General features: G+C 65.4%; 54 protein-coding genes, 1 tRNA gene and 1 pseudogene (2 of these 56 running past the window's edge). 33 read left to right on the top strand and 23 right to left on the bottom strand.

Going from position 1 to position 55806, the window contains the following annotated elements; all coding sequences use genetic code 11:
• From ADBZ9O_RS07970 to ADBZ9O_RS07985, 4 genes are all read left to right on the top strand, one after another.
• A protein-coding gene (locus tag ADBZ9O_RS07970; protein WP_526530026.1) for an ABC transporter ATP-binding protein crosses the window boundary here: on the top strand, positions 1-416 show its 3' end. The gene continues 1408 nt to the left of window position 1, outside the view; only the last 416 of its 1824 coding nucleotides appear in the window; its start codon lies off the left edge, out of view; the stop codon is at positions 414-416.
• Complete coding sequence (locus ADBZ9O_RS07975; protein ID WP_526530028.1) at positions 413-1372, top strand: LysR family transcriptional regulator; 960 nt, start codon at positions 413-415, stop codon at positions 1370-1372. Before ADBZ9O_RS07970 ends, ADBZ9O_RS07975 begins: the two co-directional genes overlap by 4 nt.
• Positions 1373-1442: 70 nt before the next feature.
• Positions 1443-2768: a histidinol dehydrogenase gene (hisD, locus tag ADBZ9O_RS07980; protein ID WP_526530030.1), complete on the top strand. Its 1326-nt coding sequence runs from the start codon at positions 1443-1445 to the stop codon at positions 2766-2768.
• Positions 2761-4215 (top strand): purine-cytosine permease family protein, encoded by a 1455-nt coding sequence (locus tag ADBZ9O_RS07985; RefSeq protein WP_526530032.1) that lies wholly within the window; start codon positions 2761-2763, stop codon positions 4213-4215. Before hisD ends, ADBZ9O_RS07985 begins: the two co-directional genes overlap by 8 nt.
• On the opposite strand, the gene ADBZ9O_RS07990 is transcribed toward ADBZ9O_RS07985, so the two are convergent.
• Positions 4212-5072 carry a helix-turn-helix transcriptional regulator gene (locus ADBZ9O_RS07990; protein ID WP_526530034.1) on the bottom strand — a complete coding sequence of 287 codons (861 nt, stop codon included), beginning with the start codon at positions 5070-5072 and terminating at the stop codon, positions 4212-4214. The genes ADBZ9O_RS07985 and ADBZ9O_RS07990 overlap by 4 nt on opposite strands.
• A 57-nt stretch (positions 5073-5129) precedes the next feature.
• Between ADBZ9O_RS07990 and ADBZ9O_RS07995 the strand changes: the two genes are divergently transcribed.
• Both ADBZ9O_RS07995 and ADBZ9O_RS08000 read left to right on the top strand, forming a co-directional pair.
• Positions 5130-6818, top strand: a complete 1689-nt coding sequence (locus ADBZ9O_RS07995) for an AMP-binding protein (protein WP_526530036.1) — start codon at positions 5130-5132, stop codon at positions 6816-6818.
• A 2-nt stretch (positions 6819-6820) separates the two neighbouring features.
• On the top strand, positions 6821-8449 hold the full coding sequence (locus ADBZ9O_RS08000) for an AMP-binding protein (RefSeq protein WP_526530038.1): 1629 nt from the start codon (positions 6821-6823) through the stop codon (positions 8447-8449).
• Here ADBZ9O_RS08000 and ADBZ9O_RS08005 read toward each other — a convergent pair.
• Positions 8438-9190, bottom strand: coding sequence for an IclR family transcriptional regulator (locus ADBZ9O_RS08005; RefSeq protein WP_526530040.1), 753 nt, complete (start codon positions 9188-9190; stop codon positions 8438-8440). The two genes, ADBZ9O_RS08000 and ADBZ9O_RS08005, sit on opposite strands and share 12 nt — an antisense overlap.
• Entirely contained in the window at positions 9187-10644 is a 1458-nt protein-coding gene (locus tag ADBZ9O_RS08010; protein ID WP_526530042.1) for an amino acid permease, read from the bottom strand. The genes ADBZ9O_RS08005 and ADBZ9O_RS08010 overlap by 4 nt, the downstream gene beginning before the upstream one ends.
• A 224-nt stretch (positions 10645-10868) precedes the next feature.
• On the opposite strand from ADBZ9O_RS08010, the gene ADBZ9O_RS08015 reads away from it, so the two are divergent.
• The 5 genes from ADBZ9O_RS08015 (at position 10869) to ADBZ9O_RS08035 (ending at position 17170) form a co-directional block, all read left to right on the top strand.
• The gene (locus ADBZ9O_RS08015; RefSeq protein ID WP_526530044.1) at positions 10869-12386 is read left to right on the top strand and encodes an aldehyde dehydrogenase family protein; all 1518 of its coding nucleotides are present in this window, start codon (positions 10869-10871) and stop codon (positions 12384-12386) included.
• Between the two features lie 77 nt (positions 12387-12463).
• The gene (locus ADBZ9O_RS08020) at positions 12464-13924 is read left to right on the top strand and encodes an amino acid permease (protein WP_526530046.1); all 1461 of its coding nucleotides are present in this window, start codon (positions 12464-12466) and stop codon (positions 13922-13924) included.
• Positions 13921-15855 carry a primary-amine oxidase gene (locus tag ADBZ9O_RS08025; RefSeq protein ID WP_526530048.1) on the top strand — a complete coding sequence of 645 codons (1935 nt, stop codon included), beginning with the start codon at positions 13921-13923 and terminating at the stop codon, positions 15853-15855. Before ADBZ9O_RS08020 ends, ADBZ9O_RS08025 begins: the two co-directional genes overlap by 4 nt.
• 3 nt (positions 15856-15858) lie before the next feature.
• The gene (locus ADBZ9O_RS08030) at positions 15859-16269 is read left to right on the top strand and encodes a hypothetical protein (protein ID WP_526530050.1); all 411 of its coding nucleotides are present in this window, start codon (positions 15859-15861) and stop codon (positions 16267-16269) included.
• Complete coding sequence (locus ADBZ9O_RS08035; RefSeq protein WP_526530052.1) at positions 16235-17170, top strand: DUF4344 domain-containing metallopeptidase; 936 nt, start codon at positions 16235-16237, stop codon at positions 17168-17170. Before ADBZ9O_RS08030 ends, ADBZ9O_RS08035 begins: the two co-directional genes overlap by 35 nt.
• 16 nt (positions 17171-17186) lie before the next feature.
• Here the strand turns inward: ADBZ9O_RS08035 and ADBZ9O_RS08040 are convergent, their stop codons facing one another.
• Positions 17187-18620: an HNH endonuclease signature motif containing protein gene (locus ADBZ9O_RS08040; RefSeq protein ID WP_526530054.1), complete on the bottom strand. Its 1434-nt coding sequence runs from the start codon at positions 18618-18620 to the stop codon at positions 17187-17189.
• A 171-nt stretch (positions 18621-18791) separates the two neighbouring features.
• Here ADBZ9O_RS08040 and ADBZ9O_RS08045 point away from each other — a divergent pair, with 171 nt between their 5' ends.
• Positions 18792-19163 (top strand): nitroreductase family deazaflavin-dependent oxidoreductase, encoded by a 372-nt coding sequence (locus ADBZ9O_RS08045; RefSeq protein ID WP_526530056.1) that lies wholly within the window; start codon positions 18792-18794, stop codon positions 19161-19163.
• Here the strand turns inward: ADBZ9O_RS08045 and ADBZ9O_RS08050 are convergent.
• Positions 19154-20290 carry an FAD-dependent oxidoreductase gene (locus ADBZ9O_RS08050; RefSeq protein ID WP_526530058.1) on the bottom strand — a complete coding sequence of 379 codons (1137 nt, stop codon included), beginning with the start codon at positions 20288-20290 and terminating at the stop codon, positions 19154-19156. The two genes, ADBZ9O_RS08045 and ADBZ9O_RS08050, sit on opposite strands and share 10 nt — an antisense overlap.
• Positions 20291-20403: 113 nt before the next feature.
• On the opposite strand from ADBZ9O_RS08050, the gene ADBZ9O_RS08055 reads away from it, so the two are divergent.
• The gene (locus ADBZ9O_RS08055; protein WP_526530060.1) at positions 20404-20958 is read left to right on the top strand and encodes a TetR/AcrR family transcriptional regulator; all 555 of its coding nucleotides are present in this window, start codon (positions 20404-20406) and stop codon (positions 20956-20958) included.
• On the opposite strand, the gene ADBZ9O_RS08060 is transcribed toward ADBZ9O_RS08055, so the two are convergent.
• The gene (locus ADBZ9O_RS08060; protein WP_526530062.1) at positions 20928-22415 is read right to left on the bottom strand and encodes a carboxyl transferase domain-containing protein; all 1488 of its coding nucleotides are present in this window, start codon (positions 22413-22415) and stop codon (positions 20928-20930) included. The two genes, ADBZ9O_RS08055 and ADBZ9O_RS08060, sit on opposite strands and share 31 nt — an antisense overlap.
• A 37-nt stretch (positions 22416-22452) precedes the next feature.
• Here ADBZ9O_RS08060 and ADBZ9O_RS08065 point away from each other — a divergent pair, with 37 nt between their 5' ends.
• The 7 genes from ADBZ9O_RS08065 to ADBZ9O_RS08095 are packed head-to-tail and all read left to right on the top strand — an operon-like array spanning position 22453 to position 30206.
• Positions 22453-23187: an enoyl-CoA hydratase gene (locus ADBZ9O_RS08065; RefSeq protein ID WP_526530064.1), complete on the top strand. Its 735-nt coding sequence runs from the start codon at positions 22453-22455 to the stop codon at positions 23185-23187.
• Positions 23187-24302 (top strand): MBL fold metallo-hydrolase, encoded by a 1116-nt coding sequence (locus ADBZ9O_RS08070; RefSeq protein ID WP_526530066.1) that lies wholly within the window; start codon positions 23187-23189, stop codon positions 24300-24302. The genes ADBZ9O_RS08065 and ADBZ9O_RS08070 overlap by 1 nt, the downstream gene beginning before the upstream one ends.
• Positions 24303-24324: 22 nt before the next feature.
• Positions 24325-25920 (top strand): serine hydrolase domain-containing protein, encoded by a 1596-nt coding sequence (locus tag ADBZ9O_RS08075; protein ID WP_526530068.1) that lies wholly within the window; start codon positions 24325-24327, stop codon positions 25918-25920.
• Positions 25917-28301 carry a cation-translocating P-type ATPase gene (locus tag ADBZ9O_RS08080; RefSeq protein WP_526530070.1) on the top strand — a complete coding sequence of 795 codons (2385 nt, stop codon included), beginning with the start codon at positions 25917-25919 and terminating at the stop codon, positions 28299-28301. Before ADBZ9O_RS08075 ends, ADBZ9O_RS08080 begins: the two co-directional genes overlap by 4 nt.
• A gap of 21 nt (positions 28302-28322) precedes the next feature.
• Positions 28323-28535, top strand: a complete 213-nt coding sequence (locus tag ADBZ9O_RS08085; protein ID WP_526530072.1) for an Rv0909 family putative TA system antitoxin — start codon at positions 28323-28325, stop codon at positions 28533-28535.
• Positions 28536-28538: 3 nt separating this feature from the next.
• Positions 28539-28988 (top strand): type II toxin-antitoxin system Rv0910 family toxin, encoded by a 450-nt coding sequence (locus ADBZ9O_RS08090; RefSeq protein WP_526530074.1) that lies wholly within the window; start codon positions 28539-28541, stop codon positions 28986-28988.
• A gap of 3 nt (positions 28989-28991) precedes the next feature.
• Positions 28992-30206, top strand: a complete 1215-nt coding sequence (locus ADBZ9O_RS08095) for an SAM-dependent methyltransferase (protein WP_526530076.1) — start codon at positions 28992-28994, stop codon at positions 30204-30206.
• A 6-nt stretch (positions 30207-30212) separates the two neighbouring features.
• On the opposite strand, the gene ADBZ9O_RS08100 is transcribed toward ADBZ9O_RS08095, so the two are convergent.
• Both ADBZ9O_RS08100 and ADBZ9O_RS08105 read right to left on the bottom strand, forming a co-directional pair.
• Positions 30213-31715: a GAF domain-containing sensor histidine kinase gene (locus ADBZ9O_RS08100; RefSeq protein ID WP_526530078.1), complete on the bottom strand. Its 1503-nt coding sequence runs from the start codon at positions 31713-31715 to the stop codon at positions 30213-30215.
• Positions 31708-32361 carry a response regulator transcription factor gene (locus tag ADBZ9O_RS08105; RefSeq protein WP_526530080.1) on the bottom strand — a complete coding sequence of 218 codons (654 nt, stop codon included), beginning with the start codon at positions 32359-32361 and terminating at the stop codon, positions 31708-31710. Before ADBZ9O_RS08105 ends, ADBZ9O_RS08100 begins: the two co-directional genes overlap by 8 nt.
• A gap of 121 nt (positions 32362-32482) precedes the next feature.
• On the opposite strand from ADBZ9O_RS08105, the gene ADBZ9O_RS08110 reads away from it, so the two are divergent.
• A complete protein-coding gene (locus ADBZ9O_RS08110; protein WP_526530082.1) occupies positions 32483-32866 on the top strand; it encodes a phage holin family protein in 384 nt (127 codons plus the stop codon).
• Here the strand turns inward: ADBZ9O_RS08110 and ADBZ9O_RS08115 are convergent.
• A complete protein-coding gene (locus ADBZ9O_RS08115; RefSeq protein ID WP_526530084.1) occupies positions 32855-33106 on the bottom strand; it encodes an SHOCT domain-containing protein in 252 nt (83 codons plus the stop codon). The genes ADBZ9O_RS08110 and ADBZ9O_RS08115 overlap by 12 nt on opposite strands.
• Before the next feature lie 4 nt (positions 33107-33110).
• Complete coding sequence (locus ADBZ9O_RS08120; protein WP_526530086.1) at positions 33111-33521, bottom strand: DUF6325 family protein; 411 nt, start codon at positions 33519-33521, stop codon at positions 33111-33113.
• Between the two features lie 16 nt (positions 33522-33537).
• Here ADBZ9O_RS08120 and ADBZ9O_RS08125 point away from each other — a divergent pair, with 16 nt between their 5' ends.
• On the top strand, positions 33538-34431 hold the full coding sequence (locus ADBZ9O_RS08125) for an amidohydrolase family protein (protein WP_526530088.1): 894 nt from the start codon (positions 33538-33540) through the stop codon (positions 34429-34431).
• Here ADBZ9O_RS08125 and ADBZ9O_RS08130 read toward each other — a convergent pair.
• Positions 34412-36133, bottom strand: coding sequence for an NAD-binding protein (locus tag ADBZ9O_RS08130; protein ID WP_526530090.1), 1722 nt, complete (start codon positions 36131-36133; stop codon positions 34412-34414). The two genes, ADBZ9O_RS08125 and ADBZ9O_RS08130, sit on opposite strands and share 20 nt — an antisense overlap.
• A 27-nt stretch (positions 36134-36160) precedes the next feature.
• Here ADBZ9O_RS08130 and ADBZ9O_RS08135 point away from each other — a divergent pair, with 27 nt between their 5' ends.
• Positions 36161-36889 carry a 3-keto-5-aminohexanoate cleavage protein gene (locus ADBZ9O_RS08135; RefSeq protein WP_526530092.1) on the top strand — a complete coding sequence of 243 codons (729 nt, stop codon included), beginning with the start codon at positions 36161-36163 and terminating at the stop codon, positions 36887-36889.
• Here the strand turns inward: ADBZ9O_RS08135 and ADBZ9O_RS08140 are convergent.
• Entirely contained in the window at positions 36875-37315 is a 441-nt protein-coding gene (locus tag ADBZ9O_RS08140) for a cupin domain-containing protein (protein ID WP_526530094.1), read from the bottom strand. The two genes, ADBZ9O_RS08135 and ADBZ9O_RS08140, sit on opposite strands and share 15 nt — an antisense overlap.
• 166 nt (positions 37316-37481) lie before the next feature.
• Between ADBZ9O_RS08140 and ADBZ9O_RS08145 the strand changes: the two genes are divergently transcribed.
• Genes ADBZ9O_RS08145 through ADBZ9O_RS08160 form a run of 4 tightly spaced genes read left to right on the top strand, consistent with a single transcriptional unit; the run spans position 37482 to position 40746 of the window.
• Positions 37482-39062 carry an ABC-F family ATP-binding cassette domain-containing protein gene (locus ADBZ9O_RS08145; RefSeq protein ID WP_526532949.1) on the top strand — a complete coding sequence of 527 codons (1581 nt, stop codon included), beginning with the start codon at positions 37482-37484 and terminating at the stop codon, positions 39060-39062.
• A 21-nt stretch (positions 39063-39083) separates the two neighbouring features.
• A complete protein-coding gene (locus ADBZ9O_RS08150) occupies positions 39084-39512 on the top strand; it encodes a hypothetical protein (RefSeq protein WP_526530096.1) in 429 nt (142 codons plus the stop codon).
• Positions 39509-40111 carry a GNAT family N-acetyltransferase gene (locus ADBZ9O_RS08155; RefSeq protein WP_526530098.1) on the top strand — a complete coding sequence of 201 codons (603 nt, stop codon included), beginning with the start codon at positions 39509-39511 and terminating at the stop codon, positions 40109-40111. The genes ADBZ9O_RS08150 and ADBZ9O_RS08155 overlap by 4 nt, the downstream gene beginning before the upstream one ends.
• 59 nt (positions 40112-40170) lie before the next feature.
• Complete coding sequence (locus ADBZ9O_RS08160) at positions 40171-40746, top strand: LpqN/LpqT family lipoprotein (RefSeq protein ID WP_526530100.1); 576 nt, start codon at positions 40171-40173, stop codon at positions 40744-40746.
• Here the strand turns inward: ADBZ9O_RS08160 and ADBZ9O_RS08165 are convergent.
• A pseudogene (locus ADBZ9O_RS08165) lies at positions 40743-42223 on the bottom strand (carotenoid oxygenase family protein). The gene ADBZ9O_RS08160 and the pseudogene ADBZ9O_RS08165 sit on opposite strands and share 4 nt — an antisense overlap.
• 13 nt (positions 42224-42236) lie before the next feature.
• Positions 42237-43439 (bottom strand): acetyl-CoA acetyltransferase, encoded by a 1203-nt coding sequence (locus tag ADBZ9O_RS08170; RefSeq protein WP_526530102.1) that lies wholly within the window; start codon positions 43437-43439, stop codon positions 42237-42239.
• 166 nt (positions 43440-43605) lie between these two features.
• On the opposite strand from ADBZ9O_RS08170, the gene ADBZ9O_RS08175 reads away from it, so the two are divergent.
• Positions 43606-44256 carry a GAF and ANTAR domain-containing protein gene (locus ADBZ9O_RS08175; protein WP_526532951.1) on the top strand — a complete coding sequence of 217 codons (651 nt, stop codon included), beginning with the start codon at positions 43606-43608 and terminating at the stop codon, positions 44254-44256.
• On the opposite strand, the gene ADBZ9O_RS08180 is transcribed toward ADBZ9O_RS08175, so the two are convergent.
• Positions 44243-45241 (bottom strand): DUF8686 domain-containing protein, encoded by a 999-nt coding sequence (locus ADBZ9O_RS08180; protein ID WP_526530104.1) that lies wholly within the window; start codon positions 45239-45241, stop codon positions 44243-44245. The two genes, ADBZ9O_RS08175 and ADBZ9O_RS08180, sit on opposite strands and share 14 nt — an antisense overlap.
• 43 nt (positions 45242-45284) lie before the next feature.
• Positions 45285-45360 (bottom strand) — tRNA-Arg (locus tag ADBZ9O_RS08185).
• Positions 45361-45446: 86 nt separating this feature from the next.
• Here ADBZ9O_RS08185 and ADBZ9O_RS08190 point away from each other — a divergent pair.
• Positions 45447-45635: a CsbD family protein gene (locus tag ADBZ9O_RS08190; protein ID WP_526530106.1), complete on the top strand. Its 189-nt coding sequence runs from the start codon at positions 45447-45449 to the stop codon at positions 45633-45635.
• On the opposite strand, the gene ADBZ9O_RS08195 is transcribed toward ADBZ9O_RS08190, so the two are convergent.
• The gene (locus tag ADBZ9O_RS08195) at positions 45632-46447 is read right to left on the bottom strand and encodes a TIGR03621 family F420-dependent LLM class oxidoreductase (RefSeq protein ID WP_526530108.1); all 816 of its coding nucleotides are present in this window, start codon (positions 46445-46447) and stop codon (positions 45632-45634) included. The two genes, ADBZ9O_RS08190 and ADBZ9O_RS08195, sit on opposite strands and share 4 nt — an antisense overlap.
• Before the next feature lie 60 nt (positions 46448-46507).
• Between ADBZ9O_RS08195 and ADBZ9O_RS08200 the strand changes: the two genes are divergently transcribed.
• Both ADBZ9O_RS08200 and ADBZ9O_RS08205 read left to right on the top strand, forming a co-directional pair.
• A complete protein-coding gene (locus tag ADBZ9O_RS08200) occupies positions 46508-46681 on the top strand; it encodes a CsbD family protein (RefSeq protein ID WP_526530110.1) in 174 nt (57 codons plus the stop codon).
• A 19-nt stretch (positions 46682-46700) separates the two neighbouring features.
• Positions 46701-47747 (top strand): carboxylate-amine ligase, encoded by a 1047-nt coding sequence (locus ADBZ9O_RS08205; protein ID WP_526532953.1) that lies wholly within the window; start codon positions 46701-46703, stop codon positions 47745-47747.
• On the opposite strand, the gene ADBZ9O_RS08210 is transcribed toward ADBZ9O_RS08205, so the two are convergent.
• From ADBZ9O_RS08210 to ADBZ9O_RS08235, 6 genes are read right to left on the bottom strand one after another with little or no spacing between them, the layout of a single operon-like run.
• Entirely contained in the window at positions 47740-48483 is a 744-nt protein-coding gene (locus ADBZ9O_RS08210; RefSeq protein ID WP_526530112.1) for an anti-sigma factor, read from the bottom strand. The genes ADBZ9O_RS08205 and ADBZ9O_RS08210 overlap by 8 nt on opposite strands.
• Positions 48480-49094, bottom strand: a complete 615-nt coding sequence (locus ADBZ9O_RS08215) for an RNA polymerase sigma factor (protein WP_526532955.1) — start codon at positions 49092-49094, stop codon at positions 48480-48482. Before ADBZ9O_RS08215 ends, ADBZ9O_RS08210 begins: the two co-directional genes overlap by 4 nt.
• 1 nt (position 49095) lies before the next feature.
• A complete protein-coding gene (locus ADBZ9O_RS08220) occupies positions 49096-49899 on the bottom strand; it encodes a DUF1295 domain-containing protein (protein WP_526530114.1) in 804 nt (267 codons plus the stop codon).
• Positions 49896-51170 (bottom strand): SAM-dependent methyltransferase, encoded by a 1275-nt coding sequence (locus ADBZ9O_RS08225; protein WP_526530116.1) that lies wholly within the window; start codon positions 51168-51170, stop codon positions 49896-49898. The genes ADBZ9O_RS08220 and ADBZ9O_RS08225 overlap by 4 nt, the downstream gene beginning before the upstream one ends.
• Entirely contained in the window at positions 51167-51928 is a 762-nt protein-coding gene (locus ADBZ9O_RS08230) for a DUF1365 domain-containing protein (protein ID WP_526530118.1), read from the bottom strand. The genes ADBZ9O_RS08225 and ADBZ9O_RS08230 overlap by 4 nt, the downstream gene beginning before the upstream one ends.
• Positions 51925-53250 (bottom strand): NAD(P)/FAD-dependent oxidoreductase, encoded by a 1326-nt coding sequence (locus ADBZ9O_RS08235; RefSeq protein ID WP_526530120.1) that lies wholly within the window; start codon positions 53248-53250, stop codon positions 51925-51927. Before ADBZ9O_RS08235 ends, ADBZ9O_RS08230 begins: the two co-directional genes overlap by 4 nt.
• Positions 53251-53346: 96 nt before the next feature.
• On the opposite strand from ADBZ9O_RS08235, the gene ADBZ9O_RS08240 reads away from it, so the two are divergent.
• Positions 53347-54960: an amidohydrolase gene (locus tag ADBZ9O_RS08240; protein ID WP_526530122.1), complete on the top strand. Its 1614-nt coding sequence runs from the start codon at positions 53347-53349 to the stop codon at positions 54958-54960.
• A gap of 11 nt (positions 54961-54971) precedes the next feature.
• Positions 54972-55806, top strand: the 5' portion of a protein-coding gene (locus tag ADBZ9O_RS08245; protein WP_526530124.1) for an amino acid permease. Its footprint extends 545 nt past the window's final position; the window shows 835 of its 1380 coding nt (coding positions 1-835); it begins with the start codon at positions 54972-54974; its stop codon lies beyond the right edge, outside the window.

Raw genomic sequence — 55806 nt, forward strand, 5'->3', positions numbered from 1 at the left:
CTGAGGTTCGCGCCGCGGCCGAAGCGGTCGGCGCGGACCGCTTCATCGAGCTGCTGCCCGACGGGTACAGCACCGATATCGCCAAACGGGGTGGCCGGCTCTCGGCAGGGCAGCGCCAGCTCATCGCGTTCGCGCGCGCTTTCCTGGCCGATCCTGCCGTGCTGATCCTCGACGAGGCCACCTCGTCGCTGGACATTCCGAGCGAACGTATGGTGCAGCGCGCCCTGGCCCGGGTGCTGGCCGACCGGACCGCCCTGGTGATCGCGCACCGGTTGTCCACCGTCGAGGTGGCTGATCGGGTGCTGGTGCTTGAGCACGGCCGCATCATCGAGGACGGGCCGCCGGCCGAGCTGATTGCGCGAACCGACGGTCGGTATGCGGCGTTGCACAGCGCTTGGGTTCAATCTCTGGCATGACGCTGAACCAACTCCGCGCCTTCATCGAGGCGCACCGGCTCGGGTCGTTCACCGCCGCCGCGGACGTGCTCGGCGTTGCGCAGGCATCAATCTCGGAGTTGATCCGCCGTCTCGAGGACGAATTGGATACGCAGCTATTCGTCAGGGGCAGTCGTCGACTGGCACTGACCTCGGCCGGTCAAGAACTGTTGCCCTATGCCGAGCAGGTCATCCACGCCACCGATAGCGGTACGCACGCGGTGCGCTCGCTCGGATCCCTCGGCGGCGGCACCGCCACCTTCGGCATGCCCCGCAATGCCGATTACTACCTGCTGTCGAGTCTGGTTCAGACCTTCCACCTGAGATATCCCGCCGTGCGGTTGCGCCTGGTGGGCCAGAACTCCGCCGAAACTGCCGCGGCGATCCAGGCAGGCGAGATCGAGGCGGGCATTCTGATCCTGCCCATCGACGACGAGGACCTCAGCGTCCGGCCGCTGCTGCGAGACGAGGTCTTCTACGTCAGCGCCGACCCGGCCCGAACCGCCAAGCCGGTCACCATCGCGCAGTTCGCCAAGGCCGATCTGGTGCTGTACGACGCGCATTACGGCTGGAAGGACCCGACCCGTCGCCAGCTGGCAGAACGGGCCCAGCTCGAGGGCGTGCGGCTGGAGCCGATGATCGAAATCGAGCATGTCGAATCGGCACTCAAACTTGTCGCAGGCAATATCGGTGACACCATCGCCAGCGGCGCGGTGATCGACAGTGAAGCCTTTCCGCCTGGTCTGCACACTGTGCCGTTCAGTGAGCCGTTGTTCGACGTGATCGCGCTGGCACAACACCGGACGCGACCGCTGTCGAATGCCACTCGCGAGTTCGCCCGGCTCGCCGAAGACACCATCCGGGAGCTCGGGGTGGTCGAACCTGGCCCGCCGGGTGAGCCTGCGCCGCTGCCGCGGGTCGCCCGCCAGCAGGTATAAGTTTGTCCTGTGGTTGTTTGAGGATTCGCCCCTCTAGTCCTGTGGCCAAAATCCGCCTAGCGTCGCGCTCATGCAGATCACCGCACAAGAAGCCCGCGCCCTCGGCGCCTTCACCTGGTTGAAGCGTCCCGCCGTTGATGGCCCACCCGCACAACGCGACCCCAAGGTCGTCGAACGCGTCTCTGAGATGCTGCAGACCATCGAGCGCGACGGCCTCGACGCGGTCCGCGCCTACGCGCGTGAGCTCGACGGGTGGGACGGCGAGTTGGAAGTGTCCGCCGCCGAGTTGCGCCGCAGCGGCGACGCATTGCCTGCAGACGTACGTGTCGCCCTTGAGCTCGGCTACGAGCGGACCAACCGATTCGCCGTCGCCCAGCGTGAGCGACTGACCGACTTCGAGATCGAACTCGCCCCAGGAGTGGCAGGCGGTGTGCAGTACATCCCGGTGTCCCGCGTCGGTGCGTACCTGCCCGCGGGTCGGTTCCCACTTTTGGCCAGCGCATTCATGACCGTCGGGGTGGCCAAGGCGGCCGGGGTGCCAACGGTCATCGCGTGCACGCCGCCGTCGGGTGAACACGGTGCGCACGCGGCCGTGCTCTACGGTGCGTACCTGTCTGGTGCCGACCGGGTATTCGCGATCGGTGGCGTACAGGCCTTGGGCGCCATGGCATTCGGGCTGCTCGACGAGGCGCCCGTCGATATGATCGTCGGCGCGGGCAACGCTTTCGTCACCGAAGCCAAGCGTCAACTGTTCGGCCGGGTCGGTATCGACCTGCTCGCCGGACCGTCCGAGGTGGCCGTGCTGGCCGATGAGACCGCCGACCCGGAGTGGGTCGCCGCCGACCTGCTCGGCCAGGCCGAGCATGGACCGAACTCACCTGCTGCCCTGATCACCACATCGGGAACCCTGGGACGCAACGTCATCGAGGCCATCGATCGCCAACTGCAGACGTTGGCCACGCGAGAGATCGCCGGCCCGGCATGGCGTGATTTCGGTTCCGTCATCGTCGCCACCGACGCCGCCCAGGCCGCCGCGATCGCCGACGTGCTCGGCCCGGAGCACCTCGAGGTGCAGACGGCCGACGACGATTACTTCCGCAAGGAACTGCGCAATTACGGTTCACTGTTTCTGGGCAGGTGGAGCACCGTCGCCTACTCCGACAAAGGTATCGCCGGCCCCAATCACGTTCTGCCGACTGGTAAGACGGCTCGCTACAATTCCGGACTGTCGGTGGGGCGGTTCCTCAAACCGTTGACCTATCAGCGCGCCGAACGCGAGGGGACTGACGCCCTGGCGCCCGCGGTGGAGCGGATTTCCGAGTTCGAAGGGTTGGCCGCGCATGGGGCCACCGCCACCATCCGCATCGAGGCAGCCAAGCGAGGAATTGATGTCTGATACGCCCGCGATCGAGTCGAAGTCCATCGACTGGATCCCGCTTGACGAACGTCGAGGAAAACCGTCGACCCTGTTCCCGCTGTGGTTCATGTCGAACGCAAATCTGACCACCCTGGCCACCGGCATGGTCGGCGCGGCGCTGGGCGCATCGCTGTTGACCTCGCTGCTCGCGATCGTCACAGGCGTCGCTGTCGGCACGGTCTTCACCGCATTCCACTCCGCGCAGGGCCCCCAACTCGGCCTGCCACAGATGATCCAGTCGCGCGCCCAGTTCGGCTACCGCGGCGTGGTGGTGATCTGCGCGGTGGTCGTGTTCAGCATCGTCGGCTTCAACGTCTTCAACCAGATCCTGGCCGCGGACGTGATGACCTTGACCACTGGCGCTGACTATCGCGACCTCTGGTTCGTGGTGATCACCGCACTTGCCTTGGCACTGGCCATCTTCGGCTATCACTGGATCCACCGGTTCCAGACCTGGCTGACGTGGGTCTTCCTGGCGACGTTCGGCGTGTTCACTGTCGCCGCCCTGATCTGGTCGGAGATCCCCGATGGCCAGCTGGGATTCGGTGGGTTCACCTGGTCGGCGTTCCTGGTGCAATTCGGTGCTGCGGCAGCCTATGCACTGGGCTGGGCGCCATACGTATCGGACTACTCCCGTTACCTGCCCCCGCAGACCAGTCCGCGAAAGGCGTTGTGGTTCACCTACGCCGGCGTTTTCGTCGGTGCAGCGTGGCTGATGGCGCTGGGTGCCCTGGTCGCCGCGCTGTTCGCGGACACGTCACCGCTCGACGCCGTCAATCAGGCCGCGAACGGGTTCCTACCCGGTTCGGGCAAGTGGCTGCTGGTGGCCGCATTACCGGGTCTGATCACGGTGATCACCGTCAACATCTACGCCGCATCGCTTGAGTTGATCACCATGCTCGATTCGTTCCGGGCTGTGCGCCCCACGCGCCGGTTGCGGGTGATCGCCTGCAGCGTGATCGCCGCGTCCGGTCTGCTCGGCGCGATCCTGTCGAGCGGTGAGTTCCTCACCAACTTCGGCAGTTTCCTGGTGGTGCTGCTCTACCTGCTGGTGCCGTGGACTTCGGTCAACCTCGTCGACTACTACTTTGTCCGGCGTGGGCACTATGCGGTCAGGGAGATCTTCGTGCCCAAGGGTGGCGTCTACGGCACCTGGGGTTGGCGGGGACTGGCCGCCTACCTCATCGGCATCGTCGCGATGATCCCGTTCGTCGTGACGGTCTGGTTCACCGGTCCGATCGCAGCGGCGATGGGCGGTGTGGACATCGCGTTGTTCATCGGACTGCTCGCCTCGGCGCTGGCGTACGTCGTGATGGCGCGTTCTCTCGACCTCGATGCCGAAATCGCCAGGGCCGAGGCAGATTCGCGCGATCACGGGATCGAAGCTGTCAGCTTTGCGGGCCGGGTCGCGCCGGTCGAAACCTAGGGAATCAACCCGGACCGACGGGCCCGCGAGACCGATTCGTATCGGGTGCTGGTGCCCAGTTTGGCCGCGGCGCTGCGCAGATAGCTCTTCACCGTCTCCGATTTGAGGGAAAGGCGTTGAGCAGCTTCACTATTCGTGCAGCCCATGGCCACCTGGGTCAGCACGTCGAGTTCGCGCGAGGTCAACGGTGCGTTCTCGGCGGGACCGGTGTCGAGCGCACCGATCAGCCGATCGGCCAGGCGTCGCAGCTGGGCGCCGGTACCGGACGCGACCGAACTGTCGGCGGCCAGTCTGCGCAGTTCGGCATGGACCGCCCGGATATCCTCCGGCGCCGCCACCGTGTTTGTTGAAGCGGCATCGCCGGAACCGGCGAGCTGCGACTCGCGCAGCCGAAGTCGGCGGTCGACCTCGTCGCGCACGGTGAATTCCATGCTCAACCGGCGCGCGGAGGCCACCATCAGGTTGGCGGTCCGGTCGCCGATCGGGGCGCCCACCCGGTAGGCGCCGTAGAGCATTGCCCTGGCGGCGCCGTCCACCACGACAGGGACCGCGAGGATCGACCGGATGCCCTCCGACAGCACTGGGGCGTCGTAATCGTGGGTGATGCTCGACGCGCTGCGGTAGTCCGTCACCGACATCGGCCGGCCAGCGACCATGCTGGCGCCACCAAGACCTGAGCTGGACCGGACCGCCAGACCGCGCAGCGTGGACGTCCGGGTGCCAAGGAATTCGCTGAGCAGCAAGGTGTCGCCGTGCACTTCGCCGCCGAACAGCACCGGAACCCCGGCCTCGGCGGCCACCCGGCGCAGCTCGGCGCGGACTGCGTCGGAGTCGCGGGGTCTTAACAGCGATTGCACAGGTTCCCCTCTTTCGGGGGTAGCGGACAGGCGAGTGTGACGTAGATCCTATCTGTCATGGGTACCAACACCGATCTGTACCGCAGCGCCCGTGATCAGCTGGTCGCCCTGATCAGCGATTATGACAAGGCGATCGAGGAGTTCTCCTGGCCGCAGCTGACCGGCGCGTTCAACTGGGCGACCGACTGGTTCGACGTCATCGCCCTAGATAACGACCGCACCGCGTTGTGGATCGTCGAGCAGGACGGTTCCGAGCAGAAGGTGTCATTCGCCGAGATGGCGGAGCGCTCCGACCGGGTGGCGACCTGGCTCGACCAGCTCGGTGTCACCAAGGGCGACCGGGTCATCTTGATGCTGGGCAATCAGGTCGAGCTGTGGGAGGCGATGCTGGGCATCGCCAAGCTCGGGGCGGTCATCATGCCGACCACCAGCGCACTTGGCCCCGCCGACCTCGCCGACCGCATTGGCAGAGGTGGGGCCCGGTTCGTGATCGCCAACACCGCCGACACCGCCAAGTTCGACGACGTTGCCGGTGACTACGGCCGCATCGTGGTCGGTCAACCGGTGGCCGGTTGGCACAGCTATTCCGACGTCTATGCGGTGACCCCCAGCGTCCCGGCGGCGACCACGACCGTGGACGATCCGCTGCTGGTCTACTTCACCTCGGGCACCACCAGCAAGCCCAAGCTTGTCGAACACACCCAGATCAGCTATCCCGTCGGGCATATGACGACGATGGCGTGGATCGGGGTGCGCCCGGGCGATATCCACCTCGCGATCAGCTCGCCCGGGTGGGCCAAACACGCCTGGAGTTGCTTTTTTGCGCCGTGGATCGCCGAGGCGACGATCTTCGTCTACAACTACGCACGCTTTGACGCATCCGCGCTGCTGCACCAGATCCGCCGGGCCGGGGTGGCCACGTTCTGTGCGCCGCCGACGGTGTGGCGGATGCTGATCCAGTCAGATCTCGGTTCGCGGCCTGAGGCGCTGCGCGAAATTCTGGGTGCCGGGGAACCACTGAACCCCGATGTCATCGCCCAGGTCGAGCGGGCCTGGGGTCTGACCATCCGCGACGGTTTCGGGCAGACCGAGACCACCCTGTCGGTCGGCAATACGCCGGGCCAACCCGTGAAGGCCGGGTCGATGGGCCGACCGATGCCCGGGGTGCCCGTGGTGCTGGTCGACCCGTTGTCCGGTGCGTTGGCCGACGAGGGTGAGATCTGTCTGGATCTGAGCGCGCACCCCCTGAATTTGATGACCGGCTATCTCGGCGACCCGCAGCGCAATGAGGCTGTGATGGCCGGCGGTTACTACCACACCGGCGACGTCGCCAGCCGTGACAGCGACGGCTACATCACCTTCATCGGCCGCACCGACGACGTGTTCAAATCGTCGGATTACAAAGTGTCGCCGTTCGAGCTGGAGAGCGTCCTGATCGAGCATCCGGCTGTCGTCGAGGCCGCGGTGGTACCGCAACCCCATCACACCAAACTCGCTGTGCCCAAGGCCTATATCGCCCTGGCCGAGGGCTGGGAGGCCGGTGCCGAGACGGCGAAGTCGATCCTCGAACACGCCAGGGATCATCTGGCGCCGTATCTGAAGGTGCGTCGCATCGAGTTCTTCGAACTGCCCAAGACCATCTCGGGCAAGATCCGCCGCGTCGAGTTGCGCAGGCGCGAAGAGGACGCGCACCGCGACGGCACCCCGATCGACACCGAACACCGCTACGAAGATCTGGTGGATTGATCATGGAGTCTTACGACGCAGGCCCGACCGATATCCCGATCCTCGAGGAGACCATCGGCGCGAACTTCGAGGCGACCGCGGCGCGGCACCCCGATGTCGAGGCACTGGTCGATGTGGCCTCCGCTCGGCGCTGGACCTATGCCGAGTTGAACGGCGAAATCGACCTGATCGCAAGGGGTTTGATGGCCCTTGGGATCCAGCGGGGTGACCGGGTCGGCATCTGGGCGCCGAACTGCCCGGAGTGGACCATCGTCCAGTACGCGACGGCCAAGGTCGGCGCCATCCTGGTCACGATCAATCCCGCCTACCGGACCCATGAATTGGCCTACGTACTGGAGCAGTCCGGGGTGCGCACCCTGCTCGCGGCGACCGCATTCAAGACCTCCGACTACCGCAGCATGGTGGCGGAAGTGCAGCCCGACGCGCTGGAGTTGTCGGAGGTGGTGTTCTTCGGTACCGACGACTGGGAGCGACTGCGCGCAGGTGCCGACGCGGTCAGTGTTGCGCAGCTGCGGGACCGGATGTCCGCGTTGACCAACAGTGACCCGATCAACATCCAATACACCTCGGGGACAACCGGATTCCCTAAAGGTGCGACGCTGTCGCATCGCAATATCCTCAACAACGGCTATTTCGTCACCGGTCTGATCAACCTGGGTCCGACCGACCGGTTGTGCATTCCGGTGCCGTTCTATCACTGCTTCGGCATGGTGATGGGCAACCTCGGCTGCACCACACATGGTGCGACCATGGTGATCCCGGCACCCGGGTTCGATCCCGGGGCGACGCTGGCGGCCATCGAAGCCGAACGGTGCACCGGGGTCTACGGCGTGCCGACGATGTTCATCGCCATGCTGGGCCATCCCGGGTTCGCCGAGCGGGACCTGTCGTCGTTGCGCACCGGGATCATGGCGGGTGCGGTCTGCCCGGTCGAGGTGATGAAGCGCTGCGTCAACGATATGCACATGACCGAGGTCGCGATCGCCTACGGCATGACGGAGACGTCACCTGTGTCGTGCCAGACCCTCATCGACGATGACGAGGAGCGGCGCACCTCGTCGATCGGCCGCGCCCATCCGCACGTGGAGGTCAAGATCATCGACCCCGCCACCGGTGAGATGGTGCAACGCGGCCAGCCGGGGGAGTTCTGCACGCGCGGCTACTCGGTGATGCTCGGCTACTGGAACGATCATGAAAGAACTTCAGAGGCAATCGATTCCGAGGGCTGGATGCATACCGGCGACCTGGCCGTGATGCGCGAGGACGGCTACTGCAATATCGTCGGCCGGATCAAGGATATGGTGATCCGCGGTGGTGAGAACGTCTACCCGCGGGAGATCGAAGAGTTCCTCTACACCCATCCCGATGTCGACGACGCCCAGGTGATCGGGGTTCCCGATTCCAAATACGGCGAGGAGATCTGCGCCTGGATCCGGCTGCGCGCGGGTGCGGCGGCGCTGGACGCCGCGGCGGTGCGCGCCTTCGCCGGCGGGAAGCTGGCGCACTACAAGATCCCCCGCTACGTGCTCATCGTCGAGGAGTTCCCGATGACGGTGACGGGCAAGATCCGCAAGGTTGAGATGCGCGCGGAGACGGTCCGCATTCTCGAGCTGGACAGCTCAGGCCAGTAGCGGACTGAGCCTGGCCGCACACTCGACCAGGGTGTGTACCTGCCGCTGCAGCAGCTCGTGCTGATCGGCCCGGCCCGACATCGCCAGCGCGGCGACCAACGCGCCGGCGGGGGCCCGGACCGGTACCGCCACACACGCTGTGCCGTCGCGTAATTCACCGGTCTGGGCGGCGACGCCCTGATCCCGGATCGCGTCGAGGTGATCGGCCAGGGTGGCTTTCGAGGTGACCGTCTGGTCGGTGAGCGCTGCGAGTGGCGCTGTCAGTAACGCGTCGATATCTCTTTTCTCGGCCAGCAGCAGCTTTCCTACCGCGCATGCGTGCAGGTTGCGGTTCAGGACGGCGTCGTCGGCGGGCGGCGGGAACTCGGCATCGGCATCGGCGGTCCGGATCGCGGTGTTGGTGAAGTAGAACAGGTGCACCCCGAACCTGACCGAGAGTCGCAGTTCCGCGAGCACGTCGCGGGCGGCGGTGCACACCGTCGGCGTCACCGCGGCGTCGATCAACAATCCCATCCGTCGGCCGAGGGAAAAGCCCGAAAGGTCAGGCAGCCGGACGATATAGCCGTCCGCCACCAGCAGATTGAGCAGGCGATAGGTGGTCGCCGACGGCATGTTGAGGTGATCCGCGATTTCTTTGGCGGTCACCCCGACGCCCGCGCGGGCCACTTCCTCCAGCACCCGCAGCGCGCTCTGGACGGCCTTGGGCTGACGCCCCGACAGGGAGCCGTCGGCGGGGCTCATCGCCGCACCTCCCATGGGTTGTAGTCGGCGAAGACATCCGAGGCGACGGTCTCGTCGAAAACGCCCACCCGCTCGGACAGGCCGGGCACCACCCGCTTGCGCACGGCGAACAGCACAAAGCCCGCAGCCAGGAGCCCGCCGTAGCAGGCCGTCGCGATCCACACCGGGGAGTCCACTGTCAACGCCGCCCACACGATGACGGTGATCATCAGTACGGCGGTGATCACACCGACACACAGTGGGGTGCGGGTCAATTCGCCGATCCGGTGCAGGAACGCCGGTGTGGCGAGGCAGACCAACAGGTAGGCGCCGATATAGCCGTGCGCGGATATTGCGAGCAGGCCCACCAGTACGTCGCGGCTGGAGCCTGCGATGAACAGGTAGGCCACCGGTACGCCCACGATCACCGGCATGGCCACACAGAGCGCGATATGTGGGGTGCGGTAGGACGGGTGGGCCAGGCCCATCCGCCGCGAGACCACACCTTCGCGGCCCATCGCGAACAACGTCCGCGATAGCGCGGTGGTCGATCCGATCACACAGGCGAACCACGACGCGGTGATACCGAGTTCCATCACGATCGACAACGCGGTCGACCCGGCGCCCGCCGAGGCGGGTAGCGCCAACACGATGGGCACGGAACCGAGTCCGGCACGGACGGTTCCGCCCAACTGCATTGCGGCGGCGAAGGTGTACAGCACGCCGAGTGCGACGGGGGTCCACCTGATCGCCCTGGGCACGGTGACGAACGGGTTGCGGGCCTCGCGTGCCACCGTTCCGGCGCTCTCGAACCCGACGTAGGACACGATGGCCAGTAGCAGGGCGAAACCGAAAGCCGAATGTGTCTCGGCAACTGCCGGTTTCGGTGGATCGTGGCCGCCGGTGACCGACGAGGTGAACGCGATCACCAACACCACCGCGGCGACGACGATGGCGAACACCTCGACCGTCAGCGAGATTTTGGCCGAGAGCCGGATGCCGCGAACCATCAGCGCCCACGCGACCGCTCCGACGGCGACGGCCAGGACCGCGATCGTCACCGGCCCGTCCGGCACGCCGACCCGGCCCAGTAGGGCGGTGAGATAGCTTGCGGCGCCAAGGGTGCTGGCCATCGCTGCGGCCGCGTAACCGATGACCACCGACCAGCCGGCTGCGATCCCCGGCAGCGGACCGAGGCCTTTGACGGTATAGCTGTAGAGGCCGCTGACGGCGACCATCCTGGTGGCGAACTGGCTGACGCAGTAGCCGACCGCTGACATCAACAGCGCGGTGACGATGAAGGCCGCCAGCGACCAGCGGCCCGCGGCCGGGATCACCAGTGCGGGCAGGGTGACCATCACCGCCGAGGGGGCGACTGCCGATACGGACTGTCCGAGCACCTGGAAGAAAGACAGCTGACCCCGCTGCAGGCCCGATACGGGCGAGCTGCTTCTCATGGCCCGTCTGCCGCCCATTCGTCGCAAGGTAGCCCATCGACGGTCGTATCGAGTACTTTCGGCGTGTAAATCTTGAAGAATCTCAAATGAGAATCGACTGTGTGCATGGTGTCCGTTGCGGCCATAACTGCAGGTTCGAAGTGAGAACCGCGTGGTGTCGTCAAATGAGAAAAGCGGGCGCGGAAATACCCATTCGAATTACCTGGTGACGCACACCACATCCGGGCGTAATTTCTCCAATTATGCCAACTCTCACCAGTGCCAAGATAGATCTGGATCCGCGGGTCATCGATTTCATCTCGCGACCGAAGCAGATGTATGTCGACGGGCAATGGGTCGACGCGCTCTCCGGCCGTCGTTTCGACACCGTGGATCCGGCCACCGAACAGGTCATCACCACGATTCCGCGCAGCGACACCGCGGATGTCGACCGGGCCGTACAGGCGGCACGTCGGGCCTTTGACGACGGACCGTGGCCCAGCATGACGCCGGCCGAACGGCAGCGGATGATCTGGCGGATCGGGGAGGGCATCACCGCCCGCGCTGAGATGTTCGCGCAGTTGGAGACCATCGACAACGGCAAATCGGTGGCCGTCGCACAGGCGGTGGATGTCACATGGGCGGCCGAGATTTTCTATTACTACGCCGGCTGGGCCACCAAGATCGAGGGCAGGACCATCCCGGTGTCGGTGCCGTGGGCCCCCGGTGGCCGCTTCCACGCCTTCACGCTGCGCGAGCCGGTCGGCGTCTGCGCCCAGATCGTGCCGTGGAACTTCCCGCTGGTGATGGCGGCGTTCAAGGTGGCACCCGCCCTGGCCTGCGGTAACACCGTCATCCTCAAACCGGCCGAGCAGACGCCGCTGACCGCGTTGCTGCTCGCCGAGGTGATCGCCGAAGCCGGTGTGCCCGACGGGGTGGTCAACGTGCTGACCGGTTTCGGCGACGTCGGCGCGGCGCTGTCGGCCCACCCGGATGTGGACAAGGTCGCGTTCACCGGGTCGACCGAGGTCGGCCGCAAGATCGTCAACGCGGCGTCGGGAAACCTCAAAAAGGTATCGCTGGAACTCGGCGGGAAGAGCCCGCAGGTGATTTTCGCCGACGCCGATCTTGAGGCGGCAATTCCGGGTGCTGCCGGCGGGTTCCTGTTCAACCACGGCCAGACCTGCACCGCCGGAACCCGACTGCTGGTCGAGGACAGCATCTTCGACGAGTTCACCCAGGGGGTGGCCGAATTCGCCCGCGCCCAGAAGATCGGGCCGGGGCTCGACCCGACCAACGACATCGGCCCGCTGGTCTCCCGTGAGCAGTTCACCAAGGTCACCGGCTATCTGGACGCCGGAATCGAGCAGGGCGCCCGCGCGCTGGCCGGCGGCGGACGACACGGCGACACCGGCTTCTATGTCGAGCCGACGTTGTTGGTGGACGTCGAGCGCGATTTCAGCGTCTACCAGGAGGAGATCTTCGGTCCCGTTGCGGTGGCGGTCCCCTTCAGCCGCGAACCGGGGCACCGAACCTCCCTACGAGAACAAGCCAATGACACCCCGTACGGCCTGGCGGCCAGCGTCTGGACCCGCGACGTGTCCACAGCGCACGAGATGGCCGCGCAGATCAAGGCGGGCACCGTGTGGGTCAACTGCCATAACGCATTCGACACCGCACTCCCATTCGGCGGCTATAAACAGTCCGGCTGGGGCCGCGAACTCGGCGAGGGTGCGATCGCCGAATATACCCAGACAAAGGCCGTCAATATCGCCTTGTAGGCGCACATGGCTTCAAATGGGAATTCATGCCAGGTCCATTCTCATTCGACTATCCGACTTCGATGAAAGAAAATGTCATGACAACTGATGCGCTACTGCCCGGGGCGATGACCGCCGGGCAGAGAACCCACACACTGGCGGGGAAGCTCGGCCCCACCGCGATCGTCTTCATGGTCGTCGCCGCGGCCGCTCCGCTCACCGTCGTCGCAGGCACCTTCCCGATCGGGATCGCTGCTGGCAACGGCGCCGCGTTCCCAGCCTCGTACGTGGTGTGCACCGCGGTGCTGCTGCTGTTCGCGGTCGGTTTCACCACGATGGCGCGCCACATTCGCGGTGCCGGCGCCTTCTATACCTACATCGCGCACGGCTTCGGGCGGCACGCCGGCCTCGGGTCGGCCTTCCTGGCGCTGCTGTCCTACACCGCCGTACAGGTCGGCGTGTACGGGTACATCGGCGCCACCATCGGCGACCTGGTCACCTCGCACGGCGGTCCCGCGGTGCCCTGGTACCTCTATGCGCTGGTGATGATGGCGGTGGTGGCCACGCTGGGCTACCGGCATATCGAACTGTCCGGCAAGGTGCTCGGTGTTCTGCTGATCTGCGAGGTCGGCATCGTGATGGTGATCAACATTGCGGTGATCGGCCAAGGTGGCGGTGAGGCAGGCTTGTCCAGTGCGGCGCTGCATCCCGGCGAGTTCTTCTCCGGTGCCCCAGGTATCGCGCTGATCTTCGCGTTGGCCGGGTATATCGGCTTCGAGGCCACCGCGGTGTTCCGCGACGAAGCGCGCGACCCCGCCCGCACCATTCCCCGCGCCACGTATATCGCGTTGTTGCTGATCGGCGGCTTCTACGCGCTGAGCAGCTGGGCCATGGTCAGTGCGTGGGGTGACGACGGTTCAGTCGCGATGGCGACCGACAGCCCGGCGACGATGCTGACTGAGACGGCCACCCGCTACGTCGGCTCCGTCGCCGGAGATCTGGTCCAGATCTTCCTCATCACAAGCCTTTTCGCGGCACTGCTGTCCTTCCACAATGTGTTGACCCGCTACATCTTCGCGCTCGGCAACACCAGGGCGCTGCCGGAGTGGTGCGGTCGCTCTCACGTGCGTCATGCGTCCCCGCACATCGCTTCGATAGTGCAGAACATCTCGGCGCTGGTCGTGGTCATCGCCTGCGTGCTGGCCGGTTTGGACCCGGTCCTGCAGGTGTTCACCTGGTTCGTCGGGGCGGCATCGGTAGGCATCGTCGTCCTGATGACACTGACGTCGGCGGCGGTCGTCGTGTACTTCCGCCGGACCAAATTCGACACCAGGGTGTGGCACACCCTGATCGCGCCCAGCCTTGGCTTCATCGGGCTGGCGGTGCTGACGGTGATGACCGCCATCAACCTGCCACTGCTGGTCGGCGGATCCGACACGCTCGCCGCCATCATCGGCGTGCTTCTCGTCGGCGCCTTCCTCGGCGGGGCCGCCGTTGCGGTCCTGCGCCCCCACGCCGGTCACCACGATTCCAACTCTGACAAGGAGATTGCCCGATGAGTACTGCCACCATTGAAACCGCTGACCGTACCGGTTCCCCCGCACCGGATCATCCACTCACCCCACTGAACGCGGACGAAATCCGGTCGGCGCGCAGAATCATCGATGAGAACGGACTGTTGGGCGAGAGCGTCCGATTCGTCTTCGTCGCACTCGACGAGCCGCACAAGAAGACCGTGCTGGACTTCAGACCCGGTGATCCGATCGACCGGTGTGCCCGGGTCCTGTTGTTGGACCGGGCAACCGGGCAGGGGACCGATTTGGTGGTATCGGTCACCGCCAACCGCATCGTCAGCCAGGTCACCATCGATTCCGAGGCGGACGGCCACGTGCCCATCCTCGATCAGGAATTCGAAGATATCGAAGCATTCCTGCTGGAGTGCCCCGAGTGGCTCGAAGCGATGCGTAAGCGCGAAATCAATCCCACCGATGTGCGTGCAGTTCCGTTGTCGGCCGGGGTATTTGGTCACGAGGATGAAGTCGGCAGGCGCATCGTTCGTGTCCTGGCGTTCTACCAGTACGACGAAGCCGACCTGCCGTGGGCGCACCCGATCGACGGTGTCGTGGCGTATGTGGACCTCACAGCCCGCACAGTGGTCAAGGTCATCGACGAGATCACCCTGCCGTTGCCCACCGAGCGCGGCGAATGGGACGCTGCACCGCATGCGGTACCTGTGCGCACCGACTTGAAGCCCATCGAGATCACCCAGCCCGAAGGCGCCAGCTTCACTGTCGACGGTAACCAGATCACTTGGGCTGATTGGTCTTTCCGTTTCGGCTTCGATGTCCGTGAAGGTCTGACACTGCATCAGCTGGCCGTCGACGGCCGACCGGTGGTCTACCGGGCGTCGATCGCCGAGATGGTGGTGCCCTACGCCGACCCGTCGCCGGTGCGCTACTGGCAGAACTATTTCGACCAGGGTGAGTACTTGTTCGGCCGCTACACCAACTCGTTGGAGCTGGGCTGCGACTGCCTCGGTGAGATCACGTATTTCGACGTCACCATCGCCGACGAGGACGGCCAGCCGAAGGTGATGAAGAACGCAATCTGTTTGCACGAAGAGGATTACGGCGTGTTGTGGAAGCACACCGATATGTTCAACGGGATGGCCGAGACCCGGCGCTCGCGGCGCCTGGTCATCTCGTTCTTCTTGACCATCGGTAACTACGACTACGGCTTCTACTGGTACCTGTACCTCGACGGCACCATCGAACTCGAAGCCAAGGCCACCGGGATCGTGTTCGCCTCGGCGTACCGGGGACCCGACGGTTACTCCACCGAGATGGCGCCCGGCCTCGGTGCCCCGTTCCATCAGCACATGTTCTCGGCGCGACTGGATATGGCAGTCGACGGTGAGGTCAACGTCGTCGAAGAGGTCGATGCCGTGGCCGTGCCGATGGGTCCAGAGAACCCGTGGGGCAATGCTTTCCGACCGCAGAAGACCCGGTTGACCCGTGAATCGGAGGGGATGCGCACCGCCGACAATCTCAAGGCCAGGGTCTGGCACATCACCAACCCGACGAAGCAGAATCGGTTGGGACAGAACGTCGGGTACGCGTTGCATCCGGAGGGGCAGCCGGTGTTGTTGGCCGATCCGTCCAGTTCGATCGCCAAGCGCGCCGCGTTCGCCACCAAGCATCTGTGGGTCACCCAGTACGACCCGGCGGAGCGCTATCCGGCCGGCCAGTTCGTGAACCAGCATCCGGGCGATGGCGGGTTGCCGTCATTCGTCGCGCAGGATCGCGATATCGACGGTGCCGACATCGTGGTGTGGCATACCTTTGGGTTGACGCACTTCCCGCGGCCGGAGGACTGGCCGGTGATGCCGGTGGACTACGCCGGGTTCAAGCTGAAGCCGGTCGGCTTTTTCGATCGCAACCCCGCGTTGAACGTTCCGGTGGCACCAAAGTCACACTGCTGCGAGAGTTGACCAATGCTGTCCGTCTCCCACACGTCCGCCGTCTTCGGGCGGCGGGCGTGTGCGGGGCTGGCGGCCTGCTCGGCGCTGCTGCACGGGGTGATGGTCGGGCACGCGGGTAACCCGGTGACCGCTGTGGTCGTCCTGGCGATGATGGCGACGTGTCTCTACTGCGCGCGCGACCTGTGGATCGGAAGTTCAGTGCGGGCCTGGGGACTGGTCGCCGTGATGAATCTGGGCATGATCGTGGTGCATTGCTCGATGCCTGCGCACCAACATGGCGCCCCACTGACGTCCGGTGTTGTGGTGCCCGAGCCGTCGTCGCTGATGATGGCGGCCATTGCGATCTCGACGGTGGAGGTCGCGGTTGCGACCGCGGTGCTGTATCACCATGCCCGCGATCGCGCCCGCAGCGTTATTGTCTGAACCTGTGAGAGTCTGCGCGCGCACGAGTGTCGCCCTCGTGGCGTTGATATTGCTGGTCAGCGGATGCAGTCGCGGAGAAAAAACGCAGCCGCAGGATTTACCCGAAGCATCGGTGAGCGCATCGACAGCGCAGGCGGCGCCGACCAACACCGACGTGAATGACAACGGCACGCCCGACGCCGAGGATGACGATTGGCCGGGCAAGATGGTGCCCACCTACGAGGACGCCACCACGCCGGAAGCTGTCACCGGCCGCGACCTCATCCAGCCGGCGCACTTACTTGAGGACCTGGCCGACAGCATCAACGAGTCGCTGAAATTGCCGTTCGATATTCCGCTGATCGGTAAACAGTGCGATACCGCCAATGCCTGGTGGGACCCCAACGACAACACGATGACCATCTGCTACGAGGACGCCGCCGACGGGTTGGACATCTACACCAAGGCCGGTGATTCTGACCCCCGGGCCTCGGCGATCAATGCCGAAGTCGCCACGTTTTATCACGAGACCGGCCACATGGTGATCAGCATTTATGACCTGCCCGCGACTGGTCGCGAGGAGGATGTCGCCGATCAGCTGGCCGCCTACATCCTGTTGACACCCGGTCCAGACGGGAAGGCCGACCCGGACAACGTGCAGGCGGTGAAAGACTTCGCCCGCGAATTCCAAGGCTATGCCGAGCGCGGTGAGGTCGATGACGACGCACTCGCCGACACCCATTCCCCGAACAAGACGCGCATGTACAACCTCGAATGCTGGGTCTACGGTTCCGATCCCGATGCCAACGCCGATCTGGTTGGCGGTGATCAGCTCCCCGAGGACAGGGCCGACGGTTGCGAAGAGGAATACGACAAGATGAGCCACGCCTGGGACTCGTTGCTCGATCCCTACCTCAAATAGCCTGCGCCCCTTGCCTTTAGAAGGGTGGGGGTTCGACGTTGGTGTAGAGGCGTTTGTGGTTTCGGGCGCGTTGGTTGTTGATGTGTTGGCGTTTGTCTTCGGCGCGGGTGCGGTCGCGTACGGGCATCTTCAGGGTGCCGTTTGGTGGTCGTGGCACCTCTGAAGGCAGTACGAGTGTCCCGGTGGGTGCGGCGAGTTGTGGGAAGAACAGGGCGCCGCCGGGGGTGGTGGTCCAGATGTGTCCGGTCGGGGAGGTCCATTCCACTGTGCCGTCGGGGTGTTGGCGGTCTTGCCAGCCGTCGGGGCCGTTGTAGAACGTTTTGATCAGATGGTCACCGCGGCAGAGGCATTTGAGGTTCGAGGCGTGGGTGGGCCCGTGGGGCCAGGGCACGGTGTGGTCGATATCGCAGAACCTCGCGGGCACGTCGCAGTAGGGGAATCGGCAGGTCAGATCACGCAGCCGGATGAACTGGGCCAGGGCGGTCGAGGGCCGGTAGTAGGGTTCGGCCGGGGCATCACCGGGGTGGTGGATTGTGCGTTTCTTGGCCCCGGCGGCAATATTGCGGACTGCCTCGGCGGGGATGGGCCCGTATCCGGGGACATACCCAGCAGTGTCGGAGTCACCGGTGAGGGTGGCGTGCTCGGCGATGACCTGTACCAGCACATTGCTGGGTGTTGGGGGTGCACCGCTGCCAACGGGGCAGTCGTTGCGCCCGCACAGACACGTTAGGCGTTGGGCGCCGGCGGCGAGGGCGCCGGTGGCATCGGCGCGGCGTTGGTCTTTGGTTCGCGGGTCGTGGGGGCAGACGGTGTCGGCCAGTTGCGAGAGGCGGGTGTCCAATGCGATGGCGTCGGGGGCGCGCAGGGTGCCGCAGATTTGAGCGGTGCCGCCGGGGTCGGGGCCGATGGTGATGTAGCGGTCCTCATCGCGGGTGCGGGTGTCTTTTTTGGCCAGCAGATCGACCTCGGTGACGCACCAGTCGATTTTCTCGGCGAGTTTCTTGCGTGACAGCCGACTCCAGCCCGGTAGGCGGGCGGCGAGCATGGCATCGACGCGAGCGATATCGTCATCGCCTTTGACCAGGGTGGTGCGTGATACCACCGCGGCGATCATCCGGTAATCGACCCGGCCGTCGGCGAACACCGCGGCCAGGGTGGGCAGGTGATCGGTCAGGAACACGGCCTCCTCGACCAGGTAGCCGGCGCGGGCCCGGCTGATGTGTTGCGCGGCGGCGATTTCGGCGGCCACACAGGACTGCACATCGATGACCAGCCGGTCGCGGTCGGTGTACTGACGTGCCCGGCGGTGATACAACTGGGCTATCGCAGCGAGCCGTCGTGCCATCGTCGCGGCCTCTAACCGGGCTGCGGCACCAATGGCGTCGATCAGCCCAGTGTCATCAACGGCTAGCACCGCCGACACCGCAGGCAACGAACCGACTTCGAACATGTGTTCTATTATCCAGACAGCGGCGACAAAATATGGCGCCACAACCCCTACCTGTGGATGAAGTCGCAACTCTGGATAACTCACCGACTGGTCGCCTCGTCCGACACGTACTGTCGTCGGTATGGCGCTTGCACCGGGAACCTGGCCGCTCCGATGCTGCGGGCTATTCGTATGTCCAACAAGTACTTACTGAACCCGGTCATGGGCGCGCTCGCCGGGCGAAAGATCTCATATTCGGCGGCCATCCGGCATACCGGCAGAAAGTCAGGCAAGGAGTACTCGACGCCGGTGGGGGCAGACCCGACGCCGGACGGGTTCATCATTCCGGTGGCCTATGGCACGCAGGTGGACTGGCTGAAGAACGTCCTCGCGGCGGGCCGGGCGACGGTATCGGCCAAGGGGGAAACCTACGAGGTGACCGAACCCGAATTGATCGACGCGGCGACGGCGCTGCCGATGCTTCCGTCCAAGCGACGACGAAACTATGAGCGCATAGGCATTGAGCAGTATCTGAAGGTGACCACCCAGCCGGACTACCGGTAAATCAGACCCGATAACCGCATCGCCAACCCCCGGCGGACGGCCGGTGAGTGCGCCGCCGTGCCGATCGCCACGTTGCGGGCCGGGCGCATCGCCGCGGGAATTGTTGCCAGCCTGGTCAAGCGTCCGGTCAGCGCCAGTACCTGCTGGGCGATCGCGCGCCGGGCGGGCCCGTAGGCATCCAGCTCGGTATCGGTCCCGGTAAGCGACCCCGCCAACGCATCTGCCAGGACGACCGCGTCCTGGATACCAAGGTTCATGCCTTGGCCGCCGGCTGGACTGTGCACGTGCGCGGCATCGCCGGCGAGCAACAGCCGACCAGCCCGGTAGGTGTCGGCGACCCGATGGTGGATCCGGAACCGCGATCCCCAGATCAGGTCGGTGACTATCGTCCGGCCGGCGCCGAAGCCACGATCGTCGAGCAATTGTTGAACCAGTTCGATGGTCGGCGTCTCCGGGGCATCGGTCATCGGCGCGACGATGCGAAAGATGTTGTCGGGCATGGGCGCAACCACGGTCAGGCCGGCGCGGGCCCAGAACAGGACCACTCGATCCTCTGGTGCTTCGCCCGCCAGTCGGACGTCGGCCAGCATGAACGACTCCGCGTACTCGCTGCCGCTGAAGCCGATACCCGCCTGGTGGCGGACAGTACTGCGCATCCCGTCGGCACCGACCGCGAACCGCGCCCGCACCGCGGAGCCGTCGTCGAGAGTGGCCACCACGCCGGCCTCGTCCTGGCTGATCGAGGTCAATGTCCGTGGCTGCGATACCGTCCCGCCCAGTTCAGTCAGGCGCTCCAGCAGCAAACTCTCGGTCTGCGACTGGGGTAGGGCAAGTGTGTACGGATACGTCGTCGGCAGCGTATGGAAGTCGATATCGATCAGCGAACGCTGATGATCTCGCACGCTGAAGACCGGCAATTGCAGGCCCGCCTTGACCAGCCGGCGCGAAACGTCGAGATCGTCGAGAACCTCCAGCGTGCGGGCATTGATCGCGGCGGCACGCGAGGTGTTGGCCCCTTCGGGCTGCGCATCGATCACCATCGCGTCGAACTGGCGAGCGGCCAACGACGCGGCCAGTGTGAGCCCGGTCGGGCCGGCTCCTACCACCAGGACATCGGTATCGAACATGATCTTTCCTGCCTTTCAGCTATGCCAACACTTGTTGGCATAGTCCAGGATGAAACACTCGCGGCACAAAGTCAACACTTGTTGGCCTACGCTTGTTGGCATAGGGTCTTGGTGTGCGAAGAACCTCCGAGCAGACCACCGCGGTGATCCTGGCCGCCGCCAGGGAACAGTTCGCCGCGGCAGGGTATGCCGGCGCCACGATCCGCAGCATCGCGACGGCCGCCGATATCGACCCGTCGATGGTGATGCGTTACTTCGGAAACAAGGACCGGTTGTTCGCCGCTGCCGCCGAATTCGATCTCCGGTTTCCCGATATGTCAGGGGTGCCTGCCGACGAAGTGGGTCAGGTGTTGGTCGGCCACTTCCTCGACCGGTGGGAAGAGGACGATGCCCTGATCGTGTTGTTGCGTTCGGCCACCACCAATGCCGATGCAGCGCAACGGATGCGCGAGATCTTCGGGGCTCAGCTAGGACCGGCGGTCGCGGCAATCGCCCCCGATGACGCACCCAGGCGGGCCGGCCTGATCGCCTCCCAGATGCTCGGAATGGCGTTGTGCCGGTTGGTGTTGCGGCTACCGCCGGTCGTCGATCTGACCCGCGACGAGGTGATCTCCTGGCTCGGGCCGACGATTCAGCGCTACCTGACCGAGAGTCCGATCCGGCGATAGCGCGCCAACCGGGCGGCCAATCGTTCCTCGGCTGGCTGCAACCGCAACGCAGCCACCTCGGCCGCGATCGCCGTGGCGAGCCGGGTGGTGAACTCCAGAGGTTCGTCGGCGGCGTCGTCGTATTCGCCGACGATCACGTCGACGATTCCGTCGCGCAACAAGTCCGCTGACCGAACTCCCTGTGCCGCAGCCAGTTCCGGCGCATGAGCGGTATCGCGAAAGACGATCGCGCTGGCGCCCTCCGGTGGCAGTGGCGCCAGCCAACCGTGCAGCGCGGCCAGCACCCGGTCGGCAGGCACCATCGCCAGCGCGGGCCCGCCGCTGCCTTGGCCGATCAGCACTGACACCGTCGGTGTGTCCAGCGTGACCAGCTCGGCCAGACAGTTCGCGATCTCACCGGCCAGGCCGCCCTCTTCCGCTTCTTGCGATAGCGCGGGCCCAGCGGTGTCGATCACCAACACCAGCGGCAGCTGCAGGCCGGCGGCCAGTGCCATTCCGCGACGGGCCTCGCGCAGCGCCGCGGGGCCGACGGTGCCGCCGACAACTCGCTGCTGGCCGAGCACCACCACCGGTTGGCCGCCGAAGCGGGCCAGCGCCAACAGTGTTGTCGCGGCTTCACCCTGACCGGTCCCCGAGAGCAGCACCCGCTCGGTAGCGCCGTGTCGCAGCAGATATCCGACACCGGGCCGATCGGGCCGCCGGGACGTCTCGACCGAGGTCCAGGCAGGTACGTCCGGGAATCCGTCGGAGACCACTGCCGGGGGCGTGGCGACGGGCGTGGACGGCGAATCCCAGACCACCGTCAGTGCCCGGTCCAGGGTCCAGCGCAACCCGTCCAGCGGTACCACCCCGTCGATCACCCCGTGCCGCTGCAGGTTTTCCGCGGTCTGCACACCCGCGGGAAACGGTGCGCCATAGAGCTGTTCGTAGACCCGAGGACCGAGGAAGCCGATCAGGGCACCCGGCTCGGCGACGGTGATGTGCCCGAGTGACCCCCACGACGCGAACACCCCGCCGGTCGTCGGATGGCGCAGGTAGACCAGATACGGCAGGTGCGCCTGTTTGTGCAACGTGACCGCGGCCGCGATCTTGACCATCTGCAGGAAGGCGACCGTGCCCTCCTGCATCCGGGTGCCACCGGACGCGGGCGACGCCAGCAGCGGCAGGCGCTGGGCGGTTGCCCGTTCGACGGCCAAGGTGATCCGCTCGGCCGCCGCAACGCCGATAGACCCGGCCAGAAAATCGAACTCGCAGGCGACCACGGCAACCCGGCGGCCGAAGACGGTGCCCTCGCCGGTGAGCACGGCCTCATCGAGCCCGGTGGCGGCCTGGGCGGCAGCCAGTTCGTCGGCGTACTCGGTACCCATGGCCACCGCCAGCGGCGGCGCGTCCCAGCTCAGGAACGAGCCGGGGTCTAGCACTGTGTCCCGCAGCTCAGCTGCGCTGATCCGGCTCACGGAGTCAGGTTATCCGGCGAGTCGATAGGGTGAAGCCATGATTGGTGCGAGCCGCGACGGCGACGTGTTGACCTTGGAGATGCAGCGCCCCGAGCGCCGCAATGCGCTCAACAGCGAACTGGTCGACGGCCTGCGCGAGGCCATCGAGAAGGCTGTGGGCGAAGACGTGCGAGCGATCGTCCTCACCGGCCAGGGGCATGTGTTCAGTTCGGGCGCCGACCTCTCCGGCGGACAGGGCGTTGCCGATGAGCTCCCCGACAAGGCCAGAGCGCTGAACATCACGATCGACCAGGCCCCGATCCCCGTGATCGGCGCCATCAACGGGCCCGCCATCGGAGCCGGTGTCATCCTGTCGATGATCTGCGATCTGCGGGTCGTCGCGCCCGAGGCGTACTTCCAATTCCCCGTCGCGAAATACGGTATTGCGCTGGATAACTGGAGCATTCGTCGGCTCACATCGCTGGTGGGCGCGGGTCGTGCCCGCGGCATGCTGATGGCCGCCGAACGACTCACCTCCGAGACCGCCCTGCAGACCGGAATGGCCAACCGCATCGGCACGGTCTCCGACGCACAGGCGTGGGCCAAGGAAATCGCGGGGTTCGCTCCGCTGGCGCTGCAGCACGCGAAGCGGGTGCTCAACGACGATGGCGCCTACGAGGATCCGTGGCCGTCGCACCAAGAACTGTTCGACCGGGCATGGTCGAGCCAGGACATCATCGAGGCGCAGGTGGCCCGGATCGAGAAGCGGCCGCCGAACTTCCAGGGCGCCTGATGCTTCGCGGGGCGGTCCGGTTCGTCGGTGGCACCGCGACGCTGGCCACCGGCGGCTGGTTGCTCCGGGCGCTGCACGGCGCCCCGGCGGCGCTCGGTGCAGGTCCTGGCGCCATCGCGGCTGTGGCAGGTACCTCCCCACACTTCGGCGAAGGTGTCTTCGTCAACCTGGAAAATCCCTCAGGTGTCAGCCTCAGCCGCCAGGAACAGGCGATGCTGCTCCGCGACGTGCTGCTCGGCAGTAATACCGCCAGGCCCGGCGGGGAGATCCCGCTGGTCACCCCGACGGTCGGCCTTGAGGCCACCGATCTGGCTGTGACCTGGTACGGGCATTCCTCGGCGGTCATCGAGGTGGACGGTTATCGCGTGCTGGCCGACCCGGTGTGGAGCGAACGATGCTCACCATCGCAGACGGTCGGTCCGGCGCGGCTGCACCCGGTGCCCGCCCCGCTGGAGGCCCTGCCCGCGATCGACGCCGTCATCATCAGTCACGACCACTACGACCACCTCGATATCGACACCATCAAACAGCTCGCCCGCACCCAGCGTGCCGTCTTCTTCGTCCCCCTCGGGGTGGGCGCGCACCTGCGGGAATGGCAGGTGCCCGAGAACCGGATCGTCGAACTCGACTGGGACCAGGCCGGCCAGCTCGGAGATCTGCGGCTGGTCTGTACACCGGCTCGGCATTTTTCCGGCCGGTTCCTGGCCAGGAACACCACGCTGTGGTCGTCGTGGGCACTTATCGGGCCGCGCCATCGGGTGTTCTTCGGCGGCGATACCGGCTACACCTCCAGCTTCCCCGAGATCGGCGCGGAATACGGGCCGTTCGATCTCACGCTGATGCCCGTCGGGGCCTATCACCCAGGTTGGCCGGATATTCATATGAATCCCGAAGAGGCCGTGCGTGCGCACCAGGATGTGACCGACCCGGGCAAGGGCGTGTTCGTGCCCATCCACTGGGCGACGTTCCGGCTGGCGCCCCATCCGTGGGCCGAACCGATCGAGCGGATGGTAAAAGCCGCGGGTGAAGCGAACGTCACCGCGGCGGTACCCCGGCCCGGCGAACGGGTCGACCCGGAAATCTTGACCGACATAGACACGTGGTGGCGGCTCTAAAACCGTTACGGTTCACGCTGTGATGAGTGCGCTGGCAAAAACGCTCTGTATCGGTGTGGTGTTGGCCGCGATCGCAGGTTGCGCCGCCCCTGCCGACACAGCCGCTGAAAAAACCCCACCGCCGACCGTCGGCGCCGATGTCCCGCCGCCCCTGGTTCCCGCGCTGCCGCTGCCGGATAACGCCGTGGACAAAGCTGTCGGCCAGCTCGACCGGATCGCCGACGAGCTGATGAAGTCATCCGGTATCCCCGGGATGGCCGTGGCGGTGGTACACGGTGGAAAGACGGTGTATGCCAAGGGTTTCGGCGTCAGGGACGTGACCAAGGGCGACACCGGCGACAACAAGATCGATCCTGATACCGTCTTCCAACTGGCCTCGTTGTCCAAACCGCTCGGTGCGACGGTGGTGGCGCACCAGGTGGGGCAGAAGGCGATCGGCTGGGATACCCCGGTGGTGTCCAAGCTGCCGTGGTTCGCGCTCTCGGACCCGGCGGTGACGCAGATGGTCACCGTCGGTGATCTGTACTCGCACCGGTCCGGGCTGCCCGACCACGCCGGCGACCAACTCGAGGACCTGGGCTATGACCGTAGATACGTCCTCGAGCGCCTCCGGGCGTTGCCGCTGGATCCGTTTCGAATCTCCTACGCCTACACCAACTTCGGTCTGACCGCTGCGGCGGAGGCAGTGGCTGCCGGTGCCGGTAAGAGCTGGGAGGATCTCAGCGACGAGGTGCTGTACCGGCCGCTGGGGATGGCGTCGACCAGTTCCCGGTACGCCGACTATGTGGCCCGTCCGGACAGGGCGCTCGGCCATATCCACGTCGACGGTGCCTACCGGCCGCTGTATCAGCGCGATGCCGATCCCGAGGCGCCCGCAGGTGGAGTCAGCTCATCGGTCAACGATATGACGCACTGGTTGGCGATGGTCTTGGCCAACGGGACCTACAACGGCACCGTCATTGCGGACCCGAAAGCCTTGTTACCCGCGATGTCTCCCCAGATCGTGTCGAGCCCGGCCGCCGAACCGGCGATGCGCAGCGGTTTCTACGGCTACGGCTTCAACGTCGGCACGACGTCCGCGGCGCGGATGCAGCTGAGCCATTCGGGTGCGTTCGAACTCGGGGCAGGCACCAATTTCGTCATCATCCCGTCGGCCGATGTGGCGATCGTCGCGCTGACCAACGCGACACCGTCGGGTATCCCGGAGACCCTCACCGCCGAGTTCGCCGATCTCGTGCAATTCGGCGAGGTCAGGGAGGATTGGCGCAAGCTCTACGGCGACGCGTTCGCCGAGATGGATAAGCCCGAGGGGTCACTGGTCGGCAAGACCCCTCCGGACAACCCCACACCGCCCGCGCCGCTGGCGACGTATGTGGGCGCCTACCGCAACGGTTTCTGGGGGCCGGCGAAGGTCACCGAGAAGGATGGCACGCTCGGGCTCTCGCTCGGACCCAAAGGTCAGGTCTGGCCGCTGAAACATTGGGATGGAAACACTTTCACGTTCAGTTTCGTCGCGGAGAACTCCCCGCCCGGCAGCATCTCCAAGGCGACCTTCGATGGTGACAAGCTCAACCTGGAGTACTACGACACCGACCAGATGGGGACATTCCAGCGATGACGAGCGCAGTGGCCGCCGGGCTTTCCGATGCCGAGGTGGCCCAGCGGGTCGCCGACGGTAAGACCAACAACGTCCCCACCAGGGCGGCGCGCAGCGTCTCCGATATCGTCCGGGCCAACGTCTTCACCCGGATCAACGCCATCCTCGGGGTGCTGTTCGTCATCGTGCTCTCCACCGGATCACTGATCAACGGGCTCTTCGGTCTGCTCATCATCGCCAACAGCGCGATCGGCATCATCCAGGAGATCAGAGCCAAACAAACTCTGGACAAGCTGGCGATCGTCGGGCAGGCCAGGCCGACGGTGCGGCGGGCTACGCGCACAGAATTGTTGTCGCCCAACGAAGTTGTCCTCGACGACATCATCGAACTCGGGCCAGGGGACCAGATCGTCGTCGACGGTGACATCATCGCCGAAGCCAACCTCGAAGTCGACGAGTCCCTGCTGACCGGGGAAGCCGACCCGATCGGCAAAGGCGTCGGTGACAGCGTGATGTCGGGCAGTTTCGTGGTCGCGGGCAGCGGTGCTTACCGGGCCACCAAGGTCGGCCGCGAGGCCTATGCCGCCAAACTTGCCGAAGAGGCCAGCAAGTTCACCCTGGTGAAATCCGAGCTGCGGTCGGGGATCGACAAGATCCTGCAGTTCATCACCTACCTGCTGATCCCGTCCGGTCTGTTGATCATCTACACGCAGCTGTTCACCACCGACGTGGGCTGGCGGGAATCGGTGTTGCGGATGGTCGGCGCACTGGTGCCGATGGTGCCAGAAGGACTGGTGCTGATGACATCGCTGGCGTTCGCCGTCGGTGTAGTCCGGCTCGGTCGGCGGCAGTGCCTCGTGCAGGAACTGCCCGCGATCGAGGGGTTGGCCCGCGTCGACGTGGTCTGCGCCGACAAGACGGGCACATTGACCGAAAACGGTATGCGGGTCAGCGATCTCAAAGAACTCGACGACGATCATGGTGCTCAGGTGTGCCAAGCCCTGGCCGCCCTGGCCGCCGACGATCCACGGCCCAATGCCAGCATGGCCGCCATCGGTGAGGCCTATGGCTGCGGACCAGGTTGGACCGCCACCGCGGTAGCACCGTTCAAATCCGCGACCAAGTGGAGCGGCACCTCCTACGGCGAACACGGCAACTGGGTCATCGGTGCGCCCGACGTCCTGCTCGATCCGCACAGCCGTGCCGCCGAAGAGGCCGAGCAGATCGGCTCCCAAGGTCTGCGGGTCCTGATGTTGGGGGCCAGTGACCGTTCCGTCGACGCGCCGGACGCGCCGGGTCAGGTCACGCCGCTGGCGTTGGTGGTCCTCGAGCAGAAGGTCCGCCCTGATGCCAGGGAGACCTTGGAATACTTTGCCGAGCAGAAGGTTTCGGTCAAGGTCATCTCCGGTGACAATGCGGTGTCGGTGGGCGCGGTGGCCGCTTCGCTTGGCTTGCACGGCGAGGCCATGGACGCCAGGTCGCTGCCGACCGAGAACGAAGCCCTGGCCGACACGCTGGCCGAGTGCACCACGTTCGGTCGGGTGCGCCCCGACCAGAAGCGCGCCATGGTGCACGCGTTGCAATCCCGTGGTCATACCGTCGCGATGACCGGTGACGGGGTCAACGACGTGCTGGCACTCAAGGATGCCGATATCGGGGTGGCGATGGGTGCGGGTAGCCCGGCATCGCGCGCTGTCGCCCAGATTGTGTTGCTGGACAACAAGTTCGCAACCCTGCCCTATGTCGTCGGCGAAGGCAGGCGGGTGATCGGCAATATCGAGCGGGTCTCCAATCTGTTCCTGACCAAGACGGTGTACTCGGTCCTGCTGGCGCTTCTGGTCGGACTCGCCGGACTGGCCTCGAAATTCTTCGGATCCGACCCGCTGCTGTACCCGTTCCAGCCGATCCACGTGACCATTGCGGCGTGGTTCACCATCGGCATCCCCGCGTTCGTTCTGTCGCTGGCGCCCAATAACGAGCGGGCGCACACAGGATTCGTCCGACGGGTGATGGCGGCCGCATTACCGTCGGGCGTCGTCGTGGGGCTGTCGACGTTCGTGTCCTATCTGCTCGCCTACGAAGGCCGCAATGCCACCGCCGAACAACAGACCCAGGCCTCGACAGCGGCGCTGATCACCCTGCTCATCGGCGCGGTCTGGGTGCTGGCCACCGTCGCGCGGCCATATCAGTGGTGGCGGATCGCGCTGGTGTCGTTCTCCGGTTTGGCCTATGTGGTGATTTTTGCCATTCCGCTGGCCCGCGAGAAGTTCATGCTCGACCCCACCAACGTTGCTGTGACGTCGACAGCGGTCGGCATCGGCGTCGTCGCCGCGGTCATTATCGAGGCGTCGTGGTGGATCCAGGGCCGCGTCCTCGGTGAGCAGCGACGGCTGTGGAGATAGCCGGAACCTACAATGGCGGTCATGGGATTCCTCGATAAAGCCAAAGACCTGCTTTCGCAGAACGCTGACAAGGTCGAGCAAGTAATCGACAAGGCCGGCGATATCGTCGACAAGAAGACGCAGGGCAAGTACGCGAGCACGGTGGACAAGGTGCAGGACGCGGCGAAGAAGGCCGCCGAGAAGACCGCCAAGGGAAACCCCGAAAACCCTGGCAAGGCCGACCCCACGATCTGACCGATGGCAAAAATCTCCGTTTCCGTCGATGTCCCGCTGCCGCCGGAGCAGGCCTGGGACTGTGCCTCTGACCTTTCACGATTCAAGGAGTGGTTGACCATCCACCGGGTGTGGCGAAGCCCGCTGCCCGAAACCCTGGAAAAGGGCACGGTGATCGAGTCGATCGTCGAGACCAAGGGGATGGCCAACCGCATCAAGTGGGCGATCGTGAGTTACAAACCGCCGGAGTCGATGACGCTCAACGGTGACGGTCGCGGTGGCGTCAAGATCAAGCTGATCGCCAAGGTTCGGACCACTGGTCCAGAAAATGACGCCTCGACGGTCTCCCTCGACGTGCACCTGGGTGGTCCAGCCCTTTTCGGTCCCATCGGCATGCTGGTGGCCGGTGCGCTCAAGGGGGATATCCAGGCGTCGCTGGACAAGTTCGTCGTGGTTTTCGCACCGGTCGGGTAGGCCGTGAGCACCGCCACCCGGCTCGCCGCGCTGGTTCGTGTGGGTGCGGGTATCGAACTGCCGGTGCGGTTGCGGTCGTGGGACGGCAGCGAAACGGGCCCGCGGGATGCGCCGGTACTGATCGTCCGTAACCGCCGCGCATTGCGCCGATTGCTCTGGGCGCCAGGTGAACTCGGTCTCGCCAGGGCGTATGTCACCGGCGATATCGATGTCGAGGGTGACATGGCCGAGGGCTTTCGCAATGCGTGGCGTATCGCCGCCGCCGCGCCGAAGAAAACACACAAGACGCAGGCGGTGCTGGCGGCCCTGAAGCTGGGTGCCGTCGGTCCGCCGCCGAAACCTCCCGCATCGGAGGCCAGGCTGTCGGGCCGGCTACACACCCGTCGTCGCGACCGGGCCGTGATCGCCCATCACTACGACCTGTCGAACGACTTCTACCGGTTGTTGCTCGATGACCATATGGCGTATTCGTCGGCGTACTACACCGAACCAAATCAGTCGCTGTATGACGCGCAGACTGCCAAGCTCGACCTGATCTGCCGCAAGCTGGACCTCAAACCCGGGATGCGATTGCTGGATGTCGGTTGCGGCTGGGGTTCGCTGATCCTGTATGCCGCCGAGCACTACGGGGTGCACGCCACCGGCATCACGCTGTCAGCGCAGCAACGCGCATTCATCGCGGCACGGGTGGCCGAACGCGGCCTCGCCGCCAACATCGAGGTGCGACTGCAGGACTACCGCGAATTCGGTGAATGTCCGGAAGAGACAGGCACATTCGACGCTGTCAGCTCCATCGAGATGGGGGAGCACGTCGGCGAGGCGCACTACCCGACCTATGCGGCCATCATGTTCGGTGCACTGCGTCCAGGCGGACGATTGCTGTTGCAGCAGATGTCGCGACGTCTCGACGCCGCGCCCGGTGGCGGCGCCTTCATCGAGCGGTACATCGCCCCCGATATGCATATGCGTCCGCTCTGGCAGACGCTGCGCTATCTGCAGAACGAGGGATTCGAGGTGCTCGCAGTCGAGGCGATGCGCCACCACTATGTGCGCACCGTCGAGCACTGGATCGAAACGTTCGAGGCCAACTACCATCGCTTCGTCGCGCTACAGGGGGACGAGGTGGCGCGGGTCTGGCGGCTGTACCTGGTCGGCGGCGGGCTGGCCTTTGAGGACGGCCGGATGGGCGTCGACCAACTATTGGCTGCCAAGCCGTAGGACCGCTCAGGGCAGCGGTACCGACCACACCAGCCGGGTCCCGCCGCGCGGCGCCGTACCGACTGCCAGATGGCCGCCGCACTGCTCCGCGCGACTGGCCAGATTCGCCAGACCGCTGCGCGTCGTCTCCGCGGGAAACCCGACGCCGTCATCGGTGACGGTGATGGTGATGTCATCGTCAACGGCGACACCGATGTTGAGGGTGGCGGCACCGGCATGGCGGACCGCATTGCTGACTGCTTCTCGCACCACCGCCTCGGCGTGGTCGGCAAGGGCCGCGTCGACCACCGACAGTGGTCCGGTGACGTGCAACGCGGCCCGCACGGTGGAATCGGCCGTCATCCGGGTGACCGCCTGTTCGAGGCGTCGACCCAGCCGGGTGACGCTGCCACCGTGCAGATCGAAGATGGCGGTGCGGATTTCCTGCACCACGTCCTGCAGATCATCGAGGGCGGTCGAGATCCGTCGCGGTGTATCGGCGGCCTGGCCACCGCGAGCGCCCTGCAGTGACAATCCGATGGCGAACAGTCGCTGGATGACATGGTCGTGCAGATCGCGGGCGATGCGATCTCGATCGGCGAGCAGGACCGCGCTGGCCTGTGTGCGGGCCAGGTGCAGCGCCAGCCCGGCCTGATCGGCGAATGCCGTCATCATGACCAATTGTTCTTCGGTGAAAGACATTCCGTCGGCGGGGATGCACACCAGCACCCCGGAGAGTGCATCGGGTTCACGCAACGGCAACTCCAGGGCGGCGGGGTTGGCGGCGCGTAACGAAGGTAGCGTCTGACCGGCCAGTTCGGGCCGGGTCGTCGCTGTCACCACCAACTCGCCGGAGCGGTCGGGGAGAAGTAGTGCGCTGACGGCGCTGCCGGTGAGTTCAGCTGCGCGGGAAACGATCTGGGTGTGTACGACGGCCGGATCCTCACCCGCCAGCAGGTTGGTGCTGATGTCCTGGGTGGCCTCGATCCACAGCTGCCGGGTCCTGGCCGTCTGATAGAGCCGGGCATTGTCGATCGCTATACCAGCGGCGCCGGCGAGCGCCTGCACCAGTCGTTCATCGTCGGGGCTGAACAGCGCGCCGTCGGCCTTCTCGGTCAGGTACAGGTTGCCGAACACCTGATCACGGATGCGGATCGGCACGCCGAGGAAGGTGCGCATCGGCGGATGGTTCGGCGGAAAACCCACCGACGACGGATGATTCGAAAGGTTCTCGATCCGAACAGGTTCGGGACTTTCGATGAGCAACCCGAGCACGCCGCGACCCGCAGGCAGCGGTCCGATCCTGGCGCTGGCCTCATCGTCGATACCGCGGTACACGAAGCGCTCCAACGCGTGCCCGGATTCCGCGTCGAGAACCCCGAGCGCACCGTAGCGGGCCGCGACCAGATCCATGGCGGTGCGCACGATGGTCTGCAATGTCCGTTCAAGGTCCAGCCCGGAGGTGATGGCGAACATCGCATCGATCAGGCCGTCTCTGATGCTGAGGTCGTCGTGCCGCGAGTCAATCATCTTGCTGCTGGCGCAGTTCCGCCGCGAGCAACGCTGCTTGGGTGCGACGGTGCATACCCAGTTTCGCGAGCAGCCGTGACACGTAGTTCTTGACGGTCTTCTCCGCCAGGAACATTCGCTGGCCGATCTCGCGGTTGGTCAAGCCCTCGCCGAGCAGCTCCAGCAGCGTGCGTTCGGTTGGTGACAGGTCCCGCACCCGGGCGTCTTCAGCTGCCTCATCGCCCTTTGCGCTGCGAAGTTTGGCCATCAATGCCGCGGCGGCGCGGTTGTCCAACAACGACTTTCCCGCGCCGACGGCCTTGATGGCTTCGGCCAGTTCCATCCCGCGGATATCCTTGACCACGTAGCCGCTGGCCCCGGCCAGGATCGCATCGAGCATCGACTGTTCGTCGGTGAAGGACGTCAGGATCAGGCAGCGCAGCTCGTCGTGAGTGGCCAACAGATCGCGGCACAGGTCGATACCGCTGCCGTCGGGTAACCGGACGTCGAGCAGCGCCACGTCCGGGCGCGCGGCGGGGATCCGGGCCATCGCCTCACTGACTGAACCGGCCTCACCGACCACCGTCAACTCGGGGTCACCGCTGAGCAGCTCGACGAGGCCGCGACGCACCACCTCGTGGTCGTCGACGAGGAATACGGTGATCACACCCCAACAGTAGTGCCGGACCTCTGGTGCCAAGGTAGGGGCTTTGGTCCCTGGTATACCGAGTTTGTTTGACGTTGCCGATGAGCGCGGACTGGTGCGCCGAAAGCGATAGGCTCAGCCCGTGATCCGGCTTCTTCTGCGTGCAGCGATCTTTTTGGGTTCCGCCGCGATCGGTCTCTTGGTGGCCGCGTGGCTGGTCCCCGGTGTCTCGGTGTCAGCGTGGGGTTTCATCACGGCGGTGGTGATCTTCTCGGTCGCCCAGGCGATCCTGTCGCCGTTCTTCCTGAAGATGGCCAGCCGGTATGCCACGGCATTCCTGGGTGGGATCGGTCTGGTGTCGACACTGGCGGCGCTGATCCTGGCGTCGGTGTTGACGCACGGGCTGACGATCCGTGGCATCGGATCCTGGGTGTTCGCGACGATTGTCGTGTGGCTGGTGACCGCGTTGGCAACCTTGTTGTTGCCGGTCCTGATCATCAAGCGCAAAGCGGGCTCAGCCCAGTAGTCGGGCCTTCTGCGCAGCGAATTCGTCCTCGGTCAGGACACCGCTGGCGCGCAGCTGACCAAGGCGCTCCAGTTGGTTGATCAGATCGTCGGTGCCCGACGGGGCCGGGGAGGCCGACGGGGCAACGTGGTCCTGGGCAGCGTGGTCCTGGGCTGCCCAGCGGTCCTGCTGGCGGCGTTGCACTTTGCCGTGCACGGCGGAGGCGACGGCAGCGCGTCGGACGGTTCGCAACAGGCTCATCTCGTCAGGCCCCTTCCAGCGCGGAATCGATATCGTCGAGATCAACCGGGCCCTCGGACAGGATCGTCGCGCCGCCGGACTCCCAGGCGTCGAGCACACTGACGATCGACAACTCCTCGTACACCAACACCGCGGCCATGGCACCCGCGGTCAGATCGGCGGCCACCGAGTCCAGATCGTGGCGGTCCAGCAAGCCTGATGCCGCACCGTCGAATTGGGCGAACTCGGCTCCGACGCGATGAGCCGGAATGGTGCTGGCCACCCCGTCGATACTGTGGATGAATTCGAGATCGAGCACGCGAATCCGCCCTGCGTCCACCAGGCCGACGAGACGGTCGAACCCGGTTCGAACGGCAGCCGTATCGGTGAACTCGACGACGACATAGTCGACGGGTCCGAGGTGAGTTTCAGGCACGCCTAATGTGTACCAGGTGTACGAGTACGGAGTCGATTTCGCAGCAGTCGATGCCATCGATTTTCACACCCACGTCGAGATCGACTCGCACGGGCATAAGGCCTATGACGACGAGTTGGTGGACGCGACGAGGACTTACTTCAAGATGTCCGCCGATACCGCGTCGACCATCGATGACCTGGCGCAGCAGTACCGGGATCGCAATGCCGCGGCCGTGGTGTTCACCATCGACGCCGAATCGGGCACGGGGCACCCGCCCAATTCGGTGGACGAGCTGATCGCCGGTGCGACGCGCAACAACGACGTGCTCATCCCATTCGGCAGTGTGGACCCGTGGAAAGGGAAAGCGGCCGTGCGCCGGGTCGGCGAATTGGTCGACAAACACGGTGTTCGGGGTTTCAAATTCCATCCCAGCATGCAGGCTTTCGAACCTGGCGATCGCCGGTTCTACCCGATCTACCAGGCGATCTGCGATGCCGGCGTGCCCGCCCTTTTCCACACCGGTCAGACCGGTATCGGCTCGGGCCTGCCGGGCGGCCATGGGATCAAATTGCGGTACTCGGACCCGATGCTGCTCGATGACATCGCGGCGGACTTCCCTGAGCTCACCATCGTGATGGCCCATCCCGCAGTGCCCTGGGTGGATTCACAGATCGCCATCGCCATGCACAAGTCGAATGTGTACATCGATCTGTCCGGCTATTCACCCAAATACTTTCCACCGCAGCTGGTTCGAGCCATCGGCAGGCAACTACGCACCAAGGTGCTGTTCGGTACCGATCACCCCTACATCCAGTACGACCGCTGGCGCAAGGATTTCGCCACCCTCGAGCTCGACACCGCGATCGAACCGCTGGTGTACAAAGAGAACGCCCTGCGGGTGCTCGGAATCAATTTGCCGCCAACGTAGTTGGCCGCGCGCCCGGCCCTTCGCTCCGTTGCCCTTTACCCAGGGTCTCCAGCAGTTCCCGGTAAGGCCCGACGAGATATGCGGTATCGCCCGCCGCGAGGCGCGTGTCGCGGCGTGGGTGCAGCGTCATGGGCTGACCCAGCGTCGAGATCGCGATGACGCGGGTCTGTGTGGAGATATCGAGCATCCGCATACCGTCGAGTTCACTGCCGGTTTCGACCTGGACCCCGGCCACCATGAACGAACGCTGGCCCACCGAGAAGGTGCCGATGACCTCAAGGCCCATCGCGGCGCCGATGAACCAGGGAGCGCCCAACTCGACGGTGGAGCGGACGTTCTCGAATCCGAACCGATGCGCGACGGCCGCTCCCAGGGCCCGGTCGTAGACCCGCAACACCACCGGAACACCATGGCTGTCAGCCGATTTCATCCACCGCGCGCCCAGCAGTTCGCGCAGCATGATGCCGGTCTCGATGTTGACCATATCGTCGGGGGTCAGCACGGCCACGGCAATGGCGTCGCCGATCCTGGCCGCCTCCAGCGTCTGGCGCAGCGTCGCGTCACCGAAGATGACCGGGACATCCAGCGCCGCCGCGGTGGCCAGGTAACGGTTGGATTCACTGCGTTCGATCACCACCACGTCATGGCCGGCCGCTTTGAGGTCGGCGACCACCCGGATACCGAATGAGCCGAGGCCGACGACGATGACGTGCTCGTTGAGTTCACGCACCTTGCGTCGGCCGGCGTTGCGCCCGATGCGCCGCGACAGCAACAGGTCGGCGACGAACGCCATCACGACCGCGGTGGTGGTGACACCGGCGAACATCAGCAAAATGCCGAACAGCCGTAGCCAGGTGGGTTGGTCGACGAAGCTGAAGTCGCCGTAGCCGACGGTGGCGATGGTCTCGGTGGAGAAATAGAGCGCGTCGATCCAGCTCATCCCCGGTTTGTTATAGGCGAACCGCAGCAGGAGCGAGGATCCGAACAACAGCGTCAGTGACGCGGCCAGCGCCCGGAAGAACAGCGGATTCACGTCATCACGGAACGCGCGCACCCCATTCAGTAGGCGGGTCGACAGGGGGCGGCGGCGCTGCGACGGTGCGGTGGTCGCCTTGGTGACGGCGATGCCCTGGGCCTCCAGTTCATCGCGAGTGCCGATCATCGCGGTCCAGTCGCCCATCCGGACCCGCATGTCACGGCCTGGGCAGGCGGCCACCTCGCCTGGGGTCAGGGAATTCTCGCCATGCACGACCGCGATCGGGGCCAGATCGCCGTAGATTTCGCGCAGGGTGCCGTTGCGGGGGGCATCGGTGCCGGAGACGACGAAGTCGACACCGCCTGCGGTGACGGTGTGCGTTGTGCGGTTGAGGCAGGCCTCCACCACTGACGGCGCGGCCAGGTCGGCGACGTCCAGGATGGCCCCTGGGCCGTTCCCGTTCGCTACCGCCTCGCGCAGCACGCTGTTGGCCAGCCGCGCCACGATTCGCACCTCGCTGCTCAGTTCCCTTGCCAACAAAGCGATTTCGAGGTTGAGGGCATCATCGTCGTCGGCGCAGATCACGGCGGTGGCATCCGCAACGCCTGCGCCGGCCAGGCCGACGGCGCTGTCGACGACGACGACCTCGGTGCCTGCGTTCTGCAGCTCCTCGATGATGCGCAGGCCCAGCGCGTCGTCGCCGCAGACGATGGTGTGGCCTCTCATGGTCAGAGATTAAGCGAAAATGGGCAGATGAGCGGATCAAAGACCTTCGTCGAAGCAGCTATCAACGGTGCTCGCACCCCGGATGCGCACCCCAATCTGCCGATCACCCCGGAGCAGCTGGCCGCCGAAGCGGTCGCGGCGCATGCGGCGGGAGCGCAGGTAGTGCACATGCATCCGAAAACAGCCGACGGGCGCGACTCCCTGCTGCCCGATACCGTCGCGGCGGCAGTGAACGCGGTGCGGCGCGCCAAGCCGGGGCTGCCGGTGGGCGTGACCACCGGTTACTGGGCGCTGCCCGACGCCGCCGAGCGGCTCGCCGCGATCCGCGCGTGGACGGTGCTTCCCGATTTCACCTCGCTGAACTGGCACGAGCCCGGTTCCCCCGAACTGGCCGAGGTGCTGCTCGGGATGGGGATGGGCGTCGAGGTCGGCATCTTCGACGCCGAAGCGGCGCAGTCGTGGGCACAATCCGATATCTCCCGGCACTGCCTGCGGGTGATGCTCGAACTGCAGCCCGATGCGGATATCGCGCTCGCCGATGAGCTTCTCGACCTGGTGGCCGCCGCGAACTCACCCGCCCCGACGCTGCTCCACGGTCTCGACGACAGCTGCTGGCCGTTGCTGGCGCATGCGGGGCGACGCGGTGTGCAGACCCGGATCGGGATGGAAGACACCCTGGCGCTGCCCGACGGTTCCGTCGCACCGGGTAATGCCGCGCTGGTGGCAGCGGCTGTCGAGATACTAGGGCGCGTGTAGCGCGAAATCGGCGAAGTCGAAGCCCGGCACCACCACACAGCTGACCAGGCAGGGCTCGTCGTCGCGGGGAACGGCTCGTTGCCACTGTCCCGGCGGTACCAGAATCTGCGGATTCTCCCCGGCCGCGATATCGCTGCCCAGCAGATGCATTGTGGCACTTGACTGTTCGCGGCCGATCTCCAGCAGCAGCGGGCCGCCGCGGTGGTAGAACCACAGCTCGGCACTGCGCACCGTATGCCACGCCGATTGCTGACCTGGCATGAGCAAGAACAGGATTGCGGTCCCGGCGTTGCGTGGCCCGGTGTAAGCGGGCGGGAGCGCCGACTGGGGAAAGGTCAACTCGCTGCGCCAGGTTTCCCGAAACCAGCCGCCCTCGGGGTGCGGTGCCAGCTGAAGTTCCTGTGCCCAGTCGGGGAGGTCACTCATCGGTTGAGCGTAAACCGGTTGCGTGCGGTCGAGGCTCGCGGTTACCTTGGAAACCATGACAGGCATCAACGGTTCCGCGCCGTCCGCGCGCTGAAATACCGTCGGCCTGTCTATCTGGCTCCGTTTTCAGCGCAAACGCATCTGAAAACGCAGGAGCACTGTGTCCATTACCGCCACCGCCGTCACCCTCACTGAGGTCGGCTACACCTGGCCCGACGGCGACGTCGCACTATCGGCCATCACCGGCGCGTTCACTACCGGCCGCACCGGTCTGGTCGGCGCCAACGGCTCGGGTAAGTCGACGCTGTTGCGGCTGATTGCCGGCGAGCTGACCCCCACCACCGGTGCCATCCAGACCACCGGCGCGGTGTCCTATCTGCCGCAGACCCTCACCAGCCAAGCCGACAGCACGATCGCCGATCTCCTCGGGATCAGTGCGAAGCTCGCCGCCCTGCGGGCCATCGAAACCGGTGACACGGCCGATCAGCATTTCGAAACCGTCGGCGACGACTGGGATATCGAGACCCGAGCCCAGGCCGCCCTGTACGAAATCGGACTCGACGGGCTCGACATCGACCGGCAGGTCGGCGCCATCTCCGGCGGTGAGGCGATGCTGGTGGCGATCACCGGCCTGCGCCTGGTGCGCACGCCGGTCACGTTGCTCGACGAGCCGACCAACAATCTCGACCGGGGTGCCCGCGCCGCGTTATCGCGCACTGTGGCGGGCTGGCCAGGCACCCTGGTCGTGGTCAGCCACGACACCGCCCTGCTCGACGAGATGGACAACACCGCGGAGCTCTACGACGGTCGTCTCACGGTTTTCGGGGGGTCCTACACCCAGTGGCGTCGGCACCTTGAGATCGAGCAGGCCGCGGCGGCTGCGGCAGCCCGCACCGCAGAGCAGGCGGTCAAGGTCGAGAAACGCCAGCGGGTCGAAGCCGAAACCAAACTGGCCAGTCGCAATCGCACCGCGAAGAAGGCCTACGAGCAAAAGCGGGTGCCCAAGATCGTCGCAAACCTGCGCGCTTCGGCAGCTCAGGTATCGGCAGGCCGGCTGCGCACCGGGCTCGACGACCGGGTCCGGGGCGCGCAGGCCGCCCTTGACCAGGCATCGGCGCGGGTACGCGAGGACGAACACGTCCGCATCGAGCTACCCGATCCTGAGGTGCCCGCCGGTCGCACCATCGCCGAGCTGCGCGGCGTCGACCGCACGCTCGTCGTGCAGGGACCGGAACGGATCGCGGTCGTCGGCCCCAACGGCGTGGGTAAGACGACGTTTCTGCAGGCGCTGCTGCGCTCGGAGGAGCAGGCGGCGGGCAAGCTGTTCACCGACCGGGTTGGTTATCTACCGCAGCGCCTGGACGGAGCACACGGGCTCGGCGATGACGTCACTGTTCTAGACGCTGTGCGTGCCGCCGCGCCCACGGCGGATGCCGAACGCATCCGCGGGCAGCTCGCCCGGTTCCTGCTCCGCGGCGACAGCGTGCACCGCGCGGTGGCGAGTCTTTCTGGTGGAGAGCGCTTTCGGGTGGCGTTGGCCCGGCTGCTCCTTGCCGACCCGTCGCCGCAGCTGGTCGTGCTCGACGAGCCGACCAACAACCTCGACATCGCCAGTGTCGACCAGCTGGTGGACGCACTCCGGGCGTATCACGGGGCGCTGATCGTGGTCAGCCACGATGACGCTTTCCTGGCGCGGCTGGAACTGACCCGGACACTGACCATGGCGCGACCGGGTCAACTCAGGTGAAGACCGATAGGGTCTTGCACTATGGCCCGCCTGCGTCCCGGTTGGTTAGTCACGCTGTGCGCGGCCATCGTTGCGGTCAGCGTGTGGCTGCCGTGGCTGACGACGTCGGCCCTGGGTGGGGGCCGCGCCAACGCCATCGGCGGAACGGCAGGCAGCCTCGAACTCAGTCACGGCTTCGGTGCGGGCCAACTCATCGTCCTGCTGACCTCGACGCTGCTGGTCGCCGGGGCGATGACGGCACGTGGCCTGTCTGTCAAAGCGGCTTCGACTGGTGCACTGGTGCTTTCGCTGCTGATCGCCGCGTTGACCGGATGGTACTTCCATCTGTACGTCAGCCCGCCGGTGTCGGCGTCCTATGGTCTGTACATCGCGGCGGCGGGTGCGCTCGGCGCGATCGCCTTCTCGGTGTGGGCGCTTGTCGAGGCCCTGTTCGGGAGCCGGTCGGCGTGACCCGATTCGTCGAACCGGTGACGCTGACCGGCCAGCGGTGGGTCGTGTTGGAGCCGTTGACAGAAGAACATATCCCCGAGATCGCCACGGCAGCCGGTGACGGCGACGGCGGGTCACTGTGGTTCACCACCGCGCCCTCGCCGCAGACCGCCGAGGCCTGGGTGCACAAGCTGCTGGGTATCCAGGCCGGTGATCAGGGGGTTACCTACGTGGTCCGGCGCCTGGCCGATGGTGTTGTGGTCGGCTCGTCGAGTTTCTTCCACGTTGACGCGCCGAACCGCCGCCTGGAGATCGGGCACACCTGGTACTCGGGGTCGGCGCGGCGGACCGGGGTGAACTCCGAGACCAAATTGCTGATGCTCGGACACGCCTTCGACACGCTGGGCTGTGTGGCCGTCGAATTCCGCACGCATTTCTTCAACTCGACCAGCCGCGCGGGCATCGAGCGGCTCGGGGCGAAACTCGACGGTGTGCTGCGCAGCCACCAGCTGTTACCCGACGGATCGCGGCGCGACACCATGGTCTACTCCATCCTGGATATCGAATGGCCTGCGGTGCGGAACAATCTGCGCTTCCGCCTGGCGCGCCATGACACCTAGCCGGCTGTGATGTGATGGCAGGTATGCGATCTGTTCTCTCCTGTGTGGGTTCTGCCGCGATGACGCTGGTTTTGCTCACCGGATGTGGCCCCACGACCGGCGGTACCGCCGTCGCCGACCGCAGCTGCACCGAGGTGTCGGCCCCGATGACCGATATCAAGTCGACAAACCCGGATGAACCCAAACTGAGCATCCCGCAGCCGCAGGGGTGGGAGCGCAAGACAGAGCTCGACTCGAAGATCATCCGGTTTGTGATGGTGAACAAGAGCCTGGTCGCCGATAACTTCGCCGCGAATGCCGTCGTCACGTTCGAATCCGTGTCCAACAACACGCAATCCCCGAAGGAAATCCTCGACAGTCAGCGGTCCAATCTGGAGACTCAGCTCAAAGCCACCAATGTGACGTATGAGGACGGCACCCAATGTGGGTATCCGTCGGCGATCATCAGTTACACCGCACCTGCGATGGGTTCGATCGCGCCACGGCGGGCCAAAGTGCTTGGGGTGGTGGTCGAGTCGGAAGACAAGACCTACCTGACCACCCTCACCATCGGCTCAGCCGATGATAAGAACCCGACGTTCGCCGCCGACTCCGAGACCATCCTCCAGGGCTTCGCAGTCAGCGTCCCCAGCTAGATCCAGCGCCGAAGTTCGCTGCCCGGCGCCCAGGTCGAGTGCGTCCCGCTGGAGATCCGTTCGGGCAGTGGCAGTTTGCATACCGGGCCGTCGGCAACCCCTGCGGCGTCGAAGACCAGGCAGTACGACGAGTCGTCGGTCATATCCGTGACCAACGTAATCAGGTAACCGTCATCCTCGGCTGTCGCGCCCACCCGTGGCGCCATCGCGGTCTCGCTGCCGTACACGCCGTCGCCGAATGAATACCGTTCCTCAGCACCGGTTTTCACATCATGTTTGACCAGGCCGTCGAACAGGAACCAGCCGGGTTTGCCCGTCGCCGCGTAGGTGTAGCGGTACTCCCGGCCCGCATAGCCGGCGTTGATCATGCCGAATTCGGTGATGCTGTCGGTCAGCGGTTCCTCTTTTGCGGTACCGGTGACGAGGTTCAACCGCCACCGGTGCAATCTGGTCTGCAACCGATCCAGCGCGAGATACCGGAAGGCCCGCTCCCATTTGTCGCCGGAACCAGTATCGGCTGGGTTGGGTCCCCCTCGAAGAAACCGTCGAGCACGATTTCGTCACCGTCCTCATAGGCGTTGACGAAGTGCAGGACGAAGGTGGGGTCGGCCTCGAACCAGCGGATGTCCTCGGTGCTGCCGCGGCGGGGGATGACCGCAAACCGCGACGGCATATCCCGATGGAACCCCGGCAGGTGGATATCGGCCTTCAACAGCTCCGGATCCCAAAAGAGCGGAAAGTCGTTGAGGATGACGTAATTTCGGGTGAATGCCATATCGTGCGGTAACCGTGGACCCGGCAGCGGGACGTCGATGTGGTGGACCAGGTCGTTGTTATCGTCCACCACGCCGTAAGACATATACGGTGCCTGTTTGCTGTAGTTGAAGAACAGCAGTTCGCCTGTGGCGTCGTCGACCTTCGGGTGCGCCGATACGCCCCAATCCGGGAAGCGGCCGTTCCAGCTTTCCTTACCCAACGTCTCCGCGGTCATCGGGTCAAGGCGGTACAGGTCGCCGCACTGATAGAAACTGGTCAGTGCCACCCCCCGGTGCACCGTGACATCGGTGCTTGAGGCGTCCTTCATCAAGGTGCGGGCGCCCCAGCCGTGCTCACGTTTGGCCAGCTGTACCGGTTCGGCCAGCCCCGGCCACAGCGCACCCCCGGCCTCCCCTTCGGCCATCAGACCGTCGGTGCGGACGAACCGGTTGCGGTAGAACGCTTTTCCGTCACCGAAACCGACCACATGCACCATGCCGTCCCCGTCGAACGGGTGATAGAACTTCAGCGCCGGATGTAGGGGGTTCTCGGTATTGCGCAGATAGACACCGTCGAGGTCGCGCGGGATCTCACCCTCGGTGGGGGCCAGATCATCGGCGTCCCACTCGGAGGTCTGCGGACGCCATGGGCCGGTGCGGTAGGGGTGGTCGTCGTTATCGGGCAGGGTCGACAGGTACTTACCCACCACATCGATATCCATCAGTTCGCCTCCATCAGTTCGTCGTCACTGTGCCGACCACAAAGCTGACCGTGGTGGCGGTGCTGCCACCGAAATTCAAGGTGCCGAACGTTTTTGCACCCTCGACCTGATAGTCGCCCGCGCTATCGCTGACCTGCCGTGCCGCGTCCACCAGCATGCGGATTCCGGTAGCACCGACCGGGTGGCCGCCGCCGATCAGCCCGCCGCTGGGGTTGATCGGCAGCCGGCCGCCGATCTCGATCTCCCCGTTCTCGATGGCCTTCCAGGATTCGCCGGGGCCGGTCAACCCGATGTGGTCGATCGCGATGTACTCGCTGGGGGTGAAACAGTCGTGCACCTCGAAACCGTCGATATCGTCGAGGGTGCGCTGCGCGCGGCGCATGGCGTCGAGCGCAGCGCTGCGCACGTGTGGCAGCAGGTACGGATCATCGGCGGAGCGGTCCAACTTCTGCTGCAACCCCAGACCCACCGTGCGGTGACCCCACCCGTCGATACGGGCGACCGGGTGCGCGTCCGGGTGATCGCGGAGGTACGCGTCGGTGACCAGGACGATGCCCGCGCCACCGTCGGTCATCTGGCTGCAGTCAAAGCGGCGTAACCGGCCCTCTACGACGGGGTTGGCCGCGCCGTCGAGATTCCAGTCGCGGGTCTGCGCGTTCGGGTTACGCCGGGCATTGGCGAAATTGAGTGCTGAGATCGCCTGGAGGTGTGCGTCGTCGAGGCCGTAGCGCCGCTCGTACTCGTCGGCGACCTTGGCGAACATATACGGCCAGAGGAACGTCGCTTCGTTGCCCTCGTGATCGGTCCAGGCGGCCGCGCCGAGGTGCGCTGCGGCGATATCGCCCGGGACTGTCTTCTCCAGTTCGACACCGACGACCAGAGCGGTCTCATAGGCGCCGGAACGTAGGTCCGCGATCGCGGCGAGGGTGGCGACGCTGCCCGACGCGCAGGCCGCTTCGTGGCGGGTGGCCGGGGTGTCCCACAGGTCGTCGCGGACGGTGGCCGGCATGGCCCCGAGGTGCCCTTGGCGGGCGAACATTTCGCCGAATGCATTGGCGACGTGGACGACCTCGATCATCGAGCCGTCCATCTTCGCGGCGGTCAGCGTCTGGTCGACGACCTCGCTGGTCAGGTCCGCGAAGTCCAGACCTTCTCTGGTGAGGTTGCGCGCAAAGTCGCTCTGATAACCCCCGAGGATCCAGATGCCCGCCGTCATGAAATGCGACGCTACTCCCGGGACGGCCCCGCCGGCACGTGGTCTGAACCGACGAGGCCTGGCGAACGCTTTACCCGACGATCTCAGCCGCAAACGTGACCCATGTGCGTGTGTGTGCGACAGTGGGGCCGTGAGGTCCGAGTCGAATGCTGACTTGGCGGTTCGGATGGCCGAACTTGCCAGGCAGCTCGCCATGCCGTTACCCCTTCCTGACGTGCTGGCGGGGGTCACCAAATCGGTTCTCGAGGTCATGCCTGGAGCCGATGCGTCCGGATTTCTGTTGTTCACCAAGGGTGAGAAGTACGAGACCCACGCGGCCACCACGGACCTGATGTTCGAGATCGACCGTTTGCAGGTCAAGCACGGCGAGGGGCCGTGTATCGAAGCCGCCGTCGACGAGCTGATCGTGCGGACCGATGATTTTCAGCGCGAGCAGCGCTGGCCGCACTACTCCGCCGATGTGCTCAAGCTCGGCGTGCGAAGTGCGCTGTCATTCAAGCTGTACACGACCAACCGCAACGCCGGCGCTCTGAACATCTTCGGCTTCGAACCTAATGCGTTCGACGCCGAGGATGAAGCCGTCGGCTCCGTGCTGGCCGCGCATGCCGCCGCTGCCATCCTGGCTAGTCGCCAAGGCGATCAGCTGCAGTCGGCCCTGACCAATCGTGACCTCATCGGCCAGGCCAAGGGCATCATCATGGAGCGCTACGGCGTCGACGCCGTCCGCGCGTTCGAGATGCTGCGGGAGCTCTCACAATCGGCGAACGAGAAATTGGTCGATGTCGCCCAGCGTGTGATCGACACTAGGGGGAGCTGAGGTCGGCGGGCTTGCCGGCCGCGTGCTTTTCTGCCAGCAAGCGAGCTCGTTCCAGCTCCAGGTCGGCCAGTTCCTCATCGATGAGGTCGCGTTCGTCATCGTCGCGGTCCTTGCCCAGTTGGATGCGATACCCGAAGAGCACCGCGGTGATCAGTGAGATCGCGATGATGATCGCGGAGATGAAAAATGACCCGAAGTCGATGACGGACCCGATCGGCGGGCTGCCGGGCACCGCGTTACGCAGCGGAATGAGGGCGAAGAGCATGGCCGCCATCATCGAACAGGCGGGGAATACCAAGCCTTTTCGCCATCTCACGGCGTAGTAGCCCGCCGTCGCCGCCGCAACGGCCAAGCCGAGCATCAACACCATCACAAAGGTCGCGTAGACCAGGGTCGGTGTGCTCCTTCGCATCTGCAGTTCGAGATCGAGGCCCGTGTTGTTTTCGGAATCGCCGACGCTCGGGGTGATCGCGAAGAATGGGTCGGTGCTGTAGTACGTGACATCGACAGGCAGCTCGGTGTTATCGGGCCCGCCCCAGACATGAAATTCCAGCGATGCGTGGTAGCGGTCGAAGGGGTAATCGGTCACCAAGCCACTCACGGTGTACCGCTGCTCAATCGACGGTACGTAGTCCCCCTTTTTCAGCGGGGTGTTCACCTCCTGCAACGACGTCAGCGAGTACAGGTTGGCATCGTCGCGGAAGAACCCGTTGGCGTCCGCCAGGTCGCCGTTGGGCTGGACATCGGTGATGGTGACCTGAATGACCGAACCCGCGGGGTCGACGCGGGTGAGCCACGCCAGGATGCTCACGCGATTGGGATTGTCGTAATCGCCCCACAACGTCGTCTCGCTCTGGGTGTTACGGGTGGGGAAGTACATGCTCAGACTGCCTGCCACCACAAGACTGACCAACACCGCGAACGTGATGACGACCTTGGCGCCGCGTCGGAGGTGAACCGCGTGCGTGGCGAGGCGCTTGACCATGGCCCAACCTTAGGGAGCGCCTGCGGAATCGGGGAGACGAACGTGGTGCCCCCGGCATGATTCGAACATGCGACACCGGCTTTAGGAGAGCCGTGCTCTATCCCCTGAGCTACGGGGGCGGACCGGAACGCAGTGTACCCGGCGACGTACCGGTAGCTGTACCGAGAATGTTTGGCCAGCGTGAACGCAGGAAACCCGACGCGGCATGAGCACAGCGGATAAGGCCAAGAACAAGCTCGACAAGTACGCCGGTCGGGTCAAGGAAAACCTCGGGAGGACGACGGGTAACCGTCGGTTGGAGAACGAAGGCAAGGTCGATCAGGTCAAGGCCAATGTGAAGACCACCGGCGAGAAGATCAAGGACGCCTTCCGCCCCCGGAGACGCCGTCTCTAGCGCAACTCCGCAATCACCTTGGCGAAGTACTCCGCGTGGTTGTCCTGCACAGTGAAATAGGTCAGGCCGTAGGTGTCGCGCAGCCCGCGTAGCTTGTCGGCGATATCCCGCGGCGTGCCCGAGAGCACCCCGGGCATCGCCAGTAGCTGTTCGTCGGACATATGCGGCGCAAAACGCCGCGTCAATCGCAGATCCGGCATCCCTGAACTGTCCGACGGTGATGCCGTAATCGAAATGTTCAGCACCAGGCCGTCGAAGCGGTCCCCGGCGGCGGCGCGAACGAAGGCCACCCGTTCGGCCAGCGGATCCGCCACGGCCTTACCCGAACCGGTCAGCCCGATGATGTGTGCGTACCGGGCTGCGATGGTCAGGACGCGATCACCGTTACCCGCGATCAGCAGCGGAATGCTGCTGTGCCGCTCCACCACATACCGGGTCACGTGCTCGAGATAGTCGACCCGGCTTCCGGCGCTGGGGAACGGCAATTCGGCCGCTTCGAACTCGGCCTGGACATACCCCGCACCCAGCCCCAGATCGAGCCGGCCGTCGCTGAGCAGATCGACACCGACGGCGTCGCGGGCCAGCAGTGCTGGCTTATAAAACCCGGCGTTGAGCACATAGGTACCAAGGCGGGCCGTCGAGGTGACCTGAGCCACCGCGGCCAACACCGGGAAGGGTGCAGGTGCACCGAGATGGTCGGGGATGTTCAGCACATCGAAGCCGAAATCCTCGTAACGCCTTGCGGTTTCCTGGAGTTCGGCCCGCGTCGTGAAAGCTCTGATACCGACCCCGAAGCGCAGGTTGTTAGTCATCGGCGTCGATGTTACGACTGCCGATGTTTGGGCGGACGCGGATCGGTCAACACATTCGCCATGAGTGCACTAGATAAGGCAAAGAACGCTGTCGAAGACGTCACGGGTAAGGCCAAGGAGACCTTGGGCAAGGCCACGGGCGACAAGTCAACCGAGAATGAGGGCAAGGGCGATCAGGCGAAGTCCGACCTCAAGGGCGCCGGCGAAAAAGTGAAAGACGCCTTCAAGCACTGAGGCTGAAATAGCAACTGAGCTGGGCCAGCATCCAACTGTGGGGGTCGAAGAGGAGTTTCTCCTCATCGACCCCCACAGTGGTGCTCCGGTACCCAAGAATGTCGAGGTGGCGCGACGCGCCGCTGAACACGGTGTAGATCTTCAGTTGGAGCTGACCACATGTCAGGTCGAAACGGCCACGGATGTGCTGGATACCCGCACCGAACTGCTGAGCGAAATCACCCGGCTCCGCACTGCCGCCGCGTCGGCCGCCCACCATTGTGGCGCCCAACTGCTGGCGGTCGGCTTGCCACCGACAGTGCCGCACGAGTTCCCGATCACCGATAAACCCCGCTATCACAAAATTGCGGAGCGGTTCGGGATGATCGCGCACGAGCAGGGCATCTGTGGATGCCATGTTCATGTCGCGGTGCCCGACCGGGAGGTCGCAGTCCACGTCTGCAATCGGTTGCGACCTTGGCTCCCAAAGCTTTTGGCGTTGAGCGCCAACTCGGCGATCTACCGCAACGCCGATACCGGCTACGCCAGCTGGCGCAGCATCTTATGGGCCCGGTGGCCCAGTGCAGGTCCACCGCCACACCTGGCGTCGGCCGCGGAGTTCGACGCCGAGGTGGAGTTGATGCAGGACGCGGGCACCATGCTCGATGACGGGATGGTCTATTGGGATGCCCGGCCGTCGGCCAGTTTCCCGACAGTCGAGGTGCGGGTCGCCGATGTGCCGGCCACCGCAGCCGAGACGGTGCTGCTGGCCACCTTGATCCGCGCCGCAGTAATGACGGCGTTGACCGCGATCGAACGTGGCGAGCCCGAACCGCGGGTACACGATCACGTGCTGCGAGCCGCCTATTGGCGGGCGGCGCGCTACGGGGTCGACGAGGTGGGTCAGGATTTTGTCGACCTGCTGGCGCCCGCGTTGGATGCGCTCGGCGAGTACGACTATGTGCGCGCCGAACTCGCTGCGGTCAAGCGTGACGGCAACGGCGCCGCCCGGCAGCGACGGGCCTTTCAGCAGCGCGGCGACATCCGCGATGTGGTCGCCGAGGTTGCCGCGGCGACCGTCAGGTGAGTGGCAATTTGGCGAACACGTCGCCGGTCGGTTGGGTTGAACCTGCACCCGGTTCGACGGTGAACGCCAATGCCGTCGAATCCCCGAGATCCGGTAGGACCGCAGTCGTCGACGGCGATACCGCCTTGGCATCCATCACACCGGCAGAGTGCGCACCCTCATTGCCGACAAGCCACATCTGGTACACCGTGCCTGCCGACGGCGGGGTGACGTTGTTCATCACCAGAACGCCCGCATCGCGATCGCGGGAGAACACCAGCGTCGCTGTGCCACCGCCGGGAATTTCCCCGGAGATGGTGCGGACGTCGGGCGCACCGAAGACCTCTTGGGCGGTGGATACCGTCGGGACCGACGGTCGGACCGCGATCCCGACGCCGACGGCGCCAAGGCCGATCACCAGTGCGGCCGCCACGGCCAGCAGACCACGCCGTCGACCCGCGTCCGTGGACCGCCCGGTGGGCAGCGCCGTGACATTATCGTCGGCCGCCAAGGCCAAAATGCGGTCCCGTAGCTCGGTCGGTGGCTCAAGAGCCGTCGCCGCCGACACAGTGGCCATCGCCTCACGGATGGCCCTGACCTCGTCGAAGAAGGCATCCGCCGTGAATGGGCGGGCTGCGGCGACCCGGGCCTCGATATCGTCGCGCTCGTCGTCGGACACCGCGTGCAAGGCATACGGGGTCACCAGATCGAGGAGATCGTTGTCGATGGGGCCGGTGGGTTGCGACGGGGTCGTCATGGCATCCCCAAACAATTGCGCAAGCTGCGCAGGCCGTCACGCATGCGCGATTTGATGGTGGCCAGATTGGCGGCAAGCCGGTCAGAAACCTGCACGTAGGTCAGACCGTCGTAGTAGGCGAGTTGAATGCACTCACGTTGCAGGTCGGTCAGGCTGTCGAGGCAGGTCACCACCTGGCGCCGCTCGTCGAGCAGGATCACCGAATCGCTGACATGGTCGGCGGCCGTTTCCACCGTCGAGGCGCCGTAGCGCGACTCCCGGTTGCTGGCCGCCTGCTCGGAGCGCACCCGGTCCACGGCGCGGCGGTGGGCCAGCGTCATGAGCCAGGCCAGAGCGGAGCCGGCGGTGGGGTCAAACGTGTGGGCAGAACGCCAAACCTGCAGGTAGATGTCCTGGGTGGTCTCTTCGCTGTACCCGGGATCGCGCAGCACCCTGGTGACCAGGCCATATACCCGTGCGCGGGTGCTGTCGTAGAAGGTCGCGAAGGCAGCGGTGTCCTGCCGAGCCACCCGCCGCAAGAGTGCGTCGAGGTCGGCGCTCAACTCGGTGAGCCAGTCTGTGAGCCTTCCATCGAGCGGTAGCCTAACCGGCGATGCGGCGATCACGTTCATGCTATCCACTATCCGACCGTGTTTTGGCCCGGGTCGAGGGCGGTCGAGGTATGAAAAATGAGGTACGAGAGCAGTACTCGCGAAAACCCGGTCGATCGGCCATGACCTTCTCGGTGAGTCGCGCCCCGGTGGCGTAGACCAGGAAGTACGTCATGAGGGCGGGTGAGAGCACCGTCGCCACCGCGGGCCAGCCGTAGAGGCTGATGAGCCAGATACCCCACCACACGCAGGCATCGCCGAAATAGTTTGGATGGCGGGTCCAGGACCACAGACCGCGATCCATGATCAGACCCCGATGCGACGGATCGGCCTTGAAGACCCGCAGTTGATGATCGCCCAGTGCCTCGAAGACGACTCCGAGTAGCCACACCGCGACCCCGAGCGCCAGCACCGGCAGCAATGCCGTCGGGGTGGGGCCCGCTGCGGCCGACACCTGCAGCGGCAGCGAGACGAACCAGGTCGCAGCGGCCTGGGTGCCGAAAATCTTGGTGAGCACGTTGGTGGGTGAGAAATCGTCGTGCAGCAGGTTTGCGTAGCGGGGGTCTTCACCCTTACCGGCCGATTTGCCGTGCATATGCCAGGCCAATCGCAGTCCCCACACCGCCACCACCGTCAGAAGCAGCAGTCGACGCAGCAGATCACCGGTACCGACAGCAGCAGCGACAGCGGCAACCGCCACAAAGCCGAGACCCCAGGCCACATCGACGACGTTGTAGCGCCCGATCCGGCGGCCGATGGCGAATGTCACCGCGAAAACGAGCAGCACGGCGGCCAGCGAGGCGGCGGAGACGATGAGCAGGTTCACCAGCGGCCTCCGCTCGGTGCGAAGGTCCACTGGTAGACATCGAGATAGCCGGAAGTGAACCCGGCCTCCGAGTACGCCAGGTACAGCTCCCACATCCGCTGGAAGACATCATCAAAGCCCAATGCGGACACGGTATTTCGACGCTCGACAAAACGTTCGCGCCACAGTCTCAACGTCTCGGCATAGTGCGCGCGCAGCGAGAACATGTCCACGGTGCGCAGTGACGTGTAGCGCTCAGTGGTCCCGACGATGGCTTCGGTCGACGGCAGCAGTCCGCCGGGAAAGATATAGCGCTGAATCCAGGTGTGGGTGTTGCGACTGGCCAGCATCCGCGAGTGAGGCATGGTGATGGACTGGATCGCCACCCGGCCGTTCGGTGTAACCAAGTCATCAAGGGTCTGGAAATACGTTGGCCAGAAGGCATATCCGACTGCCTCGACCATCTCGACGGAGATGACGGCGTCGTAGCGGCCCTCAATATCGCGGTAGTCGCACAGGTCGATCTCTACCCGGTCGGTCAGCCCGGCCGCCGCGACGCGCTGGCGGGCCAGACGCTGCTGCTCGGTCGATAGGGTCACGGACCTGACGTGGGCACCGCGCCCGGCGGCGCGCAGGCACAGCTCGCCCCAGCCTGTGCCGATCTCCAGCACGCGACTACCCGGCCCGACGTTGGCGCAGTCCAATAGGCGGTCGATCTTGCGGTGCTGTGCATCGGCGAGCTGTTCATGGGTCGCCGGCAGGTGGTCGAACAACGCGCTTGAGTAGGTCATGGTCTCGTCGAGGAACTCGGCGAACAGCTCATTAGACAGGTCGTAATGCTCAGAGATGTTGCGCTTGGCCTGGTCTCGGCTGTTGTGCTGTGAACGGGGTTGACGTGCCAAGGCGATCGGGCGCATCCGCTGCAGTGTGCGTGGCACCAGATCGGCGACCGAGGTGGCGAACGCTGTCAGCACACCCGCGAGATCGTCGGACGTCCATTCGCCCGCCATATATGACTCGCCGAAGCCAATCAGACCGCTGCGGCCGATCCGGCGGGCCAACCGGTCGGGGTTGTGCAGCACCAGGGTCGGCAGGGTCGGGTCGGCGGCGCCGATCACCGTACCGTCCGGGTAGGCCAGTCGCAGCGGTAGTCGTTGCGCGGCCCGGTGCAGCAAGTTTGTCGCCACTTTGGCCGACAGGGCGGCGACGGGTCCGGCCGGCACCTTGGCCACCCCCGGCCAACGGGCGGAATCGATGACGCCAGAGCGTGTTCCGGTGGCTTCGAGGCTCACGACTGGTTCACTTTCTCGTGCTCGACAGGCGCCAGCGCGGTGACAGGTTCGCGCGGTACCAGCGGCACGCGACGCAGCCAGAGGGTAATTCCCTGAACGCGAATCCCCAACGCGCCCATCAGCGGAGCCATCGGGGCGGCGAACTGCATCCGGGCAATCGATGCGATGCCCGCTTTGAGCCGTTTACCGCGCATCGTCGCGACGAAGGCCGGCTGGTGATCGCGATGCAGCGAGATCGTCACATCCAGCTCCGCGGCTGGGCGCGGGGCCCGCACCAGGTAGTAGCCCTCGACCTTGTTAAAGGGTGACACATACAGCTTTTTGGTGACCATGACCGCGCGGCTCTCGTCCGGCGGGAGCAGATAGGCATGTCGACCGCCGTAGGTGTTGTGCACCTCGGCCACCACGGCCCGCAGGGCGCCGTGCGCATCGTGGCACCAGAAGATGCTCAGCGGGTTGAACACGTAGCCGAGCACCCTGGCCTGCATCAGGGCGGTGACCTGCCCGCCGGGCAGGTGCACGTCATGGCTGGCCAGAAAAGCGTTGACCCGGGTGCGCAGGGTGTCTTCCACCCCGGTTTCCGGTGGCTGCAGGTGATCACGCGCCTCGAAGCGGGCGAACGGCCTCAGCCAGCTCGGCAGCTTCGGCAGGTCGTCGATATCGACGTACCAGCTGTAGCTCTTGTGCTCGAAGTAATGGTGCACGGGCGCTCGGCGCAGGTGCGTGATCCGGGTGCGGTAGATGGCCGGCGCGCTCATGCGGTCACCGCCGCACGCTGGGGATGGCCGACTGCTAGCCAGTCCGCGCCGAGGTGGCGCGCGGCGCGTAACCCGGACGCCGCGCCGTCCTCGTGAAAACCCCAGCCGTGGTAAGCGCCGGCGTAGACGATGCGGTCATCGTTCAAGGTGGGCAGAAGCTGTTGGGCAGCAACCGATTCTGGCGTGTAAAGGGGATGGTGATACGTCATTTCGGCCAGTACTGAGCCGGGGTCGACGCGGTCCCGGCCACCGAGGGTGACCAGGAACCGCAGTGGTCCGGTCAACCGCATGAGCCGGGTGATGTCGTAGGTGACCAGGACATCGGAGTCGTCCCGGCCCGCCGCGGTCAGGTAGTTCCAGGACGCTCGTGCGCGCCGATGGGTGGGCAGCACTGATTCGTCGGTATGCAGTTGGGCGTGGTTGGTGGAGTAGGGCATTGCACCGAGCACCGACCGTTCGGCCGAAGTGGGCTCGGCCAGCATGGTCAATGCCTGATCGGGATGGGTGGCGATGACGACGGCATCAAACTCTTCTTCGTGGCCGTCGGTGCCGGTGATCAGGACACCGTCAGGTACCCGCCGGACGGTACGAACAGCCTGTCCGGCGCGGATCTCGTAGAGCTGGTCGGCGATGGCTTCGACATAGGTGGCCGAACCCCCGACCACTGTGCGCCAGGTCGGCGAGCCGAACACGGTGAGCATGCCGTGGTGTTCGAGGAACACGAACAGATAGCGGGCCGGATAGTTCAGTGCGGCACCGGGCCCACAGGACCACACCGCAGCCACCAGGGGGGTCAGGAAGTTGTCGACGAAGTACTGGGAGAACCCGTGCCGCGCGACGAACTCGCCGACGGTTTCGGCGTGATCCACGGCGCCGGTGTTGGTCTCGGCGTCCCTCAGCAACCGGGTTGCGGTGCGATGAAATCTCTTGACCTCAGCGAGCATTCGAAGATAGCGGGGCCGAACCAGGTTGGCAGGGGTGGGGAAGAGTCCGCCTATCCCGCGTGCGCCGGCGAATTCGAGGTCGCCGAACCGGTGGCCCCTGGCCGATACCGACATCGACATGTCGGTATCGCGGGTGGCGATGCCCAGCTCCCCGAACAGGCGACACAATGTCGGGTAGGTGCGGTCGTTGTGGACCAGGAAAGCCGAGTCGACGCCGACGATGTTGCCGTCCCCGTCGTCGAGGAAGTGGGTGTGGGCGTGGCCGCCCAGGCGGGTGTCCGCCTCGTAAAGCGTGACTCGATCCTGACCGGAGAGCAGATAGGCAGAGGTCAGGCCCGCGACCCCGCTACCGATCACGGCGATTGAACGTCCGCTCATGTGTGTTCCTTGCACCCCCTGCATTCGGAGCCGGGACCGCAGCGGATGGGTGACCTCCGACGAGAGAGTTGGTCTGGTCGAAGTTAACGTTGGCCCATGACATCGACGATCTTCGACGGCGGCACCATCTGGACCGGGACTGGCGAGACCAGCGACGCACTTCTGGTGGTGGATGGGCTGGTCAGGGCATTGGGTGAGGACGCACGCCGCGATGCCGACGGCGCGCACCGGGTCGACCTCGGTGGCGGCTTCCTGATGCCGTCCTTCGGCGATGGTCACGCCCACCCGTTGCCAGGCGGGTTGGAGGCGGTCGGTCCGCGGGTGCGGCCATGCAGTTCGGTCGCCGAGATCGTGGCCGCGGTCAAGGCATACGCCGAGGCGCATCCCGACGAGGAGTGGATCACCGGCGCCTCCTACGACAGCAGCCTGGCACCGGAAGGGCTCTTTGACGCGCGCTGGCTCGACGAGGCCGTCCCCGATCGCCCGGTTGTGCTGCGGGCCTGGGATTACCACACCGTGTGGTGCAACTCGGAAGCGTTGCGCCGCTGCGGTATTGACGCCGATACCCCCGACCCGGCGCTGGGCGAGATCGTCCATCGTGAGGATGGTTCGGTGCTCGGCACCCTCCGCGAGTGGGGGGCGGTGGATCTGGTGTTGAACGCGGCCCCGCCCCGACCCCTGGATGTCCAGGTCGGTGCCCTGCGCACGGCGGCCGACTACTACCTCGCGCGCGGGGTGACGTGGGTGCAGGACGCCTGGGTCAACGCCGAAGACATCGACGTCTACATCGAGGCGGCGAAACAGGATGCGCTCGGGGTCCGGTTCAACCTGGCCTTCTACGCCGACCCACGCTACTTCGACACTCAGGTCGAGACGTTTGCCGAGTCCCGGCAGCGCGTCCTCGACGCGGGATCACCGCTGCTGACCGCCAACACCGTCAAATTCTTCGCCGACGGCGTGGTGGAGAACGAGACCGGTTCGCTGCTGGCGCCGTACTGTTCGGGCCTGCACAGCCACGGTATGCAGGTCTGGGAAGGTGACAGCCTGGCGCAGGCCGCCCGCCGGGTCGACGAGCTCGGATTCCAGATCCACATCCACGCCATCGGCGACGCGGCGGCCCGTCAGGCGCTCGATGCGATCGAGTACGCGATCACCTCAAACGGGCCACGGGACCGTCGTCCGGTGATCGCCCACGCGCAGCTGGTCGACGATGCCGACCTCGGCCGGTTCGCTGCGCTCGGCGTCACCGCCAACATGCAACCGCTGTGGGCACAACTCGATGCGTTGATGAACGTGCTGACCGTGCCGCGGCTCGGGCCCGAACGCTCCGCCAAGCAATACCGGATGAAGACCATCGACACCGCGGGCGCGTTGTCCTTCGGTTCGGATTGGCCGGTGTCGTCGGGTGCACCGCTCGACGGGATCGCCGTCGCGGTGTCCCGTCGCACCGCCGACGGCGAACCTGCCGGCGGCTGGACGCCGCAGGAGATCCTGACCATGGAGCGGGCGCTGACGGCGTACACCGCCGGAGTGGCCGAACAGGCATTCGCGGGACAGACGGGCCCGGCGTGGGGCACCATCGTCCCCGGCGCTAGCGCGGATCTGGTGTGGCTCAACAATGATCCCCGCGAAACTCCTGCACTTGCGGTGCCCGATCTCGAGGTTCGAGGAACCTTTCTTCGGGGAACGCAGGTGCACCCCGCCGGTTGAGAGGAGCGTTAATGTCCAGCGCAGAGTCGTCCCCGCCCGTGTCAACCATCCCCGAGGGCACCGACGCTGGAGACGGCCATCTGCGCCGCGCTCTTGGTGTCCCTGCCCTGGTGCTGTTCGGCATGGTCTACATGGTGCCGCTGACGGTTTTCACCACCTACGGCATCGTCACCCAGATGACCGGCGGCCGGTTGTCGGACGCCTATCTGGTGACGCTCGCGGCGATGGTGTTCACCGCCTGGTCCTACGCCCGAATGGCCAGGGCCTACCCGGTGGCGGGCTCCGCCTACGCCTACACCCAGAAATCGTTCGGTGCGCCGATCGGCTTCCTGGCCGGCTGGTCGCTGCTGCTCGATTACCTGTTCCTGCCGATGCTGAACTATCTGGTCATCGGCATCTACATGGGTGCCGCGATACCCGCTGTGCCACCGTGGGTGTGGATTCTGCTCTCCATCGCCTTGGTGACCGGGTTGAACATCGTGGGCATCGTTTCGGTGGCGCGGGCCAACTTCGTGCTGCTGGCGGTGCAGATCGTCTTCATCGTGGTGTTCGTGGCGATGGCGATTGCGGCGACATCCGGGAGCGGCACGGTCAACCTGATGGCGCCCTTCGTCGGTGACGGCAGTGTGCGCGAGATCAGCCCGATCTTTGCCGGAGCGGCGATCCTGTGCCTGTCCTTCCTGGGCTTCGACGCGGTGTCGACGCTCTCGGAGGAAGCCAAGGACCCCAGACGCAGTGTGCCGAAGGCCATCATGATCGCCACGGTGGTGTGCGGGCTCATCTTCCTGCTGCTGTCGTACGTCTCACAGATCGTGTTCCCGTCGAACAACTTCGCCGACGTCGACT

Origin of the sequence: Mycobacterium sp., from assembly GCF_965229105.1 — a bacterium.
Classification (GTDB): Bacteria; Actinomycetota; Actinomycetes; order Mycobacteriales; family Mycobacteriaceae; genus Mycobacterium.

What these genes read in the sequence shown, in the direction of transcription:
- ADBZ9O_RS08070 (WP_526530066.1), top strand. Translation starts at nt 23,187, where the DNA reads ATGCTTCGCGGGGCGGTCCGGTTCGTCGGTGGCACCGCGACGCTGGCC.
- ADBZ9O_RS08030 (WP_526530050.1), top strand. Translation starts at nt 15,859, where the DNA reads ATGCTGTCCGTCTCCCACACGTCCGCCGTCTTCGGGCGGCGGGCGTGT.
- ADBZ9O_RS08000 (WP_526530038.1), top strand. Translation starts at nt 6,821, where the DNA reads ATGGAGTCTTACGACGCAGGCCCGACCGATATCCCGATCCTCGAGGAG.
- ADBZ9O_RS08090 (WP_526530074.1), top strand. Translation starts at nt 28,539, where the DNA reads ATGGCAAAAATCTCCGTTTCCGTCGATGTCCCGCTGCCGCCGGAGCAG.
- ADBZ9O_RS08025 (WP_526530048.1), top strand. Translation starts at nt 13,921, where the DNA reads ATGAGTACTGCCACCATTGAAACCGCTGACCGTACCGGTTCCCCCGCA.
- ADBZ9O_RS08215 (WP_526532955.1), bottom strand. Translation starts at nt 49,094, where the DNA reads ATGAACGTGATCGCCGCATCGCCGGTTAGGCTACCGCTCGATGGAAGG.
- ADBZ9O_RS08115 (WP_526530084.1), bottom strand. Translation starts at nt 33,106, where the DNA reads ATGAGCCTGTTGCGAACCGTCCGACGCGCTGCCGTCGCCTCCGCCGTG.
- ADBZ9O_RS08075 (WP_526530068.1), top strand. Translation starts at nt 24,325, where the DNA reads ATGAGTGCGCTGGCAAAAACGCTCTGTATCGGTGTGGTGTTGGCCGCG.
- ADBZ9O_RS08065 (WP_526530064.1), top strand. Translation starts at nt 22,453, where the DNA reads ATGATTGGTGCGAGCCGCGACGGCGACGTGTTGACCTTGGAGATGCAG.
- ADBZ9O_RS08085 (WP_526530072.1), top strand. Translation starts at nt 28,323, where the DNA reads ATGGGATTCCTCGATAAAGCCAAAGACCTGCTTTCGCAGAACGCTGAC.
- ADBZ9O_RS08200 (WP_526530110.1), top strand. Translation starts at nt 46,508, where the DNA reads ATGAGTGCACTAGATAAGGCAAAGAACGCTGTCGAAGACGTCACGGGT.
- ADBZ9O_RS08195 (WP_526530108.1), bottom strand. Translation starts at nt 46,447, where the DNA reads ATGACTAACAACCTGCGCTTCGGGGTCGGTATCAGAGCTTTCACGACG.
- ADBZ9O_RS08170 (WP_526530102.1), bottom strand. Translation starts at nt 43,439, where the DNA reads ATGACGGCGGGCATCTGGATCCTCGGGGGTTATCAGAGCGACTTTGCG.
- ADBZ9O_RS07995 (WP_526530036.1), top strand. Translation starts at nt 5,130, where the DNA reads ATGGGTACCAACACCGATCTGTACCGCAGCGCCCGTGATCAGCTGGTC.
- ADBZ9O_RS08040 (WP_526530054.1), bottom strand. Translation starts at nt 18,620, where the DNA reads ATGTTCGAAGTCGGTTCGTTGCCTGCGGTGTCGGCGGTGCTAGCCGTT.
- ADBZ9O_RS08080 (WP_526530070.1), top strand. Translation starts at nt 25,917, where the DNA reads ATGACGAGCGCAGTGGCCGCCGGGCTTTCCGATGCCGAGGTGGCCCAG.
- ADBZ9O_RS08005 (WP_526530040.1), bottom strand. Translation starts at nt 9,190, where the DNA reads ATGAGCCCCGCCGACGGCTCCCTGTCGGGGCGTCAGCCCAAGGCCGTC.
- ADBZ9O_RS08135 (WP_526530092.1), top strand. Translation starts at nt 36,161, where the DNA reads ATGAGCGGATCAAAGACCTTCGTCGAAGCAGCTATCAACGGTGCTCGC.
- ADBZ9O_RS08230 (WP_526530118.1), bottom strand. Translation starts at nt 51,928, where the DNA reads ATGAGCGCGCCGGCCATCTACCGCACCCGGATCACGCACCTGCGCCGA.
- ADBZ9O_RS08100 (WP_526530078.1), bottom strand. Translation starts at nt 31,715, where the DNA reads ATGATTGACTCGCGGCACGACGACCTCAGCATCAGAGACGGCCTGATC.
- ADBZ9O_RS08050 (WP_526530058.1), bottom strand. Translation starts at nt 20,290, where the DNA reads ATGTTCGATACCGATGTCCTGGTGGTAGGAGCCGGCCCGACCGGGCTC.
- ADBZ9O_RS08015 (WP_526530044.1), top strand. Translation starts at nt 10,869, where the DNA reads ATGCCAACTCTCACCAGTGCCAAGATAGATCTGGATCCGCGGGTCATC.
- ADBZ9O_RS08010 (WP_526530042.1), bottom strand. Translation starts at nt 10,644, where the DNA reads ATGGGCGGCAGACGGGCCATGAGAAGCAGCTCGCCCGTATCGGGCCTG.
- ADBZ9O_RS08190 (WP_526530106.1), top strand. Translation starts at nt 45,447, where the DNA reads ATGAGCACAGCGGATAAGGCCAAGAACAAGCTCGACAAGTACGCCGGT.
- ADBZ9O_RS08020 (WP_526530046.1), top strand. Translation starts at nt 12,464, where the DNA reads ATGACAACTGATGCGCTACTGCCCGGGGCGATGACCGCCGGGCAGAGA.
- hisD (WP_526530030.1), top strand. Translation starts at nt 1,443, where the DNA reads ATGCAGATCACCGCACAAGAAGCCCGCGCCCTCGGCGCCTTCACCTGG.
- ADBZ9O_RS07975 (WP_526530028.1), top strand. Translation starts at nt 413, where the DNA reads ATGACGCTGAACCAACTCCGCGCCTTCATCGAGGCGCACCGGCTCGGG.
- ADBZ9O_RS08180 (WP_526530104.1), bottom strand. Translation starts at nt 45,241, where the DNA reads ATGGTCAAGCGCCTCGCCACGCACGCGGTTCACCTCCGACGCGGCGCC.
- ADBZ9O_RS07985 (WP_526530032.1), top strand. Translation starts at nt 2,761, where the DNA reads ATGTCTGATACGCCCGCGATCGAGTCGAAGTCCATCGACTGGATCCCG.
- ADBZ9O_RS08175 (WP_526532951.1), top strand. Translation starts at nt 43,606, where the DNA reads ATGGCCGAACTTGCCAGGCAGCTCGCCATGCCGTTACCCCTTCCTGAC.
- ADBZ9O_RS08130 (WP_526530090.1), bottom strand. Translation starts at nt 36,133, where the DNA reads ATGAGAGGCCACACCATCGTCTGCGGCGACGACGCGCTGGGCCTGCGC.
- ADBZ9O_RS08160 (WP_526530100.1), top strand. Translation starts at nt 40,171, where the DNA reads ATGACGCTGGTTTTGCTCACCGGATGTGGCCCCACGACCGGCGGTACC.
- ADBZ9O_RS08150 (WP_526530096.1), top strand. Translation starts at nt 39,084, where the DNA reads ATGGCCCGCCTGCGTCCCGGTTGGTTAGTCACGCTGTGCGCGGCCATC.
- ADBZ9O_RS08035 (WP_526530052.1), top strand. Translation starts at nt 16,235, where the DNA reads ATGCCCGCGATCGCGCCCGCAGCGTTATTGTCTGAACCTGTGAGAGTC.
- ADBZ9O_RS08045 (WP_526530056.1), top strand. Translation starts at nt 18,792, where the DNA reads ATGTCCAACAAGTACTTACTGAACCCGGTCATGGGCGCGCTCGCCGGG.
- ADBZ9O_RS08140 (WP_526530094.1), bottom strand. Translation starts at nt 37,315, where the DNA reads ATGAGTGACCTCCCCGACTGGGCACAGGAACTTCAGCTGGCACCGCAC.
- ADBZ9O_RS08240 (WP_526530122.1), top strand. Translation starts at nt 53,347, where the DNA reads ATGACATCGACGATCTTCGACGGCGGCACCATCTGGACCGGGACTGGC.
- ADBZ9O_RS08210 (WP_526530112.1), bottom strand. Translation starts at nt 48,483, where the DNA reads ATGACGACCCCGTCGCAACCCACCGGCCCCATCGACAACGATCTCCTC.
- ADBZ9O_RS08235 (WP_526530120.1), bottom strand. Translation starts at nt 53,250, where the DNA reads ATGAGCGGACGTTCAATCGCCGTGATCGGTAGCGGGGTCGCGGGCCTG.